Raw genomic sequence first — 57,671 nt, 5'->3', positions numbered from 1 at the left:
CCTCTCCCCCCGGGCGGGTGAGGCGACAACCACGTCGAAACTTCACCGACTAGTCGGTATAGTTTCAGCATGACGTCCGTTGCCGCCGACGCGCTCTCGCCGCCCCGCCGGTGGGCGGCCCTGGCCGTGCTGTCGCTCGCCGTGCTGGTGCTGGCGGTCGACAACACCGTGCTCTACCTCGCCGTTCCGTCCCTCACCGCGGATCTCGCGCCGACGGCGAACGAGATCCTCTGGATCGGCGACGTCTACTCGCTGGCACTGGCTGGTCTGCTGATCGTGGCGGGCTCGCTGGCCGACCGGGTCGGCCGCAAGCGGCTGCTGCTGCTCGGGGCTGCCGCGTTCGGTGCCGCGTCGCTGTTCGCGGCGCTGTCGACCAGCCCCACGATGCTGATCGCCGCCCGGCTACTGCTCGGCGTCGCCGCGGCGACGCTGATGCCCTCGACGCTGTCGCTGATCCGCACGATCTTCACCGATCCGGCGGAGCGGACCAGGGCGATCGCGGTGTGGGCCGCCGCGGCGAGCGGTGGCGCGGCGGTCGGGCCACTGGTCGGCGGTGCGCTCCTGGAGCACTTCTCCTGGGGAGCGGTGTTCCTGATCAACGTGCCGATCATGGTGTTGCTGATCGTCTTCGGTGCCTGGCTGCTCCCGGAGTCCCGCGATCCCGCGCCGGGCCCCTTCGACCCGGTGTCGGCGTTGCTGTCGATGACCGCGATCGTGCCGGTCGTCTGGGCGATCAAGCACACGGTATCCGCGGGTGTCGACGTCCTCGGCCTCGCGGCACTGCTCGCCGGTGCCGTGATGGGCGTGGTGTTCGTCCGCCGCCAGCGCCGGCTGACGGTGCCGCTGATCGACGTGTCGCTGTTCGCGCGTCCCGCCTTCAGCGGGGCGGTGTTCGCCGGGTTCATGGCGGTCTTCGCGCTGATCGGGACGCTGTTCTTCTTCTCCCAGTACCTGCAGCTCGTCCGTGGGTTCAGCCCGTTGCAGGCGGGCCTCGGGGAACTGCCGACGACGTTGTCGGCCGTCGCCGTCGTCGCGGTCGTCGGCTGGTTGTCGCGGCGGCTCGGCCTGGGCCGGGCGATCGCGACGAGCCTGCTGCTGGTGTCCGCCGGACTGGCCGCGGTGGCCGTGGCCGAGGGATTCAGCAGCTACCTCTGGCTCGCACTCGCCCTGATACCGCTCGGTCTCGGCGTCGGGCTGGCCCAGACGCTGACCACCGACGCGGTGGTGTCCTCGGTTCCGCCCCGCCGGGCCGGTGCGGCCTCCGCGATCTCGGAGACGGCGCTGGAACTGGGCGTGGCGATGGGCGTCGCCGTCCTGGGGTCGGTGGTGTCGCTGGTGTACCGCGGCTGGCTGGACCTGCCCGCGGACCTCTCCGCCGAACACCGGGCCGCGGTCACCGACTCACTCGCCGCGGGTACACACCCGCTGGACCCCGGATCGCCGGTCCTCGACGGAGCCCGGGCCGCGTTCACCGTCGCGATGCAGACGACCTCGTTGATCGCGGCAGCAGTCACGCTGGCCGCCGCGGTCGTCGCGTGGCGGACGATCCCGTCCTCGTCGGCCGCACCGGTCGGCGACGTCGGCCGGACGGGGGCGGCGACCCGATCGGACTGATATCGCCCTCGGTCGGCAACCGCCGTCCGCTCGCGGTGGTGACGCCGCACCCCGCCCGGGCGGACGAGGGCCCGGTCGCCCAGGAGCACGGTGACGTCCTGATCCACCCGGCCGCGGCCGAGGTGATCCCGGAGGTGCACCGGGTCGAACGGTCACCGTGCCGGCCGGCGCCCCGTCGACCTCGGACGGCACCACGGATCCACCCGCCTGATCGGCAATGTGCCGAGCGTGCCCACCCGGCGCAACACAACCCGCGCATACGGACCATCTGTACGCCCGTTCGAACCAACGCCCGTGTCATGCGATCGTGGCGTATCCACCACTACGTCTGATTTTTTTGACTATATGTCTGAACAAAATCTTGACGACGGCGCACGGCGGCCCTACCGTTTCGTCACCATTGACGAACACACCGGGCGTTACGCGGTTCGCGGCCACCGTCCGGTGTCCGGCAACGCCGGAACACGGCCGCCTCGACGAGGAGAACCGTCATGTCGCTACACGCCGGTGCCGGTGCGACCGAGCTGCCGCCGGATACGAGAGGGCCGCATTCGCGCCGCCTCGGCCTGATCACCGTCATCGCCACCTTCGGTGGCCTGCTGTTCGGTTACGACACGGGAGTGATCAACGGCGCGCTGGAGCCGCTGACCCGCGATCTCTCGCTGACCTCGTTCACCGAAGGCTTCGTCGTCAGCATCCTGATCTTCGGTGCGGCCGCGGGTGCCTTCATCGGCGGCGCCCTCTCCGACCGGTACGGCCGGCGGCACAACATCCTGCTGCTGGCGATCGTGTTCATGATCGGCACGATCGGCTGTGTCCTCGCGCCGAACTGGGAGATCCTCTCGGTCTTCCGGTTCGTACTCGGCCTCGCCGTCGGTGGCGCCTCCGCGACCGTGCCGGTCTACCTGGCCGAGATCTCCCCCGCCGAGCGGCGGGGCGCGCTGGTCACCCGGAACGAAGTAATGATCATTTCCGGTCAGTTCGCCGCGTTCGTGGTCAACGCGATCATCTACAACCTGTGGGGTCACGTCGACGCGATCTGGCGGGTCATGCTCCTGATCGCGGTGCTGCCGGCGATCGCACTGTTCATCGGGATGCTCCGGATGCCGGAGAGCCCGCGCTGGCTGGTCGCACAGGGCCGGACCGACGATGCGCTCGCCGTGCTGGGCCAGGTGCGGAGCCCGGAGCGGGCCGAGGCCGAGATGGCCGACGTGCACCGGCTCGCCGCCGAGGAGCAGAAGAGCCGCACCGGTGGAGCCACCGACCTGAGCGTGCGCTGGATCCGCAAGCTGATCCTGATCGGGGCGCTGCTGGGGATCTTCCAGCAGTTCTCCGGGATCAACTCGGTCATGTACTACGGGACCCAGCTGCTCGGCCAGGCCGGCTTCTCGGCGGACTCGGCGATCATCGCCAACACCCTCAACGGACTGTTCAGCCTGCTCGGCATCACCGTCGGCATCCTGATCATCAACCGGATCAACCGCCGGACGATGCTGCTGGCCGGCTTCGCACTGACGACCACGATGCACCTCCTCGTCGGGCTGTCCGCCTACCTGCTCCCGGACGGGCAGATGAAGGCCTACTTCATCCTGGTGTTCGTCGTGCTGTTCGTGTTCTGCATGCAGGGCACGCTCGGCCCGCTGACCTGGCTGATCCTGTCCGAGATCTTCCCGCTGAAGATCCGCAGCATGGCCATCGGGATCAGCGTGCTGGCGCTGTGGCTGGCCAACGCACTGGTCGCGCTGGCGTTCCCGCCGGTCGTGGAGAGCATGGGGATCGCCTCGACGTTCTTCATCTTCGTGGTGCTGGGCCTCGCGGCCCTGGTGTTCGTCTACACGATGGTCCCGGAGACCCGCGGACGCTCCCTCGAGGAGCTCGAGGGCGACTTCCGTCAGCGCTACTCATGATCCACCCCAGGAACGGAAGGACGACGACATGAGCGTTCTGGTGGCGGTACCTGCCGGCCCCGAGGGAGCGGCCGCCCTGCAGGCGGGCAAGGCCGAGGCAGCCCTGCTCGGCACCGAGCTGGTGGTGCTGAACCTGTCCCTCGACCCGATCGGCGATGACGTTGCGGTGATCGAGCGCGACGGCCCGGACGACCGGGACCCGGTCGACGCGGTGCTCGACGAGATCGACCGGCGCGGCGACGTGCAGCGCCTGGTGATCGGGCTGCGCAGGCGCAGCCCGGTGAGCAAGGCGGTGCTCGGCAGCGTGTCGCAGCGGCTGCTCCTGCAGGCCCCGGTCCCGGTGCTCGCCGTCAAGGCCGGCTGACGCCGGGGGCGGGCCGGGTTCCTCCGGCTCGGGTTCGTCCGGCCCGGCTTCGCCCGGTCCGGATCCGTTCGGGCCGGGTTCGTCCGGGCCGGGCGGACCCGAGCCGGGGGCGCGGTCGCGGGCCGCTCCGGCCGGGGTCCGTGTGCCCCGGGCCCCGGCGGGCGACCCGTCGAGCAGCGACGCCGCCCTCGCGCCACCACCGGGAGCACCGTCGGAGATTCCCGAAGCTTCAGCGGCCGGCGACGTCGGCGACCCTGCGCGCGGCCGGGCCGCCGACCCGCAGCTCCGTGATCTCCGGCCGGGTGGCCTCCAGCGCCTCGTCGCAGGACGTCGGGGCCGGAATCGGTGGATCCAGGCGTTCGCCCGCACGGCGCCGGACGGGCCCGGTACCGGGAGGTACCCGGCTCGTCCGGCAACGCCGCGAGCGGGCGGCCGGCAGCCGAGTTCGGCCCTGAACGTTCTGCGGCGGGGCACTAGACTGCCCGGGGCTCCGGGACGGACGCCCGGTGACGACGGAAGGGACGGCGGCCCGCGTGCGACTCGACCCGACGACGACCGGTGGGATCGACTCCCCGATCGGCGCCGCGCAGGCGCTGCTCGCCCTGCACGACGGCCGGCGACCGCTGCTCGACCTGTCCCAGGCGGCGCCGCCGTACCCGCCGGCCCCGGAGGTCGTCGAGCGGGTCGTGGAGGTCGCACGGGACCCGGCAGGCGCCGGCTATGCACCGGTCCCCGGCCTGCCGCCACTGCGCCGGGCCGTCGCCGACGAGCTGAGCCAGGCCTACGCGGGCGGGATCGACCCGTCCGACGTCGTGATCACGGCAGGGTGCAACCAGGCCTTCACCACCGTCGTCTCGGCACTGGCCGGTCCGGGTGACGAGCTGGTCATGCCGCTGCCGTACTACTTCAACCACGACATGTGGGTCCGGTTGCAGGGCGTGCACCCGGTGTACCTGGAACCGGACGCGGAGCTGATCCCGCGGGCCGCCGACGCCGAGGCGCTGATCACCCCGCGCACCCGGGCGATCGTCCTGGTCACCCCCGGCAACCCGAGCGGGGTCACGATCCCGCCCACCGAGATCGTCGCGTTCGCGGAGCTGGCCCGGCGGCACGACATCGCACTCGTCCTGGACGAGACCTACCGGTCGTTCCGGGACACCGACGCGCCGGCACATCCGCTGTTCGCCGATCCGCAATGGCGCTCCACCGTGGTCAGCCTGCACTCGTTCTCGAAGGACCTGGCGATCCCCGGCTACCGGGTCGGCGCCGTCGTCGGCGCGCCGGAGCTGAACCGCGAGGTGCTCAAGGTGCTGGACTGCATCGCGATCTGCGCCCCGCGGGCCGGGCAGGAGGCGACCCTGACCGGTCTGACCCGGGCCGGTGCCTGGCGGGCCGAGCGGGTGGCCGAGATCGCCCGGCGCCGGGAGTGGCTCATCAAGGCACTCGCGCCGCGGCCGGGCGGGTTCGAGGTGGTGTCCTCCGGCGGGTTCTTCGCCTGGGTGCGCCATCCGTTCACCGACCGCCCCAGCGCCGACGTGGTGCGTGAGCTGCTGCTCGAACACGACACGCTCGTCATCCCGGGCACCGCCTTCCTGCCCGAGGACCGGCGGATGCTGCGGGTCAGCGTCGGCCGGGTGGACGCCGACGCGGCCGGGACACTCGCCGGGCGGCTCGCCGCGATCGGCCGATGACCCCGGCTGCTCCGGCCGCGGAGGGGTCCGGGCCCGGCGCGGCGGCATCGTTCACGCCCGCGGCCGGCACGGCGCTGCTCGTCGCACGGTTCTGCTCACGCTCGGTGGCGGCGTCGTCGCGGCGCTGCCCCGCGGCCGTGGCCCCGCTCCGATCACCCGAGTGCACCCCCGGGAACTCGCGCAACGGGCACATTCCGTGGACAATGATCACAGGCGTTACTGCGTGGGGATGAAGGAGTCGAGTGCACGATGCCGAGCCAGGATCCGGCACCGCGCCCGACGTCGCCGAACAGCGATCACGCACCGTCACCAAACCACTGCTGATCGCGCTGTCCCGCGCGGTGGAGGACTTCGCCCTCGCCGCGGCCCGGGACCGGCCGATCGTCGTCGTCGGGCTGTTCCAGCGCGCCGGCTATCTGACCCCGCAGCTGCCGACGTGGACGCGGATCGCGCAGGCCTGCGGTGACGGTGCCGCGGTCGCCATCGCCGGGACCGCACCGGTGGAGCTCCCGGCGGAGCTGGGCTACGTCCGGCTCACCGACGCGGAGGCCGCGGCCCGCGAGTGGAGCGTCACGGTGCTGACCCCCCGGTCCGGCGCGACCGTCGTGGCACACGACATGGAGTCGGTCGACGGCTCGGCCAGGTCGCTCGAACGTGGCAGGCTCTTCTCCGCCCGCTGGTCGTTCCGGCACGCCGACGCGCACGCCGAGCTGCTGCGGCTGCGCCACCAGCTCGGACCACGGCTCGGCGCCCGCCGGACCGGCGCGCTGGACGAGGTGCTGTCCCGGGTACTCCCGATCCCCGGCACCTCCACCGACCACCGCCACGACGCCGCCGCCGACCGACTCGCCCGCCACCTGTCCGAGGAGCGCAGGCGCGCCGACCTGGCCGAGACCCGGCTCGACGAGCTGGAGCCCGGTGCCGAGCGGGACCCGCGCAGCGGGCTGCCGACCCGGGCGTTCCTGGACCGCTGGACGGCCGGATCCGCCGCCGGCACGCTCCCGCTGGGTCTGGCGCTGCTGCGGGTGCAGGGCCTCGGCACGGTCAACCGCAGGCACGGTTTCCGGGCCGAGACCGCCGTGCTGCGCGGGGTCGCCCGACTGCTCAGCGCACACTCCGGGGCGTCCGGGCGCGCGGTGCGGATCGGCCGGGAGGAGTTCCTGCTGGTCCTGCCCGGGCTCGACGTCCGGTCGCTCGCCGTCGTGGCTCGCAGGCTCTGCGAGACGGTCGCCGGGCTGTCCTCGGCGTTCCCGTTCGTGCCGACGCCCTGCCACGCCGTGATCACCCACACCCGGAACCGCCCGCTCCCGCTGGACGCCCTGTGGGCCGTCCTCGACGGCACCACCGGGACCGGGGTCACCCTGCTGCAGAGCTGACCGGGCTGGTCAGGACTCCCGGGCGATCAGGTCCGCGGTCCGGCAGGCCAGCGCCACCAGCGCGAGTGTCGGGCCGACCGCCCCGGCGGACGGGAACACCGCGCTGGAGGCGATGTGCACGTTCGGCGTGCCGTGCACCCGGCACTCGGCGTCGACGACCCCGGACCGCGGCGAGTCCGACATCCGCAGCAGGCCCATCTGATGCGTGCCGTCGGTCATGTCCATGTCGTGCACCCGCTCCACGTCGGACATGTCCACGAACGCCAGACCGGTCCGCTCCAGCTCCTTGCCGATCAGGCCGAGCGAGGTCGCGATCGCGTCCCGGTCCGACGCCGAGACCCGGTAGTCCACCCGCAGCCGGTGCTGGCCGAGCGCGTCCCGGTCGCGGTCCAGGGTGACCCGGTTCGCCGGGTCCGGGGTCTGCTCGGCGTCGAACCGCAGCCGGCAGTGCCCGGAGTCCAGCGGCATGAACGACGGCAGCCGCCGCTCCCCGGTGATCCGCGGCCGGGCCCAGCCCCGGGCGAACCGGGCGACCCGCAGCGGATCGGCGGTCACGTTGCGGACGTGCCGCCCGATCCCGGTCGTCCGCGAGTACTGGGCGTGCGTGCCGGCCGCCTTGAAACCGGTCCGGAGCTTGCCCATCCCCCAGTAGGTCAACGCGAACGTCGACAGCAGCGCGTCGCCGTGGTCGGGGTCCTTCGGGTCGGCGAACCAGAGCGCGGCCTTGAGGTTGCCGAGCCGGTGATCGGCCTGCGCCCGACCGGAGAGCGCGAGCATCCGGCGGGCGTACACGCCGTCGTCGGTGGGCAGGTAGCCCAGCCCGAGCTCACGCCCGGCCCGGGTGAGCCGCAGCCGGCCGACCTCGCCGACCGGGTGCGTCATGTAGTGCGTCCCGACCTGGCCGTGCTCGTCGCCGATCCCGGCACCGAGACCGGTCCCGCCGTAGCCGTCGGAGGCCAGCAGGATCCGGGTGGACTCCAGCCCACCGGCCGCGACCACGAACTGCTTCGCCCGGACCCGCACCTCCAGCCCGGGCCGCGGGACGACGACGGCCTCGGTCGCCGCGCCGGACACCGGATCGCGCTCCAGGCGGGTCACCGTGGCGTGCAGGAACAGCCGGATCCGGCCGGCCTTGGCCATCGCCTCGACCCGCGGCGCGAACGAGGTCGGCGGGCTCCAGCGCCACAGGTCGTCCCAGCTCAGCGTCTCCGACGACACCCCGGACGGCGTCAGCGGGAACCCGGATCCGGCCGCCGAGTACACGCAGGCGCCGGCGTCCAGGTGCCGCTGCGCGACCGGGTACCACGTGCGGAGTTCGTCGTGGGTGATCGGCCAGGTGGTGCCGGGCAGCCACTCGCGCTCGGTGAAGTCGATGTCGTCGAGCGGGGCGCAACGTCCGCCCCAGACGATCGAGGTGCCGCCGAGCCGCTTCTGCCGGACGGCGTCGACCGGGTCGTGTGCGCCGTGCCCGGGGATCCCGCGGTAGGTGTCCCGGGCGGTGCGGCCCATCCCCGGACCGCCCCCCTCCAGGACGACCACCCGCAGTCCGCGGTCGGCCAGCTCGGCGGCGGCAGCGGCGCCGGCCGGGCCGCTCCCGATCACGCAGACCTCGGCCTCGAACCAGGATCCGGGGAGCGCTCGCCTGGTGTCGATGAGCATGCGGCGCGGGTCCTCTCAGGTCGTGTCGGCGGACCGGCGGGGCCCCGTCATCCGGCGTCTCCGGGGACGGGCGCCGACGCCGGCGCAACGGTCGGTACCGTCGTGTCCGGTTCCGCCGGGTTCGTCCGGCACCACCGGTCCAGGAGGACAAGTATGGGACTCGCCGCGATGGCGACGAGCGCGCGGGGTATGGCTGCGACCGTCCGGGTGCTGGGACGGGGTGAGCTCGGCCGGTTCACCGGCGGGGACCGCTCCGAGGTCGGCCGGTTCGAACGGGAGCTCGCGCAGCTGGTCGGGACACGACATGCACTGGCCGTGAACAGCGGGACCAGCGCGCTGGTGGCGGCACTCGTCGGCGCCGGGATCGGCCCCGGCGACGAGGTGCTGGTGCCCGCCTACACCTGGGTGTCCACGGCGGCGGCGGCACTCGCCGTCGGCGCGGTGCCGGTGCTGGTGGAGGTCGACGGGTCGCTGACGATGGACCCGGCCGATCTCAAGGACCGGATCACCCCACGCAGCCGCGCCGTGCTGCCCGTGCACATGCTCAACCACGTCGCCGACATGGACGCGATCATGGAGGTGGCCGCCGCGCACGACCTGCTGGTCGTGGAGGACGCCTGCCAGGCGATCGGCGTCACCTACCGGGGGCGCCGGGCCGGGTCGATCGGGCACGCCGGCTGCTTCAGCTTCAACCAGCACAAGAACATCCGCTCCGGCGAGGGCGGCGCGCTGGTGACCAACGACCCGCGGCTGTTCGAGCGGGCCTCGATGTACCACGACGTCGGCAGCTACGAGCGGGCCGGATTCGCCGGAGCCGACGCAGACCTGATCGTCGGGGTGAACCTGCGGATGCCCGAGCTGTCCGCGGCCGTGCTGCGCCCGCAGCTGGCCGGTCTGGACGCGCAGCTGGCCCGGCGCCGCAAGCACCGCGGGATCGTGCTGGAGTCGCTGGCGTCGCGGGTCGGCCGGGACCTGCGCCCGGTCCAGCACCACGATCCGGCGCACGCCGCCGGGCTGGCGCTGGAGTTCGACTCGCCGGACGCCGCCACCCGGTTCGGCGCGAACCGGGGCGTGCACCGGCTGATCGACACCGGCAGGCACGTGTACACGAACTGGCGCTCGCTGCAGGCCCGTAACCCGCTGCACCCGGCGCTGGACCCGTACGCCGCCGTGGACGCCGAGATCGACCACGGCCCGGACGCCTGCCCGCGGACCCTGGAGATCCTGGCCCGCACCTGCGCGGTCGATCTCGCGCCGGAGCTGCCGACCCCCGCCTTCCGGCTGCTCGCCCGGCGCATCGCCGGCTGAGTCGCGCCGGCTGAGTCGCGCCGGCTGAGTCGCGCCGGCTGAGTCGCGCCGGCTGAGCCGGCCGGACAGCGCTGGACGGCCCGGGCCGGCGGGCGGGCGGGCGGGCCGGTGGGCCGGGCCGGGCCGGGCCGGGCCGGCCCGGCCAAGCTGGCTGCGTCGGGCGAACCGGCTGCGCGGGCCGAACCGGCTGCGCGGGCAAGGCCGGCTTAGCGGGCCGAGTCGGCTGCGCGGGCCGAGCTTGATCCGCGTCCTGGGAGTGCCGGGTGCACATTGCGGCTCCAGCACTCCCGGAACGCGGATCATGGGAGCGCGCCGACCCCGGTCCGAGCCGCCGGGACGAGCACGGCCTGCACGTGGCCGTCGCGCTCGACGGTGCCGGTGACCGTGACCGGCACCGCGTGCCCGAACCCGGGCCCGCGCGTGACGAACGTGTGGAACTCGCCGTTCTCCCCGCACGGATCGGTACCGGCGGGCAGCTCGTCGAGGAACGCGGCGTCGAACGCCCGCCCGGCGAGCGCGGCGGGCACCCGAGCCGGATCGACGGCGACGACGACCGCCTGCAGGCCGTCCGCGAGCATCCGCCGGGCCAGCTCCGCCGTGCCGGCGCCCCACAGCGGGAACTCCCCGGCGATGCCGGTGCCCGCCAGAACCCCCTCGCGGAACGCGCGGACGTCGGCGAGTGCCAGGTCGCCGCAGACCAGCCGGGACACCCCGGCCGTGTGGGCCGCACCGAGTGCCGCCCGCATCCGCGCGGTGTACTCGCCGTCCGGGCAGGGTGTCGGCAGCTCGACGGTGTGCAGCGGCAGCCCGATCGCCGCCGCCTGGGCCACGATCAGCTCGTGCGGCACGCCGTGCACCGGGATCTCGGCGGTCGCGTCGCCGGGCTCGTCCCGGCGCGCGGTCGTGCTGAGCAGCCCGGTCACCCGCAGTCCGTTCCCGCGTGCGGCGGCGAGCGCGGTCGCCGCGTCCTTTCCACCGGACCAGCTCACCCAGACGTCGGTCACGGCTGCGACGGTAGTCGTAGTCCGCTGCGCGGAACGGCGGTACGCCGTTGTCCGGACAGTCATGGTTCGTCACGCAACGTGTTCCCGACCTGCGGAACGGCGGGTGGCGGCCGTTGCGTCCACCGCCCCGCGTACTACCGTGACGGGGTGCCCGAACGCCACGACGATGCCACCGTGACGGCGTGGTCGCTGGCTGCCGGGGCCGGTGACCAGGCCGCGCTGACGGCGTTCGTCCGGGCCACCCAGGCGGACGTGTACCGGTTCCTGGTGCACCTCAACGGCCGCGCCGACGCGGAGGACCTCACCCAGGAGACCTTCCTGCGGGCGCTGCGGACGCTGTCCACCTTCGAGGGCCGGTCCAGCGCGCGCACCTGGCTGCTGTCGATCGCCCGGCGGGTCGCCGTCGACGCCGTCCGCACCGCGGTGCGCCGGCCGCGGATCCGCGATCTCGGTGACGACGCGCTGGAGACGATGGAGCGCACGCTGCCGCGCAGCGGGGCGCAGGAGGCGGTCGTGCTGCGGGCGCTGATCGACGATCTCGCCCCGGACCGGCGCGAGGCGTTCGTGCTCACCCAGATCCTGGATCTCGGTTACGCCGAGGCCGCCGAGGTCTGCTGCTGCCCGGTCGGCACCATCCGGTCCCGGGTCGCCAGGGCCCGGGAGGATCTGGTCCGTGCGCTCGGTGCGGACACCTCTCCCGGCCACGGACGGGCACTCCGGACCGCACCGCGCTGATCCAGGTCCCGATCCCGGGGCCCGCCACCGGGCCGGGGCCCGGATGCGGCCGCGTCCCGCGCCCGCCGATCGATCCCGCGCCGGGCGGCTCGATGCCACCGGCTACCGGGTGTCGCGCCGACCGCTCCGCACCACGCCGGCCGCTCGATCCGGCGTCGGCCACCCGGCCCGCGCCGACCGTTCTGTCCCGCCCGTCGGCTACGCCGTCGGCGTGACGCCGGTCGCACCGGGAACCCGCCGGGTGACGGCGACGACCAACCGATACGTGCCCCCGTCGGACCCGCCGCTCCCCCAGGAGGTCCCGTGATCGCGTCCCTGCCCGTGGCGCTCACCCTGACCGCGCTGTTCGTACTGACCGGCGGCTATGCGCTGCTGCGCTGGTCGGGTGCCGTCGCCGAGTCCGCACCGCCCGGGCGGCGCACCTCCGAGCTGGCCCATCTGCTGATGAGCGCGGCGATGGTCGTGATGACCTGGACCTGGTACGGCGCCACCGGCCTGTGGTTCCAGATCCTGCTCTTCGGCGGGTTCGCGGTGTTCTTCGCCGTCGATGCCCTGCGCCGCAGGCGCTACCGGCTGCACGGCTGCACCGGCGGCTCGGCGCACGCGCTGATGGCGGCCGCGATGGTGTGGATGCTCGCCGCGATGCCGCTGATCATGCCCGCCCCGGTCGCGGCGCCCACGGGCGGCGGCGGCCACTCCGGTCACGCCGGTCACGACGCCGGCGGCGACCATGCGGCACACGCCGCCGGTCAGGCCGGTTGGGCCGTCGCGGTGACCGTCGGGCTGTGCGCGGTGCTGCTGGCCGTGGCCGGGTTCTGGGCCGTCCGGGCGCTCGTCGCCGACACCCGCGGGCACGCCGCGGACGAGGACTTCCCCGGTGCCCCGCTGGATCCGGCGGACTGCGGCTGTGACTCCCCCGCCGCGGGCGCCCTCGCCACGGCTGCGCCTGCGTCGCCGCCCGGCGAGGCGCCCGGGGTCCGCACCGCCGGTGGCACCCCCACGGCCACCGGCTCGACCCCCGCGTCCACCGCCTCCGCCGTGTCCAACGCGTCCGCAGTATCCACTGTGTCCACCGGGTCCACCGGGTCCACCGGGTCCACCGGGTCCACCGGGTCCACCGGGTCCACCGCCGGCACCGTCGCGGTCGCCGATCGTCCCGCCCCGGCCGCACCGCGACCGCCGGTGTTCGGCCCGCGCACCGACGCCGGATGCCACGCCCTGATGAGCGTCGGCATGGTCCTGATGCTCGTGGCGATGGTGGCCGGCTGGTGACCGCCACCCCCACCGCCCCACGGGCCCGTCCCGAACCGCCCGCCCCCGGGGCGCCGGCCGGCATCTTCCGCGGGCTCCGGCCGCTGATCACCCGTATCCACTTCTACGCGGGCCTCGTGGTGGGCCCGTTCCTGCTGGTCGCCGCGATCACCGGGCTGCTCTACACGCTGACCCCGCAGATCGAGCGCTGGGCACACGCCGACGCGCTGTACGCCCCGGTCAGCGGGCCCGAGCTGCCGGTGGGCGAGCAGGTCGCCGCCGCCGTCGCGACCCAGCCGGGACTGCCCGTCACCGAGGTGCGGCCCTCGCCCGAGCCGGGCGTCACCACCCGGGTGTCGTTCGACGCCGATCTCGCACCCAGCTACGACCGGACCGTCTTCGTCGACCCGTACACCGCCGAGGTGCGGGCCACCCTGGACACCTACTCCGAGTGGCTCCCGGTCCGCGCGGTGATCGACAACCTGCACCGGTCGCTGCTGCTCGGCCCGCCCGGCCAGGTGTACTCCGAGCTCGCCGCGTCGTGGCTCGCGGTGCTGACCGTGTCCGGTCTTCTCGTGCAGCTGACCCGCCGGGTACGCGCCCGCCGCGAGCGGCTGCTGCCCCGGACCGGTGGCTCCGCCCGCTCCCGGATCCGGTCCTGGCACGGGGCGGTCGGCGTCTGGGCGTCGGTCGGGTTCCTGTTCCTGGCCGCGACCGGTCTGACCTGGTCGCAGTTCGCGGGCTCGAACGTGTCCTCGCTGCGGACCGCCCTGGACTGGACGACCCCGTCGGTCAGCGGCACCCCGCTCGCCGGCTCGGCCGGAGCACCCGTCACCGGGGACGCCGTCGGTGCCGACACCGAGCGCGTCCTGGACGCGGCCCGCGCGGACGGGCTGACCGGCCCGGTGGAGGTGCTGCCCGGCGATCCGGGCGAGGCGTGGTCGGTGATCGGGACCGTGCGCAGCTGGCCCACCGGGATGGACTCGGTCGCCGTCGACCCGGCGACCGGCACGATCGTCGACCGGCTCGCGTTCGACGACTGGCCGGTCGCGGCGAAGCTGGCCCGCTGGGGCGTCGACGCGCACATGGGGCTGCTGTTCGGCGTCGCCAATCAGATTGCGCTGGCCGCGCTGGCGTCGGCACTGATCGTGCTGGTCGTGTGGGGGTACCGGATGTGGTGGCTGCGCCGCCCCACCCTGCCCGGCGGCCGCCGGTACGCGGGCCCGCCGGGCTCCCGGGAGCGCCCGTCACCGGCGTCGGTGGCGCTGCTCGCGGCGGTCGCGGTCGGGATCGGCCTGGCCATGCCGGTGCTCGGCATCTCGCTGGTCCTCTTCCTGCTGCTGGACGCCGCGCTCGCCGCCCGCCGGGGTGAACCGGCCGGGCCGGACCGGGTCGATGCGGGTGGCGCGGCAGCCGAACGGGTAGACCCCGGGACACGCCCACCCCCGTAAGGAGCCCCCCGTGTTCTGGTCCTCACCCGCTCCCTGGACGACCGGCGACATCCCGCCGCAGCACGGGCGCACGGCGGTCGTCACCGGCGCGACCAGCGGGCTCGGCCTGGAGACGGCCCGTGCGCTGGTCCGGGCCGGCGCCCGGGTCGTGCTCGCCGTGCGCGACACCACCGCGGGCGAGGAGATCGCCCGCGAGCTCGGCGGCGCCGCGAGCGTGCACCGGCTGGACCTGGCCGATCTCACCTCGGTCCGCGAGTGCGCGGCGAGCATCGACGGGCCGGTGGACGTGCTGGTGAACAACGCCGGGGTGATGGCGCTCCCCCGGGCGCGTACCACCGACGGCTTCGAGATGCAGCTGGCGGTGAACTTCCTCGGCCACTTCGCGCTCACCGGCCTGCTGGCCGACCGGATCACCGACCGGGTGGTCACCCTGTCCAGCCAGATGCACCGGCTCGGCCGGATCGACCTCGACGACCTGAACTTCGAGCGCCGCCGCTACGAGCGCTGGGCCGCCTACTGCCAGTCGAAGCTGGCCTGTCTGATGTTCGCCTACGAACTGGAGCACCGGTTCGTCGCGGCCGGCTCCCGGCTGCGGTCGACCGCGGCGCACCCCGGCTTCGCATCCACGAACCTGCAGGGCCGAACCGAGTCGTTCCAGGACACCGTGGTCGGCCTCGCGACCAGGGTGGTCGCCCAGCCTGCGGCGGCGGGCGCGCTGCCCACGCTGTTCGCGGCGACCGTCACCGACCTGCCCGGCGGTGCCTACATCGGGCCGGACGGGTTCGCCGAGGGCCGCGGCAACCCGCGTCCGGTCGGCTCCTCGGCAGCCTCGCACGACCGCCGGGTGCAGCGCGCGCTGTGGGAGCGGGCGGAGGAACTCACCAAGGTCGGCTTCCCCATGTGACACCGCGCCGACCCGACACCGCACCGATGAGTCCGGTCGCGCCGTCCGGTCACCACTGCGTCATCGGCGCGAGGAGTGGACATGAGCGGGGTACGGGTACTGGTCGGCACACGCAAGGGCGTGTTCGTGCTGACGGCCGACGGGACACGGCGGGACTGGGAGGTCACCGGCCCCTTGTTCGGCGGCTGGGAGGCCTATCACGTCACGGGCTCGCCGTCGGATCCCGACCGACTGTGGGCGGCGCTGTCGATGGGCTGGTTCGGCCAGCAGCTGCAGCGCTCCGACGACGGTGGCCGCACCTGGGAGGCGGCTGGCAACGACTTCTCCTACGCCGGTGTCCCCGGGACCCACCAGAGCTTCGACGGCACGCCGCACCCCTGGGAGTTCACCCGGGTGTGGAAGCTGGCGCCGTCGCCGTCCGACCCGGACACGCTGCTGGCCGGTGTGGAGGACGCGGCGCTGTTCCGTTCCGTCGACGGCGGCGACAGCTGGGCCGAGGTCCGCGGGCTGCGCGAGCACGGCTCCGGTCCACGGTGGCAGCCGGGCGCGGGCGGGATGTGCCTGCACACCATCTGCCCGGACCCGCGCGACGACGACGCGCTGCTGGTCGCGATCTCCGCGGCGGGGGTCTTCCGGACCGCCGACGGCGGGACGAGCTGGCGGGCGGCCAACCGTGGCCTGGTCAGCGAGGGCATCCCCGATCCGGACGCCGAGGTCGGGCACTGCGTGCACAAGCTCGCCCGGCACCCGGACCGGCCGGACACCGTGTACATGCAGAAGCACTGGGACGTCATGCGCTCCGACGACGGCGGCGACTCCTGGTACGACATCGGCGACGGCCTGCCCAGCGACTTCGGCTTCGTCGTCGACGTGCACGCGCACGACCCGGAGAGTGTCTACGTCGTCCCGATCACCAGCGACGCCGAGCACTACCCACCGGACGGGCGGCTGCGCGTCTACCGCAGCCGGACCGGCGGCGGCGAGTGGGAGCCGCTGACCAGGGGCCTGCCGCAGGAGCACTGCTACGTCGACGTGCTGCGGGACGCGATGGCCGTCGACCGGCTCGACGACTGCGGGCTCTACGTCGGCACCACCGGCGGTCAGGTGTACGCCTCACCGGACGGCGGTGACAGCTGGGCCCCGATCGTCCGCGACCTGCCCGCCGTGCTGTCGGTGGAGGTGCAGACGGTGGGGTCGGCACCGTGAGCACGACCTGCACCGTCCGCGTGCTGCTGCCCGCCCAGCTGCGCAGGCTGGCCCGGATCGACGGCGAGGTCACCGTCCGGGTCACCGGGCCGCCGGTCGGCCTCGGGGCGGTGCTCGACGCGCTCGAGCAGCGGCATCCGGCGCTGTGCGGCGCCGTCCGCGACCGCGGCACCGGGCGGCGCAGGCCCTATCTCCGCTACTTCGCCTGCGAGGAGGACTTCTCGCACGCACCGGCCGGGACCGCGCTGCCGCCCGCCGTCGCCCGGGGCGACGAACCGTTGCTCGTCGTCGGGGCGATGGCGGGCGGCTGAGCCGGGTCCCCGGTGCGGACTCGGTGCTTCGCGGAGCGGACTCAGTGCTTCGCGGAGCGGGTGAAGCCCTCCGGGACGATCAGGTCGTCGCGGGTCAGTTCGTGGATGGACTTCTTCCCCAGCCCGAGCAGTGCCTCGTCGATGCCCTTGTAGAGGATCGACAGCACGTTCGTGACGCCGCGCTCGCCCTGGGCGGCCATCCCCCACAGGTATGCGCGGCCGATCAGGCAGGCCCGGGCGCCGAGCGCCAGTGCCTTGACCACGTCGGCGCCGCGGCGCACGCCGCCGTCCATCAGGACCTCGATCTGGTCCCCGACCGCGTCGACCACCGCGGGCAGTGCCCGGATCGCCGCCGGGGTCCCGTCCAGGTTGTTCCCGCCGTGGTTGGACACCGAGATCGCGGTCGCACCGGCGTCGACGGCCCGGCGGGCGTCGTCCGGGTGCATGATCCCCTTGATCATGAACGGGCCGCCCCACTGCTCGCGCAGCCAGGCGATGTCGTCCCAGGTCGGGAGCGGGGTGGTCCACCAGACGCCGTACGCGCCGAAGAAGGTGGGCGCGTCGCCGCCGCCGGGAGGCGCCATGTTCGGCGCCTTCAGGTCCGGGATCCGGCCCGACTTCGCCCACTCCAGCAGGTAGCGCGGCTTGGTGATCATCTCCGGGGCGAACTGCAGCGCCGCCCGCACGTCGACCTTCTCCGGGATGGGCGGGCTGCCCCAGTCCCGGCGGGTGGCGAAGGTCCAGTCCAGGGTCACGATCAGCGCCTTCGCGCCGGCCGCCCTGGCCCGCTCCGCGCGAGCCAGGATGTCCTCCTTGGACCCGGCCCAGTAGACCTGGAAGAACACCTTGTCGTTGACCGCGCAGACGTCCTCGACCGAGCGCGACGCGAACGACGACAGGCCCATCGCCGTCGTCACCGTCTGGTCCGGGTTCAGCGGGTTCTGGATGTTGGAGCTCGCGGCCGCGCGGGCGACGGCGACCTCGCCCTCCGGGTCGACGGCCTGCACCCCGGTCGGCGAGATGACCACCGGGAGGTCGATCTCCTGGCCCAGCACGGTGGTCTTCTGGTCGCGCTGCGGTGGCAGGTCGGCGATGTGCGGGCGGAAGCCCAGCTCGTCGAAGGCGGCGACGTTGTCGGAGAGCGTGATGCCCTGTTCCGCCCCGGCCACCAGTGCGTAGTAGACGGACTTCGGGAGCCGCTTGCGCGCCCGGCGCTGCGCCTCCGCGACCGTCTCGAACCAGTCCTTGGTGCTCGCCATCGCTGCCCCTTCGCAGTGTCCCGGTGTCGCCGGCGCGGTTCGCGTGCCCAGCACGGTCCGCGTACGGCGCGTCACCGACGGTCGCGCCGGTGCGCACGGTCATCCGTGTCGGACCGCAGCGCACCGTAGCGTTTCGGCACCGAGTGCCACAATACGACCGGCCGCGACCCCGTCCGATCGGCGAGGATCGGACCGTCCGCCCGACCAGCGACGACACCACCGGGGCGGGCCGGGCGCCCGGTGTCCACCGTTTCGCCGCAGGGCCGGCTCACCCCTCGCGACGACGCCCCCCCGGACGGCCTACACCAGATCGTGGCGACGCGCGCGGAGGACCGGCCTTCGGTGACTCTCCGCGGCCTCGATACGGTGTGCCCGCAGTCACCGGTCAGCGGGCGACAGGCCCGCGGCAAGGAGGAGCCGTGTACAGCCACGCGCGGGGTGGGCACGCTTCCGGTGCGACGCCGGTCGTCTCCGGCTCGGCCGGGTACGGCATGCCGCCCGGCTACGGTCCGCCGCCCGGATACGGAGCGAGCAACCACCGGCCGATCGGTCTGCCCGGGCAGGCGCGAGCCCCCGAACCGCCGCCGCACCAACCGTCCCCCGGCGGTGCGCTGCTGACCGTCCTGGCGGTGGACGACGAGGAACCGGCCCTGCTGGAGCTCGCCCACCTGCTCGGCGAGGACCCGCGGGTCGACACCGTCCTCACCGCGCCGGACGCGACCGAGGCCCTGCGCATCCTGCACGGCTCCCAGGCCGACGCCTCCAAGCCCGGCGTCGACGTCGTGTTCCTCGACATCCGGATGCCCGGCCTGGACGGCCTGGAGCTCGCCAGGGTGCTCAACGCGATGGCCGATCCACCGCCCGTCGTCTTCGTCACCGCGCACGACGATCGCGCCGTCGACGCCTACGAGGTCGGCGCCGTCGACTACCTGCTCAAGCCGCTGCGCAGCGAGCGCCTCGCCGGGTCCCTCGACCGGACGGTCGCACTGCACGCCGCACGCCGCGCCGAGACCGGCGGACCGGGGCCGGCCGGACCGGCCGCCCATCCCGGTGGCCCGCAGGCGCCGGCCGCCCGCCGGGGTGTCCCCGCGGCCGCCACCTCCGACGACGAGGTGGTCCCGGTCGAGCTGGCCGGCACCACGAAGCTCGTCCCGCGCTCGTCGATCCGGTTCGTCGAGGCGCAGGGCGACTACGCCCGGCTGCACACCAACGACGGCAGCCACCTGGTCCGGATCCCGGTCTCGGTACTGGAGGACCGGTGGGGCGAGGCCGGGTTCGTCCGGATCCACCGGGCCTACCTGGTGGCACTGGCGCTGATCACCGAGCTGCGGATGTCGGGCTCCGGCTACGTCGTGCGGCTCGGCAACGGCCCGGGCGCGGTCGAACTGCCGGTCAGCCGGCGGCACACCGCGGGCCTCAAGCGGATCCTGCGCGGACGCCCGCCGCGGCCGCAGCGCGGGCCCGACGACGGCCCGGACGGCCCCATCCTCCCCCGCTGACGCCGACCGACACGCCGGGCACGCTCCGCACTGCCACCCGGACCCCGCTCACCTAGCCTGGTGACCGGTGTCCAACTCCGGGGTTACTCAGCCGTCAACCGTCCGTCACCGACCTAGCCGGCGCGCCCGGCCGCTCGTTCTGCTCGCCGCGCTCGTCGCGATCTGCGCACTGGCCGTGGGATGCAGCCCCGATCCGGCCACCGACGCGGAGGCGGCGCCGCCTCCCGCCCCCGAGGCCGCGCCGACCAGCGCCGAGCCTCCGGTGCCCGAGCTGCCCGGCGGTGGAACCGAGCTGTTCCCGCAGCGCCGGATGGTGGCCCTGTACGGCCATCCCGGGACGCCGGCGATGGGCGTGCTCGGTGAGCAGGACCTCGCCGCCTCGATCGCCAGGGCAAAGGACCTCGCGGCCGACTTCCAGCCGCTGGTCGACGAGCCGGTGGTACCGGCCTTCGAGATCATCGCCACCGTCGCCGACACCGCCCCCGGGCCGGACGGCGACTACTCGGCCGAGATGAGCGTCGAGGACCTGCGCCCGTGGGTGGAGGAGGCCGGACGGGCCGGGGTCTACGTCGTCCTGGACCTGCAGCCGGGGCGCGCCGACTTCCGCACCCAGGCGCAGCTCTACACCGAGCTGCTGGCCCAGCCGCACGTCGGGCTCGCGCTCGATCCCGAATGGCGGCTGACCGACCAGCAGCGGCACGGCGCCCAGGTCGGCTCGGTGAGCGCGGCGGAGATCAACGCGACGTCGGAGTGGCTGGCCGGCCTGGTCCGCGAGCGGAACCTGCCGCAGAAGGTGTTCCTGCTGCACCAGTTCCAGGTTCCGATGATCTCCGACCGGGCCGAGGTCGTGACCTCGCACCCGGAGCTCGCCACCGTGCTGCACGCAGACGGCTTCGGCACCCCGCAGGAGAAGATCGAGACCTGGAACACGCTGCACGCCGCGCCCGGGCCGGAGGGGCTCTGGTGGGGGTGGAAGAACTTCCTCGACGAGGACTCGCCGACGTTCACCCCGCGCCAGACCTACGACGTCCGCCCCGAGTCGCCGGTCTTCGTGTCCTACCAGTGACGGGTATGTCCGGACCCTCCCGTGACCTCCCCCGGAACACCCACAGGGGTGGGTGGCCGGGCACCGAGATCGTGATCACGGCAAGTACTCTCGGGTGACCCGGGCGCCGGAGCGCGCCGCTCGGGGCAGACACCCGTGCCGGGGCCCCGACGCCCGGCACGGCGGGCCCGACCGTGCCGACCAGCGAAAGGGGTGCCCGGGTGGCCGAACCACCGCGCGAGGACCCCCGCGGGCAGGACCCGTCCCGCTCCGGCCCGCCACGGGACCCCAGGCGCCCCGGCCGTCGCGACGACCGCCCGCACCTGCGGCCCGACGCCCGCCACGAGCGCCCCGCACCGCCGGACGGCGGCGATCCGCGTGATCCCGGGGCGCCGCCCGGCAGGCAGCAGTCCCCCGATCAGCAACCCGGCCCGGCGGGCGGTCGGTACTCCGGCCCGCCGCACGTCGGCCGGCCCGGGCCGCCGACCCCGCCGCCCACCCGCGGCGGGCAGCACCAGCGACCGGACGGCGGACCCACCGGCCCCTCGGGGCCCGGCCCGTCCGGTGGCGGCGTACCCGGCTCCGGACCGAGCGGCCGTGCCCCCGGCGGTCCGGCGGGTCCCGGGCCGGGCGGTCGTGGCCCCACCGGTGGCTCCGAGCGGCCGCCGACCGGCCCGCACGGGCGACCCCCCGCCGGCACCGGGCCCGAACAACGTCCGGCCGGTCCGCCGCCGGGTGGCGATGGTCGCCCCGGCCCGGCCGGGCCGGCTGCCCGGGGTGGCGCCCCCGCCGAGCAGGACGGGCCGTGGCTGCGCCGCCGCGAGCGCGAGGCCGCCGCCGCGGCCGAACGTGCTGCCGCCTGGCGCGAGCGCAACGCGCGCCCCGAGCCCCCACCCGGCCGGAGCGGGCACAGCGACTCGAGGCCCACCGACATCCGCTCGATCCGGGCGACCCGCCGCGGCATCGGCGAGACCGTCGCCGCGACGGCCGTACCCGGTCGCCCGGACACGGCCGCCGAGCGCCGCCGGTACCGCGCCGCCGAACCCGACGCACCGCCCGCGGAACGGGACCGCGCCGCCCGCCTGAGCGGGGAGCTGCCGGTCGTGCCGCGGCGCCGCACCCGCGATGCCGATGCCCGGCCCGAACCACCCACCGGCGACGGTGGGCCCGGCCCGGCCGGCCGCCCCGGGTCACCGGCGCCGCCGCGCGACCGCCCGGCTCCGCCCGTCGCTCCGGGATCACCCTCCGCCGTCGCGGCGGGTTCACCCTCCGCCGGCCCGCCGGGTGCACCACCCGCGGCGCGCCCGGACGGCACACCGGCCCGGGGCCGGCCCGACGGCGCCCCGGTCCGGCCCGGCGCCCCGACGACGCGTCGTCCCGGTCCCCCGACCCATCCGGACGCCGATCCCGGAGCGGACCGGCCCGGCCGGCGCCCCCCGGCACGTCCGCCGCGCGGTCCGGCGGCACCCGCCGACGCCACGGACGGTCCGGCCGGCCCGGCCGCGGCCGGCGCCGGAGCGGCCGCCGGTGCCGCGGCGATCGGTGCCGCGGCGGCCGCCTCGCGCAATCGCGGCCCGGCCCGCCCGGGCACCGAGACCCACGGCGGCAGCAGCCCGGGCGGCGACAGCGCCCGATCCGGCGACTCCCCGCGCCCCGGTGAACGCTCCGGCACGGAGGCCCGCAGGCGCCCGCTGGACACCGCGCGGGAAACCCTGGGCGCCGCCCTCGGGCTCACCGCTGCCTCCGCCGTGGTGCCCGGCTCCGGCCATCTCGCGCTGCGCCGCCGGCGCACCGGCGGGCTGATCCTCGGCACCCTCGTCGCGATCGTCGTCTCGCTGGCCCTGCTGGTGCTGCTCGCCCGCCGCTCCACCCTGCTGCAGAACCTGCTGTCCACCACCACGCTCACCGTCATCGCGGGGCTGCTGGTGCTCGGCGGGATCGGCTGGATCGCACAGGTCGCCCGCACCTACGCGCTGGCCCGGCCGCGCGGCATGGCGCCCGGACAGAAGGCACTCGGTACCGCGACCGCCGCGCTGATGTGCCTGACCGTGGCGGTGCCCTTCGGCTACGGCGTCGAGCTGCTCAACTCCCAGCGCGGGCTGCTCAACTCGCTGTTCCAGGGCGGCGGGACGTCCGCCGCCGAGGCGCTCGGGAAACCCCGGCTGAACGTGCTGCTGCTCGGCAGCGACGCCGGCGACGATCGTGCGGGCACCCGTACCGACACGATGATGCTCGCCAGCATCGACACCCGATCCGGCCGGACGACGCTGTTCAGCCTGCCCCGCAACATCCAGCGGGCCGAGTTCCCGCCGGGCAGCCCGGCCGCGGAGGAGTTCCCGAACGGGTTCAACGACCCGTCCGGCTCGGCCGGGGACTACCTGCTCAACGGCGTCTACGCCTACGGCGAGCAGCACCCGCAGATCGCGCCGCAGGGCCCGACCCGTTTCCCCGGCATCAACCTGCTGCAGTCGACGGTCTCGTACATGACCGGCCTGCCGATCGACTACTACCTCGAGGTCAACATGGCCGGGTTCTCGGCCATGATCGACGCGGTCGGCGGGGTCACGGTCAACGTCGGCCCGGAACCGGTCCCGGTCGGCGGGGTCACCGCGTTCGGCCGCTACACCACGCCGGACCGCTACATCCAGTCCGGCGTGCAGACCCTGAACGGCGAGGACGCGCTCTGGTTCGCGCGCTCCCGCCGGGACGGCACCGACTATCAGCGGATGGGGCGGCAGCGCTGCCTGATCCAGGCGGTGATCAGCGAGACCAGCGCGACCGAGCTGATCGGCCGCTTCCAGAGCATCGCCGCGGTCACCCGGGACAACGTCGCCACCGACATGCCCCAGCAGGTGCTCCCGGCGCTCGCCGTGCTCGCCGACGAGGGGTTCCGGCTGGAGAGCGTCGCGTTCGATCCGTCGCTGCCGGATCCGAACTCCTCGACCGGCTTCTTCGTCACCGCCGACCCGGACATCGACTACATGCGTGAGGTCGTCCGGGACGCGATCGCGGACCCGCCGCCCGCCCCGGACCCGGCGCTCGCCGCTCCGACGACGGAGCCGAGCCCCACGACCGAGTCTCCCGCCACGTCGTCGGAGCGGACCGCCGAGCCCGACGCGGAGGAAGAGGAGCCGGCCTCGGCCGCGCCCCAGTCGGTCGAGGACGCCTGCGCCGCGGTCGGCGCCGCCGACGTCCCCGCCGGGCAGGCCGACATCCCGGGCTGAGCCACCCGGTGCCGACGGTCCGCGCGGCGCGGACCGAGGGCTGCCGGCCGGATCCGCTCCGGATGCCCGGATCGAGGTGGTCGTCACCCGCTCTGGCGTCTCCGTCGCGAGATTGATTAGGTGAACGCAACCTGACCTGTAGAAAGGCTGTCCATCGTGCCCCGTCGGTTGCTCCCCGCACTCGCCGCCCTCACCGCCGCCCTCGCCCTCGTCGCCGGCTGCGGCTCCGGTCCCGCCGCGGACGGGACCGGACCGGCCGCCGCCGACGGCGCCTTCCCGGTCACCGTGCCCACCGCGTTCGGCGACGTGACGATCCCCGAGCAGCCACAGCGGGTGGTCGCGCTGGGCTGGAGCGACGCCGAGACCGCGCTCGCGCTGGGCGTCGAGCCGGTCGGCGCGGCCGACTGGCTCGCCATCGGCGACGACGGCCTCGGGCCGTGGGTGCCGCAGAACTACACGACTCCGCCGACCGTGCTGGGGACCCTCGAGGTCGATCTGGAGGCGGTCGCCGCGCTGGAGCCGGATCTGATCCTCGACACCAGAGCCGCCGGCACCCGGGACCGCTACGACCGGCTGAACCAGCTCGGGGTGCCGGTCGTCGGGATCCCGGCCGGCGGCGAGAACTACCTGACCACCTGGCGCGACCAGCTCCGGACGGTCGGTGCCGCCCTCGGCCGGGCCGAGCAGGCCGGGCAGCTGCAGGACGACCTGGAGCAGCGGTTCGCCGACGCCCGTGCCCAGCACCCGCAGCTGGCCGGCGCCACCGTCGTGTCGGGCGCACGCAACACCCTCGGTGAGTACGCCGCCTACACCGCGGGCTCCGGCCGGGTCACCTTCCTGGAGGAGCTCGGCATGGCCCTCGCACCGCAGATCGCCGCGCTGCCCACCGAGGGCTTCTCCACGCCGATCTCGCGGGAGCGGATGAACCTGCTCGACGCGGACGTCACCGTGATGCAGCCGATCGGCAAGGACGCCACCGAGATCGAGAACGACCCGCTGTGGCAGGCGGTCCCGTCGGTCTCCGCCGGACGCGGGGTGCTGCTGTCCGACCGGGACGTGTCGCAGGCCTTCTCGGCCGCCTCGGTGCAGGGGTGGACCTACGCGCTCGAGCGGACCGTGCCCCGCCTCGCAGATGCGGCGACCGCGGCTCCGTGACCGCACTGCGGGACACGCAGGCCGCGGCCGTACCGGGGCGCCGGGGCCGGGTCCGGCGCACCGCGCTGCTGCTCGTGGTGCTGCTGGCCGGGGCGGTCGCGGCGAGCATGCTCGTCGGCGCCGGGCACCTCCCACCGGCGGTCGTCGCCGACGCCCTGTTCGGTGACGGCCCGGTGACCCCGCAGAGCCTGGTGGTCACCGATGTGCGGCTGCCCCGCACCGTGCTCGCCGTACTCGCCGGGGCTGCGCTCGGGGTCGCGGGCGTGCTCGCCCAGGGGATGACGCGCAACCCGATCGCCGAACCCGGGCTGCTGGGACTGAACAGCGGTGCCGCGCTCGCCGTCGTGCTCGCGATCGGCCTGTTCGGGGTGTCGACACTGACCGGCTACGTGTGGTTCGGCTTCGCCGGCGCAGCGCTGGCCGCGGTCGTCGTCGGCGGGGTCGCCGGGATCGGGCGCAGTGGCACCGTGTCCCCCGCCGCGCTGGCGCTGGCCGGGGCGGCGGTCGCGGCCGGGCTCGGCTCGGTGATCACCGTGTTCCTGCTGACCAATCCCGCCCTGTTCGACGACTACCGGTTCTGGCAGGTCGGTTCGGTCGCCGGCCGGGACCTGTCGATAGCAGCCCAGGCGGCCCCGTTCATCGTGGCCGGGCTCGTCATCGCGCTGACCTGCGGGCCGCGCCTCAACGCGCTGGCGCTCGGCGACGACGTCGCCCGCTCGTTCGGTCGCCGCCCGGGCGCCGACCGGCTGGTCTGCGGGATCGCGCTCGTCCTGCTGGCCGGGGCGGCGACGGCAGCGGCCGGGCCGATCGCCTTCGTCGGGCTCGCCGTGCCGCACCTGTTGCGCGGGCTGACCGGTCCCGACCACCGCACCCTGCTCCCGCTGGCGTTGCCGGCGGGCCCGGCGCTGCTGCTGCTCGCCGACGTGCTCGGGCGGGTCGTCATTCCGCCCGGCGAGGTGCAGGCCGGGGTGGTCACCGCGGTGATCGGCGCTCCGCTGTTCGTGGCTCTGGTGCGCCGCAGACGGGTCGTCCGGTGAGCACGCCGCAGGGAGGTCGCCCGGTGGAAGCACCGCAGGCGGGTCGCCCGGTGAGCACGCCGCAGGCGGGTCGCCCGGTGGAAGCACCGCAGGCGGATCGTCCGGTGGATGCACCGCAGGCCGCCCCTCTCGCCCGGCCGGGGGGCGCACCGCCGCACGATGCCGGCGGCACCGGCCGGGAAGACGCCGGCGTCCTGCGCGGGCTGCGCGCCCGGCGCCGGCGCCGACTACTGGTGTCCGGGGCGGCGATCGCCGCGGCGGTGGTGATCGCGTTCGTCGTGACGCTCTCGGTCGGTGCGCGACCGGTCGCCCCGCTCGACGTGCTGGCCGCGCTGACCGGATCGGCGTCACCGGGCACCGAGCTCGTCGTGCTGCGGCTGCGGCTGCCGCGGGCACTGACCGCCCTCCTGGTCGGCACCGCGCTGGGGCTGGCCGGGGCGTTGTTCCAGCGGCTGCTGCGCAACCGGCTCGCCAGCCCGGACATCATCGGGATCAGCGCCGGAGCGAGCGCCGCCGCCGTGGCAGGCACCGTGCTGCTGGGGCTGTCCGCGACCGGCGTCTCGGTCGCGGCGGTGCTGGGCGCGCTGGCGACGACCGCGCTGATCCTGGCCCTGACCCACCGCGACGGCCTGCACGGTGTCCGGTTCGTACTGGTCGGTGTCGGGATCGGCAGCGGCCTGCTGGCGGTGGTGTCGTTCCTGATGATCCGCGCGTCGCTGACCAGTGCGCAGGAGAACCTGGTGTGGCTGACCGGTAGCGTCAACCAGGCCGACTGGTCCCGGACGGTCCCGTTGACCGTGGCCTGCGCGGCGCTGGTGCCCGCCGCGCTGGTGCTGGCCCGGGCGCTGCCGCGGCTCGAGCTCGGGGACGACACCGCCACCGCGCTCGGGCTGCCGGTCGGGCGGGTCCGGCTCGCCCTGATCGCGGTCGGTGTCCTGCTGGTCGCCGCCGCCGTCGCCGCGGCCGGGCCGGTGTCGTTCGTCGCGCTGGTCTGCGGCCCGCTCGCGACCAGGGCGGCCGGCCCGGGCCGCGGCTCGCTCCCGCACGCCGCCGGTATCGGTGCGCTGCTGGTACTCGCCTCCGACCTGGTGGCCCGCTACCTGGTCGCCGACGTCGCGCTGCCGGTCGGTGTGGTCACCGGCGCGATCGGCGCGCCCTATCTGCTCCTGCTGCTGGCCCGAGCCCGGACGAGGGGAACGACATGAGCCTGACCGCGGATGACCTGGTCCTGCGCTACGACGACCGGGTGGTCGTCGACGGTCTGACCGTCCGGCTGCCACCCGGGCGGATCACCGCGATCGTCGGGCCGAACGCCTGCGGCAAGTCCACCCTGCTGCGCGGCCTGGGCCGGATCATCGGCCCGGCCGCCGGGCACGTCGCCCTCGACGGCACCGATCTGCGCGAGATCGGCGGCCGCGAGCTGGCCCGCCGGCTGGGCCTGCTCCCGCAGTCCCCGGTCGCGCCGGACGAGATCACCGTGGCCGATCTCGTCGAGCGCGGCCGTTCCCCGCACCAGGGTTGGTTCGGCGGGCGGGCCGGCACCGACGACGACGCCGTCGCCGCCGCGATGCGCGCGACCGGGGTGCTGGAGTTGGCCGCCCGCCCGGTGGACGAGCTGTCCGGTGGGCAACGGCAACGGGTGTGGATCGCGATGGTCCTCGCCCAGGACACCGGGGTGCTGCTGCTCGACGAGCCGACGACCTTCCTCGACATGACGCACGCCGTCGAGGTGCTGGACCTGCTCGTCGACCGCAACCGGTCGGAGGGGACGACGGTCGCCGTCGTCCTGCACGATCTCAACCTGGCCTGCCGCTACGCAGACCACCTGATCGCGATGCGGGACGGCGCCGTGGTCGCCGAGGGCCCACCGGCGACCACGATGACCGTCGATCTCGTCCGCCGGGTGTTCGCGATGGAGTCGCAGGTGGTGCCGGACCCGGTGACCGGGACGCCGATGGTGGTCCCGGCCGGGCGGCACCACCCGGTACCCGGCCACGGCGGGCCGGGCCTGCGCACCGAGGACGAGCTGCGCGAGGTGGTCGCCGAGCCGCACCCGCTGGTGCTGGACAAGTCCGCCACCCGGATCGACGAGGTGGCGGCCCGCTTCATCGGTGCCGCGACGCTGACCTTCCTGGGGACGGTCGGTCCGTCCGGGTCGGTCACGGTCACCCCGCGCGGCACCCCGGCGGCCGACGGCGCGCGGATCCTGGACGGCGGGCGGCAGCTCGCGCTGCCGGAGCGGCCGGGCAACCGGCGGCTGGACAGCCTGCGCAACCTGCTCGTCCGGCCCGGCGTCGGGCTGACCTTCTGCGTGCCCCGGCTGGACCACGTGCTGCGGGTCAACGGGCACGGCCGGGTGGTGCGCGATCCCGAGGTGCTCGGGCTGTGGCCGGATCCTCCGCAACTGGCGATCGTCCTCGACGTCGAGGAGACGTTCGTGCACTGCGGCCGAGCGCTGCGCACCTCCGGGGCGTGGCGCCCCGAGGACTGGGCCGACCCGGCGGGAATCCCCGGCTCGAAGGAGCTGTCCGGGGCCGCCCGGGCGACCCGCGACTGAGCTACGCGGTGGCGAAGGCCCCCAGCACCCGGTCCGGGCGGATCCCCGCGAAGTGCGACTGCCAGATCTCGTAGTAGAGGAACTCCTCCTCGCTGCGCAGCGGCCAGGAGTGTTCGGGATGGTGGGGCACGCTCCGGGTCTCCCCCGACTCCCGCGCCGCCTCCGCCTTCCGGGCGGCCAGGCCGGCGAGCACGGTGCCCGCCCCGGAGCCGTCGCCGAACTGCTCCTTGCCACGCCACAGCAGGTCCTCGGGGAGCCAGCCCTCGAACGCCTCGCGCAGGATCGCCTTCTCGGGGCGCCCGTCCGGGCACTGCTTCCACTCCGGCGGCAGCGCCAGCGCGGCGCGGACCAGCCCGGAGTCCAGGAACGGCTCGCGGGCCTCCAGCCCGAAGTACATCGTGGTGCGGTCGCAGCGCTGCAGGTTGAGATGGTGCAGCTGCTCCAGCGACCGGACGAGCTCGGCCTGCAGGGTGTCCGGGTCGGCGTACTCGGGCCCGTGGGTGTAGGCGTAGCCGGCGAACAGCTCGTCGGCGCCTTCCCCGGTCAGCACGACCTTGACCGTCTTCGCCGCCTCGCGGGCCAGGATCAGGTTCGGCACCGCGCTGCGGACCAGCGCCGGGTCATAGTGCTCGATGACCTCGACGGCGTGGTCGAGCGCCTGTCCGATGTCCTCCGGGGTCACCAGGATCTCGTGGTGGTCCGAGCCGATGTGCGCGGCGACCTTGCGGGCCGCGATCAGGTCGCCGGAGTCCTCGGTGCCGACGGCGAAGGTCGGCAGCTGCTCACCACGGGCCCGGGCCTCCTGCGCGGCGATCGCGGCGACCAGCGCCGAGTCCAGCCCGCCGGAGAGGAACACGCCCACCCCGACGTCGGACATCATCCGGCGGCGCACCGCGGAGATGACGGCCTCGCGGACCCGGGACAGGTCGGCGTCGTCCCAGCCGGGCCGGATGGCGCGCCGGGCCGGGCGGACCTCCACCGGCACCGACTCGGCGAACCGGACGAGCCCGGACGACGGGCTCCACAGGCAGCCGGGCGGGAACGACTCGACGTAGGGCCGGTCGGACTCGTCGAAGGCCCGCAGCTCGCTGGCGAACAGCACGGTCGCGTGCGGGTCCGGGTCGGTGTAGGGCACCGTGTCGCCCGCGCCGTCGGCGAGCTGGGTCGGAGGCACCCAGTAGAGCGGCTTCACCCCGAACGGGTCCCTGGCGACCAGCGCCGATCCGTCGTTGCGGCCCATCGCGACGGCGAACATTCCGTTCAGCGAGGCGACGGCGACCTGCCCGTCCCACATCACCGCGTGCAACGCGGCCTCGGTGTCGGACTTGGTGCGCACCGTGCCGTCCGGGAACGCCTTGCTGATCCGCTCGTGGTTGTAGATCTCACCGTTGCCGACGATCCAGGCCGTCTCGGCCGCGTCGGACATCGGCTGGTGACCACCGCTGACGTCCATGATCGACAGCCGCTGGTGGCCGAGCCAGGAGTTCCCGACCACCTGGATCCCGGTGTCGTCGGGGCCGCGGTGCGCCACCCTGGCGAGCATCCGCTCGTACTTGTCGGTGTCCTTCGGTCTGCCCACTGCTGTCCCGCCGAACGCGGCGACGATCCCGCACATGCGGTCGATGGTGCCACGTCCGGTTGGGAGCGCATGTCGCTTGTGCATGATCGAGGTGTGAGTTCGGACTCTGAAATGCGTTTCCGGGTCGTCCCGAATTGCCCTGTCGCGCCGGTGTTCGTACGGTCGGGGACTGGCCGGACGGCCCCTCGTCGTTGTCGACCGCCGTCGACTCACCAGGACCGCCCCTGCTCGGGACGGGAGGAGCCACCCGGCCTGCGGACCACGGCGCGGAGACCCCGCGCACCGGAGACGACCTACGGGGGGCGGACCCAGTGAGCACGGCAGCGCACGACGGACAACAGGACCGGCACAAGGTCGTGATCGTCGGCGGTGGGTTCGGCGGCGTCCAGGCCGCCAAGGCACTCAAGGGCGCCGACGTCGACATCACCATCGTCGACCGCACCAACCACCATCTCTTCCAGCCGCTGCTCTACCAGGTCGCGACCGGGATCCTGTCCCCAGGCCTGATCGCCCCCGCGCTGCGCCGGGTACTCAAGAAGCAGCGCAACGTGCGGACCCTGCTCGCCGAGGTCGGTGAGATCGACCTGGAGGCCAAGGTCGTACAGGCGGCCGCCCCGGACGGTCAGCGCATCGACCTGCCCTACGACACCCTGGTGGTCGCCGCGGGCGCCACGCACGCCTACTTCGGGCACCCCGAGTGGGCCGAGCACGCCCCCGGCATGAAGACCATCGAGGACGCCCGGCTGCTGCGCTCGCGGATCCTCGGCGCCTACGAGCTGGCCGAGGTCGCCGGCGACCAGGCCGAGCAGCAGGCCTGGATGACCTTCGTGGTCGTCGGCGCCGGCCCGACCGGCGTCGAGCTGGCCGGTCAGCTCTCCGAGCTGGCCCGGCACGTGCTGCCCCGCGAGTACCGGGCGATCGACACCCGCTCGGCGCGAATCATCCTGCTCGACGCCGCGCCCGCCGTGCTGCCGCCGTTCGCGAAGAAGCTGCAGAAGTACACCCGGAAGACCCTGGAGCAGAAGGGCATCGAGGTCCGCCTGAACACGATGGCGACCGGTATGGATGCCGACTCCATCACCGTCAAGGGCCCGAACGGCGAGGAGCGGATCACCGCGCGCACCAAGGTGTGGGCGGCCGGGGTGCAGGCCTCCCCACTGGCCGAGCTGCTCGCCAAGGCGTCCGGCTCGGAGATCGACCGGGCCGGCCGGCTGTCGGTCGACCCGGACTGCAGCCTGCCCGGGCGCACCGACGTCTTCGCCGTCGGCGACATGGTCTCGACCATCGACCGGCTGCCGGGCGTCGCGCAGGTCGCGATGCAGCAGGGCACCTACGTCGGCAAGTTGATCGCCGCCCGGGTCAAGGGCGACGACACCACCCCGGCCCCGTTCCGCTACTTCGACAAGGGGTCGATGGCCACCATCGGCGCCCGCGAGGCCGTCGCGGACGTCCGCGGCGTCAAGTTCACCGGCTGGCTCGGGTACCTGATGTGGTGCTACGTGCACGTCGCCTTCCTGATCGGCTGGGGCAACCGGCTCGGCACCCTGTTCAACTGGGTCCGGTCGCTGCGCTACGCCCGTTACCGCGGGCACCGGCTGATCAGCGTCACCGCCTCCTACGACCGCTCGCTGGACCCGCAGGATGTCGCGGTCGACTCGGCGCACCCGCACGAGAACGTCGAGCACCGGCCCGAGATCGATCCGAACGCCACGTCCGGCACCGGGCGGCGCCCGGCCTGATCCACACCGGGCGGCGCCCCGGCTCGGCCCGCCCTGGGCCGCGACCGGCCCCCTCCCACACCGGGAACGCACGGACGACCTGCACGTCCGGGCGTTCCCGGCGGCCGTGCGCCGTGGCACCGTGACCGGGTGACCCCGGCCATGCAGACACTCATGCGCGACATCGCGCGGACCTGGGACGACGTCGTCACCGGACTGCACGAGCGACGCGACACCGGCCCGGCGGCCGCGGTGCTCGCCGAGGACGTCGTCTGGACCGAGCTGCCGACCGGTGCCGGCGGCACCGGCCGGGCCCCGGTGCTCGCCCACCTCGACGCCGTGGCGGGGGCGCTGCCCGGCGGATGGGCGCGTACCCGCGTCTCCCGCACGCTGGACGTGCGCCGGATCGCCGACGAGGTCCGGTTCGGCTTCGTGCACGACCGCGAGCTGCCCTGGCTGCTGCCGGGCACGCCCCCCACCGGCAGGCCCGCCGAGGTGACCGCGGTGCAGCTGGTGCGGGTGCGGCAGGGCCGGATCGAGGAGGTGCGGACGCTCTGGGACGTCGCCGGCCTGCGCTCCGCGCTCGGGCTCCGCGATCCGGGAGAGCTTTCATGCCGCTGACCTGCGGCAACAGAGTTCACCAATCCGGTGCGACAGACGGTCGCCCGGCTGCGACGAGCAGTGCCCGACCAGGCCCGACACGCCCTGTGGAGGGGGTTCTCGCAGGTCGTGACGGTGTCTCTGCCAGTCTGTACCGCGATCCGCGATACCAATCCGCCCCGGAACGGGGCGCGTGGAACCGAGAGGAGGCGTCAGCGATGGCTCTGCCCACACTGACCCCGGAACAGCGCGCCGAGGCACTCAAGAAGGCGGCCGCCGCGCGCACCGCCCGCAAGGAGCTCCGCGACAAGATCGCCAGTGGCGAGGAGACCATCCCCGCGGTTCTGGGTCGCGCGAAGACCGATCAGATCGTCGGCAAGACCAAGGTCGCCGATCTGCTCAAGAGCGTCCCGGGCTGGGGCCCGGCGAAGGTCTCGAAGGTGATGGAGGAGGCCGGTATCGACGCGTCGCGTCGGGCCGCCGGTCTCGGCGAGCGTCAGCGTGCTGCGCTGATCGAGAAGGTCGGCTGAGCCGCACCCCTCGCTCTCGCGACGACCCGGCCCGCAGCATGCGGTCCGGGTCGTCGCGCGTCCGGGGGTGGTGACCCGCCCGCGCGGGGCACCGGTGGTGTTTGACAGGCTTCGGCCGTGCAGCACGAGGTCGAGGTCGAGCCCGGCGTGACCGTGTGGGTCGAGGACCTCCCGCCGGTCGAGGGCGCGGCGCCCGCGGCACCGATGCTGCTCGTGGCCGGCGGCGACGAGACCGGCCTGGGCCGCTGGCCCGATCCGCTGGTCGATCTGCTGCGCGCCCGGCACCGGGTGATCCGCTACGACCATCGCGACACCGGGCGCTCGGCGCACCGGTTCGACGAGCACCCGTACCGGCTCGCCGATCTCGCCGACGACGCGTTGCGGGTGCTGGACGCCTGCGGGATCGACCGGGTGCACGCCGTCGGTGCGGCGCTGGGCGGGGAGCTGGTGCAGCTGCTCGCGCTCGACCACCCCGATCGGCTGGTGAGCGCCGCGTTGCTGGCTACGACGGCCCTGGAGACGGCTGCGCCGGAAACGGCTGCTCCGGAGACAGCTGATCCGTACACAGCTGGTCCGTACACAGCTGGTCCGGAGCCGGCTGGTCCGGACACGAGTGCGCTGGAAACGGCTGCCCCGGCGACGGCTGACCCGGACCCGGACCCGGCCGATCCGGCCGATCCGGCGATGCCCGTTCCCGGCCCGTCCGCCGCCGCGCTGCCCGGTCCGTCCCGCGACGTCCTGCGGATGCGGCAGGAGGTGCAGGACCCACGCGACGAGCGCGGCGAGCTGGCCTGGCGGGTCGAGTTCCGGCGCCGGCTGTGCGGCGGCGTGCTGCCGTTCGACCGGGCCGAGCACGCCGCCCTGGAACGGGCGGTGCTGGCGCACTCCGGCCGGATCGAGCCGTCCACCGCGCACGCCGCCGAGGCCGATCCCGTCGGGCTCGACCGCGGCGCCGAGCTCGGCGCGATCACGGTGCCGACCCTGGTCGTCGAGGCGCCCGAGGACCCGGTGTACCCGCCGCCGCACGCGCGGTCGCTGGCCGCGCGGATCGGCCGGGCCGCGCGGACGGTCACGATCGAGGGCATGGGGCACCTGCTGCCCGCCGTCGTGCACGAGCCGTTGGCCGCGCTGCTGCTGGATCACGCGGCCGGGGCCGGGGAGCCGGTGACCTCTCAGCCGACCCAGCGGTAGCGGCGTTCCGGGCGCCCGGTGCCCCCGTAACGCAGCCGCACCGTCACCACCCCGGTGGAGACGAAGTGCTCCAGGTAGCGGCGCGCGCTGACCCGGGACAGCTCGGCGGCCTCCGCGCACTCCGACGCCGACAGGTCGTCGCCGTGCTCGCGCAGGGTGCGCGCCACCAGCTCGGCGGTCGGCGTGGTGAGGCCCTTCGGCATCCGCTCCCGGCCACCGGCCGCCCCGCCGGCCGGTACCGCCGCCCCGCCGCCGAAGATCCGGTCGATGTCGGACTGGTCGCGGACCCGGTCCAGGTCGCGCCGGATCCGGGAGGCCCGGTGCACCTGAGCAGCCAGCGCCGCCGAGTCGAACGGCTTCACCAGATAGTGCAGCGCTCCGCCGTGCAGCGCGGCCGCGACCGTGTCCGGATCGTCGGCCGCCGTCACGACCAGTACGAACGGGTCGTCCGGCATCCCGGTGCGGAGCCGGGACAGCACCTCGATGCCGGACATGTCGGGCAGGTAGACGTCGAGCAGCACCAGATCGGGACGCAGCTGCGCGGCCAGCTCCAGTGCCTCCTCGCCGCGGTGCGCCACCGCGACGACCGTGCAGCCCTCGATCCGCTGCACGTAGCCGGAGTGCACCTTGGCGACCATGAAGTCGTCGTCGACGACGAGCACCTTCACGTCCGCACCTCCATCGGCTGCAGCGGCAGCAGCGCCGCGAACACCGCACCGGGCGGCCCCTGCCCGGTGTCGCGCACGGCGATCGTGCCACCCCGCCGCAGGCACGCCTGACGGGCCAGTGCCAGGCCGAGCCCGCGACCGCCGATCTCCGCGGCCTTGGTGCTGAACCCGGCCCGGAACACCTCCTCGGCGAGCCCGGTCGCGACACCGGGCCCGGAGTCGCGGACCTCGACCCGCACGGCCTCGGAGCCGCCGCCGGCCAGCCCGATCTCGACCCGGCGCACCGATCCCGGCGGCGTCGAGGCGGTCGCGTCCACCGCGTTGTCGATCAGGTTGCCCAGCACCGTCACCAGGTCGGCGGACAGGTCCGGATCGCGCTCCGGGTCGGTCGGGGCGAGCCGGGTGCCCGCGGCCAGCTCCAGCGTCACGCCCCGCTCGGCGGCCTGGCTGCTCTTCGCGACCAGCAGTGCCGCCGTCGACGGGTCCCCGACCCGGGTCGAGACCTCGCGGCGCCAGCCCTCCGAGGCCGCGACGATCCCGGACACGAACCGGCGCACCTCGTCGTGTTCGCCGAGCTCGGTCAGCCCGGCGATGGTGTGCAGCCGGTTCGAGAACTCGTGCGCCTGGGCCCGCAGCGTGTCGGTGACGGTGTGCGAGGCGTCCAGCCGGTGCTGCAGCGTGGTGAGCTCGGTCCGGTCCCGCAGCGTGACCACGGCGCCCACCTCCCGGCCGTCGAGGCGGACCGGCATCCGGTTGAGCACCAGCGCGCGGGCCCCCCGCAGCACCAGCTGGTCCTCCCCGGCCGCCGCGCCGGTGAGCACCTCGCGGAGCCGGTCGTCGAGCCCCAGTTCGTCGACGTGCTCGCCGGGCCGGGCCGCCGGGAGCTCGAGCAGCTCCCGGGCGACCGGGTTGAGCAGGGTGATCCGGTCGGCCGTGTCCAGCCCGACGACGCCCTCCTTGATCCCGAGCAGCATCGCCTCCCGGCGCTGCACCAGCTCGACGATCTCGTCCGGCTCCAGCCCGAGTGTCTGCCGCCGGACCCGGCGGGCCAGCAGCAGCGAGCCCGCGACGCCGATGCCCAGTGCGAGCCCGAGCAGGGTCACCGACTCGGCCCGGGCCCCGGCCAGGTACGACCACAGTGCGGGCGCCCGGATCCCGGCCGAGACCAGCCCGACGACGGTGCCGTCGTCGCCGATCACCGGAACCTGCGCGACGACCGTGCGGCCGTCCTGCTCACCGATCCAGGCACGCCCGGCGGGCGCGGTGCTGGCCCCGGGATCGAACTGCCTGCGCTCGCGCGCCGGGTCCGGTGAGGTCCGCACCACCAGGTCGGCGTCGACGATCTCGATCCGGTCGGCCCCGGACAGGTTCTCCGCGCTGCGCGCGAACGACGGCAGCAGATCGTGCCGGCCGGTCTGCAACGCCGACCGCACGGTCGGGACGGACGCGACGTCCTCGGCGACCGACAGCATCCGGCGGCCCTGGGTCTCGGAGAACGAGTCCGCCGACTGCACCGCGGCCAGTGCGGCCACCGCGCCGAGCAGCAGCGCGACGACGACCAGCTGCCACACCAGGAACTGGCGTGCCAGCGGGCCGCCCGCCCCGCCGGTGCGCCGTCGCATGCGCCGAGCCTATTGCGCCGCCCGTTCGCGAGGGCAGCGACCGTCGCGGCAGAATGCGGGCCGGACGGGACCGGGGGGTGCGATGGGCCGGAGACGGTGGCTCGCGGCACTCGTCGTGGCGCTCGCCTGCCTCGCCGTCGCACCGGCCGTCCCGGCCGTGCGGGATCTGTTCACCCCCGGCCCCGGGGCACCGCACGGGCTGCGGATGCTCGTCCCGAACGTCCCGGGCGGTGGGTTCGACGTGACCGCCCGCAGCACCGCCAAGGCACTGGCCGACACCGGGCTGTCCGATCCGGTGGAGGTGTTCAACCTGCCCGGTGCCGGTGGCGTCGCCGGGCTGGGGCGGCTGGTGAACGAGACCGGCAACGACCGGTTGCTGCTGAGCATGGGGCTCGGCGTGGTCGGTGCGGTCGCCTCCCAGGACTCGCAGGTGACCCTGGCGGACACCACGCCGATCGCCCGGCTCGTCGAGGAGTCCGAGATCGTCGTCGTCGCGGCCGGCTCGCCGTTGCGCGACGTGCACGACCTGATCGACACCTGGCGCGCCGATCCGGCGGCGCTGCGGGTCGGCGGCGGCTCGACCGGCGGCGGCCCCGACCACCTGGCGACGATGCTGCTGGCCGAGGGCGCCGGCATCCCGCCGGAGCAGGTCGACTACGTCAGCCACGACGGCGGCGGGGCGCTGCTGGCCGGCGTACTCGCCGGGGAGGTCGCGTTCGGGGTCTCCGGGATCGGCGAGTTCGCCGACCAGATCGGCACCGGCTCCCTGCGGGCGCTCGCCGTGACCGCCGACGAGCGGGTCCCCGGGCTGGCCGTGCCGACCCTGCGCGAGTCCGGTGTGGACGTCGAGTTCAGCAACTGGCGCGGCGTCGTCGCGCCGCCCGGGCTCGACCCGGACGCGCGAGCCGCACTGGTGGAGCTGTTCGCCCGGTTACGGGAGACCCCGCAGTGGCAGGAGGTGCTGCGGGCCAACGGCTGGCAGGACGTCTGGCTGCCCGGCGAGCCGTTCGGGGACTTCCTGCGCGCCGAGGACGAGCGGGTGGCCGGGATGCTGGACCGGATGGGGCTCACCGCGCCGTGAGCCCCGGGCGGCGCCTCAGGTGCCGGGCTGCGGCACCGGAACCTGCGCCCCGCTCCGGACGATCGAGAGCAGCGCCTCACGGAAGCGGTCGGTGCCGTCCGGATCGACGAACCGGCCGATGTCGTAACCGGCCGCCGAGTTCGGCCCTGACCGTTCCACGACGGGGCACTAGTCCCCCGCGAGCAGCTCCACCGGGACGTCGACCACCCGGCTGCGCAGGTACTCGCCCAGTCCCTTGGCCTGCGGGTCCGGCCGGGTCGAGGAGGCGACCCCGTCGCCGAGCAGCCCGTGCACGACGACGTTCACCGCGCGCAGGTTCGGCAGGTCGAACACCTCGACGTCGAGCTCCGCGGCCTCCGTGCCGAGCAGCTCGCGGATCCGCCGCGGGGTGAGGAACGACCTGAGCCAGGCGTGCCCGGCGTCGTCACGGGCCCAGATCCCGATGTTGGCGTCGCCGCCCTTGTCCCCGGACCGGGCGCCGGCGACCGTGCCGAGCGGGACCCTCCTGGTCTCCCCCTTGCTCTGCGCACCTCCCCGGGGCGACGCCGTGACCTGCGGTTGCACCGGGCCGGACGTGGGCGGGTCGGCGACCGTCCGGCGGGTCCCGTCGGGCAGCACCACGGTGTGCGTCACCGCGGCGCGGGGCACCGCTGCCGGCCGGTAGATCCCGAACGCGGTCGCGTCGGTCGGCGGGGTGCTGGTGTGGAACCCGGCGTACCCGCCGAGCGCGAGCTGCACGATCGCATTCGAGAAGGCCCGTCCGACCAGCCGCCGGTCGGCGCCCTTCACGGTGATCCGCAGGTGCGCGGTCGCCTCCGGGTCGGACCCGGCGTCGGGTCGGTCGAAGCGCAGCAGCCGGACGTCGACGTCGTCGAAGGCCTCCCGGTCGAGGATCCCGAACAGCAGCTCCTCCGCCCAGGCCGCCTTGGCCTCGACGTCGAGACCGGTCAGCACCATCGTCATCGTGTTGCGGTACCCGCCGACGGCGTTGAGTGCGACCTTCAGGGTGTCCGGCGGCGGGCTGCCGCGCACCCCGCTGATCGCGACCCGGTGCGCACCGGCCTGCTCCAGCCGGATCGTGTCGAAGTGCGCGGTGACGTCCGGTCCGAGGTAGCCGGGCGGGCCGATCTCGTAGAGCAGCTGCGCGGTGACGGTGCCGACGGACACCAGGCCGCCGGTGCCGTCCGGCTTGGTGATCACCGAGCTGCCGTCGGCGGCGACCTCGGCGATCGGGAAGCCTGGACTGCGGCGGTCGGTGATCTCGTGCAGGAACGGGTAGTTGCCGCCGGTCGCCTGCGGGCCGCACTCGATCACGTGCCCGGCGACGACGGCGCCGGCCAGCGCGTCCCAGTCGTCGTGCGCCCAGCCGTGCCACCAGGCGGCTGGTCCGACGACCAGCGAGGCGTCGGTGACCCGGCCGGTGACGACGACGTCGGCGCCGGCGGTGAGTGCCTCGGCGATCCCCCTGGCACCGAGGTAGGCGTTCGCCGAGACCGGAGTCCCGTCCACCGGCGGGACGATCGCGGACAGGTCCCCGCGCAGGTCGTCGCCCTCGACGTGCGCGACCCGCACCGTGATCCGCTGCGCCGCGGCGACCTCTCGGACCGCGTCGGCCAGCCCGGCCGGATCCAGCCCGCCGGCGTTGGCGACGATCCGGATGCCCCGGTCGACGCAGCCGCCGAGGATCTGCTCGACCTGGGTGAGGAACGTCCGCGCGTAGCCGACGCCGCCGTCGCGGGCCTGCGCCTTGGCCAGGATCAGCATGGTCAGCTCGGCGAGGTAGTCGCCGCAGACGACGTCGACCTCCCCCGCCTCGACCATCTCCCGGGCGGCGTCGATCCGGTCGCCGTAGAAGCCGGAGACGTTCCCGATCCGCACCGCTCTGCGCGCCTCTGCTCTGCTCACCCGAGCGCACCCCGTTCCCGTCCGGTGCCGGCTGCCCCGGCGAAGGCCTGCGCGATCTCCAGCCAGGCGGTCGCGGCCGGACCGGTGACCGTGAGATCGACGTCGTCGCGGTGCCGGCGCTGTGTGACGGCCAGGCAGAAGTCGAGCGCCGGGCCGGTGACCCGGTCGGCGGCGTCCTCGGGACCCCAGCTCCAGATGTCGCCGCCGGGGCCGGTGAGCTGCACCCGGATCGGCTCGTCCGGGACCGGACGGTCGTGCGCGGCGAAGCTGAACGCCCGCGCGCCGACCCCGATGTGCGCCACGTGCCGCAGCCGGTCGGTGGGCTCGCGGACGATCCCGAGCGTGTCGGCGACGTCCTGACCGTGCGCCCAGGTCTCCATGATCCGCGCGGTCAGCGACGACGCCGCGCTCATCGGCGGCCCGAACCACGGCACCCGCAGGCCCGGTTCGAGCCCGCCGAAGACCTCGACCAGCCGTCCGCGGGCGTCGTCGAACCAGCTCAGCAGCGTCGCACCGGACAGCTCCCGGTACGACGCGGCGATCGTGTCCGGGTCGATCCCGCCGTCGGCGACGATCCGCTCCCGCTCGGCGACGAACCCGTCCGGGTCGAGGGCCGAGCGGATCGCGACGTCGTCGAAGTGCGCGAGGTGCGAGACCTGGTCGGCGATCGTCCAGCCGGCGGCCGGGGTGTCCCGGCGCCAGTCCGGCTCCCTCAGCGGCGCGAGCAGCTCCCGCAGCACCACCGACTCGGCGGCGAGATCGTCGGCGAGTGCCGCCATCGAGACCGGCATTCAGGCTCCTTCCCGGGCCGCGGTGCGGCGCTCACGAGGCACCGCGGGCCCCTCCTGCGCGCCGACCGGGGTGGACGGCGCGGTGCGAGCCGGCGCGCTCACCGGAACCGCTCCCGCAGGGTCGGCCGGTCCAGCTTCCCGCTGCCGGTGCGCGGCAGCTCCTCGACGACCTCGATCCGCCGGGGCCGGGCGATCCCGCGCAGGTCCGGATGGGTGGCACACCAGGCGGCGATCTCGTCGGCGGTGATCCCGGCCCGGTTCGGGACGACGACCGCGGTGACCTGCTCCACCCAGCGCTCGTGCGCGGTGCCGATCACCGCGACCTCGGCGAGATCGGGATGCGCTGCCAGGTGCTCCTCGACCATCTGCGGGAACACGTTCTCCCCGCCGGAGACGATCATGTCGTCGATCCGGTCGGTGTAGTAGAGGTAGCCGTCGTCGTCGCGGGACACCAGGTCGCCGGTGCGGAACCAGCCGCCGCTCCAGCGCTGTGCGGTCAGCTCCGGCAGGTTCCGGTAGCCGGGGGTGACGGCGTCGCCGCGCACCCACAGCTCGCCGACCTCGCCGGGACCGGTGACATCCGATCCGGTCGCCGGGGACACCAGCCGGGTCTGCACGACCTGCTCCAGCGGGCGTCCCATCGATCCTGGCCGGCGCTCCTCGCCGGGCGCGTAGGACACGACCAAGCCACTCTGCTCGGTCTGGCCGTAGATCTCGGTGCCCTCGATTCCGGTGCCGTCGCGGAGCCGGTCGATCGCCGCCGTCGGGGTGCGCGAGCCGCCGAACATGCAGATCCGGAACGAGTCCAGCACGACCGGCGCGTCCACCGTCCGGTTCCCGACGTCGATCATCATCGTCGAGATCAGCCCGCCGTAGGTGGGCCGCAGCCGCTGTGCGAGATCCAGCCAGACCAGTGCGTCCCAGCGCGGCATGAAGGTGATCCGGCCGCCGCGGGCCAGCACCGGCAGGCTCGCCAGCTGCAGGCCGCCGACGTGGAACAGCGGCATGCAGTTGAGCACGTGGTCGTCGGCGGTCAGCCGGTAGAGGTCGATCACGCCCTCGACCTGTGCCCAGGTGTTGCGGTGCGTCTGCCGGACGCCCTTGGGTACGCCGGTGGAACCGGAGGTGTACATGACCAACGCGTCGTCGCCGTCCAGCCGGGGTGTCACGCCGGGCGCCGGCTGCGCGCCGGTGATCGCGGCGTCGAACGCCGGGCCCAGGGTGAGCAGCTCGACGCCCGGTGCGAGCCCGCGGACCCGCTCGACCTCGGACTCGGGCAGCACCAGCAACTCCGCCCCGGAGTCGGTGATCGCGTGCCGCAGCGCGGCGTCCGGGAACAGCGCGTTCAGCGGGACGGCGACCGCGCCCGCCTGCCAGGTACCGATCAGCCCGGCCAGGTAGTCGGGATGGTTGGGCAGGAAGAAGCCGATCCGGTCGCCGACGGCGGTGCCGCGACCGTGCAGGTGGCCGGCGAACCGGGCGGCCCGCTCGGCGAGCTCGGCGTAGCTGGTCTCGGCGTCGTCCAGGGCCACCGCCGTCGACGACGGGTGGTCGGCCGCGGCGCGGCGCAACAGGGTCGCGATGTTCATCCCATGATCCCCGTCTCGGGAGTGTGGCGGCTCGGTACGGGCACGTGCACTCCCAGGACGCGGATCATGACCCGGGCTCCTCGACCACGGCCAGTACCTGCCCGGAGTCGACCTGGTCGCCGGGCGTGACCCGCAGCTCGCCGAGGACGCCGTCCGCGGGCGCGGCGATCGTGTGCTCCATCTTCATCGCCTCCAGCACGACGAGTGGCTGCCCGGCGGTGACCTCGTCGCCCACCGCGGCGTGCACCCGGGCCACCGATCCCGGCATCGGCGCGAGCAGCGATCCCGCCCGGGTGATCGCGTTCGGGTCGGCGAACCGGGGCACCTCGTGCAGCGCCACCGAGCCGTCCGGCCCGTCCACGTAGGACACACCGTCGGCGCGGTGCACCCGGTGTATCCGCCGGATGCCGTCGATCTCCAGGACCACCGCGTCCGGCGTCACCGACACCGGTGTCGCGGCCAGCGGCTCGTCACCGATCCGCAGGTCCAGGCCGTCGCGCCGGAACCGGTAGGAGACCGGCAGCTCGCGCTCCCCCAGCCGGTAGGTGACCCGCTGGAACGCGCCGCCGACGTTGCGCCAGCCGGACGGCATCCCGGCCAGCACCCGTGCGCTACTCCGGTGCGACGCCTGCGCGGCCAGCGCCGCGGCGGCGGCGTGCCGGTGCCCGTCGCCGGACAGTGTGCCCGCGCCGAGCGCGACCGGATCGTGCCGCACCAGGAACCCGGTGTCGGTGTCGCCGGCCAGGAACTCCGGCGAGCGCAGGATCCCGACGAGCAGGTCCCGGTTGGTGGTGACACCGTGCAGCGCCGCCCCGGACAGCGCCCGGCCCAGCGCGCGGGCGGCACCGGTGCGGGTGGGCGCGTGCGCGATCACCTTGGCCAGCATCGGGTCGTAGTGCGGGGAGACGACCGAGCCGGTGCCGACACCGGAGTCGACCCGGACCTCGCCCGGCACGTCGAACCGGTGCAGTGTCCCGGTCGCCGGGAGATAGCCGTCTGCGGTGACGTCCTCGGCGTAGAGCCGGGCCTCGATCGCGTGCCCGGTGATCGTCGCGTCGCGCACCTCGGGGCCGAGCGGCGCGCCCTCGGCGATCCGCAGCTGCTGCTCGACCAGGTCCAGCCCGGTGACCAGCTCGGTCACCGGGTGCTCGACCTGCAACCGGGTGTTGACCTCCAGGAAGAAGAACTCGCCCGCGCTGCCTGCGCTGCGCCCGTTCACGAGCACGAACTCGACGGTCCCGGCGCCGGTGTAGCCGATCGCCTTCCCGGCCGCGACGGCCGCCGCGCCCAGCTCGGCGCGCAGCGCCTCGGACACCGCGGGCGACGGGCACTCCTCGACGATCTTCTGGTGTCGCCGCTGGATCGAGCACTCGCGCTCGAACAGGTGCACCACCGCGCCGTGCGCGTCGCCGAGGATCTGCACCTCGACGTGCCGCGGATCGACCAGGTAGCGCTCCAGGAACACCAGCCCGTCGCCGAACGCGCCCGCCGCCTCGCGCCGGGCCGACTCCACGGCGTCCGCCAGCGCGGCCGGATCGTCCACCACCCGCATGCCGCGCCCGCCGCCGCCGTAGGCGGCCTTGACCAGCAACGGGAACCCGATCCGCTCGCCGGCGGCCGCCAGGTCGGTCTCCGCGGTCACCGTGACGCCGGGCAGCACCGGCACCCCGGCGGCCTCCATCAACGCCTTCGCCTCGACCTTCGACCCCATTGCGGCGATCGCCTCCGGCGACGGCCCGACGAAGGTCAGTCCGGCCGCGGCGCAGTCCCGCGCGAAGCCCGCGTTCTCGGACAGGAACCCGTACCCGGGATGGACGGCGTCGGCGCCGGTCGCCAGCGCCGCGGCGATCACCAGGTCGCCGCGCAGGTAGGTGTCGGCCGGCGCGGTGCCGGGCAGGCGGACCGCCTCGTCGGCGTCGTGCACGAACCCGGCGCCGGAGTCGGCGTCGGAGAACACCGCGACCGTCCCGATGCCGAGCCGGTGCGCGGTGCGCTGCACCCGGGCGGCGATCTCGCCGCGGTTGGCGACGAGCAGTTTCTCGATCATCTCGGCGCTCACATCCGGAAGACGCCGAAGCCGCGGCGCCCCTCGATCGTCTGGTTGTGCACCGCGGACAGCGACATCCCCAGCACGGTGCGGGTGTCCCGGGGATCGACGATGCCGTCGTCGTAGAGCCGGGCGGTCACGTAGAACGCGTGCGACTCGGCCTCGATCTGCGACTCGATCGCGGCGGTGCGGGCCGCGTCGGCCGCCTCGTCGAACGGCTTGCCCTGGGACTGCGCGGACGCCCGCCCGACGATCGACAGCACCCCGGCCAGCTGCGCGGCGCCCATCACGGCGAGCTTCGCCGAGGGCCAGGCGAACATCAGCCGCGGGTCGTACGCGCGCCCGGACATGCCGTAGTTCCCGGCCCCGAACGACGACGCCATGTTGATCGTCAGGTGCGGCACCCGCGAGTTGGTCACCGCGTTGATCATCTTGGCGCCGTCCTTGATGATCCCGCCCTGCTCGTAGTCGGCGCCGACCATGTAGCCGGTGGTGTTCTGCAGGAAGACCAGCGGGGTGTCGGTCTGGTTCGCGAGCAGGATGAACTCGGTGGCCTTCTTCGCCTCCTCGCTGAACAGCACGCCGCGGTGGTTCGCGAGGACCCCGACCGGGTAGCCGTGCACGCTCGCCCAGCCGGTGACCAGCGAGGTGCCGTAGAGCTGCTTGTACTCGTCGAACTCGGAACCGTCGACGACCCGGGCCAGCACCTCCCGCGGGTCGAAGGGCACCTTCGACTCCGGTGGGAGCAGGCCGAGGATCTCCTCCGGGTCGTACAACGGGTCGATGGGCGGGTACGACGGGGCGGGCCCGTGCTTGCGCCAGTTGAACCGGGCGACGATCTCGCGGCCGATCCGGATCGCATCCGGCTCGTCGACGGCGAAGTGGTCGGACAGCCCCGAGACCCGGGAGTGCATCTCGGCACCGCCCAGCGACTCGTCGTCGGCGTCCTCCCCGGTGGCCATCTTGACCAGCGGTGGCCCGCCGAGGAACACCTTCGCGCCCTGGTCGACGAGCACCGCGTGATCGCACATGCCGGGCACGTACGCACCGCCCGCTGTGGAGTTGCCGAACACCAGCGCGACGGTCGGGATGCCCAGCGAGGACAGCTCGGTCAGCTCGTGGAAGATCCGCCCGGCGGGCACGAACAGCTCCGCCTGGGTGGGCAGGTCGGCGCCGCCGGACTCGACCAGGTTGATCACCGGGAGCCGGTTGAGCCGGGCGATCTCCAGCGCCCGCAGCGACTTGCGCAGCGAGTACGGGTTCATCGCACCGCCGCGCACGGTCGGGTCGTGCGCGATCACCATGCACTCGACGCCGGACACCACGCCGATCCCGGTGAGCAGCGACGCCCCGACGGTGAACCCGGTGCCCCATGCCGCCAGCGCGGACAGCTCCAGGAACGGCGAGTCCGGGTCGAGCAGCAGCTCCAGGCGTTCCCGGACCGGCAGCTTCCCGCGCTCGCGGTGCCGCGCGACGTACCGCTCGCCGCCGCCGGCGACGACCTTCGCCAGTTCCGCGTCGAGTGCGTCGATCGCGTCGAGCTGGCCGGCCCGGTTGCGCCGGTACTCCTCGCTCGTCGTGTCCAGTGCAGATCTCAGGACGGCCATGCCGGCTCCCTCCCCGGATGCGGCCGGGATCGTCGGTCAGTACGAGCGGGGCAGGCCCAGGCCGTGCTGGGCGACGTGGTTGAGGATCATCTCCCGGTTCACCGGCGCCACCTGCATCAGCCGCGCCATCCCCCAGTACGGGATGAGGCCGTACTCGCTGGCCAGGCCGTTGCCGCCGTGCGTCTGCATCGCGGCCTCGATCGCGTGCATCGCGGCCTCGGCGGCCGCGTACTTGGCCATGTTCGACTCCTCGCCCGCCGGCCGGCCGCGGTCGTGCAGCCAGGCCGCCTTGCGGGTCATCAGAGCCGCCAGCTCGGTCTCGATCCGGGCCTTCGCCAGCGGATGCGCGACGCCCTGGTGCGCCCCGATCGGGGTGCCCCACACCTGCCGGGTGCGGGCGTACTCGGCGGCCTTCGCCAGCGCGAACCGGGCGATGCCGACGCCGAGCGCGGCACCGGTGATCCGCTCCGGGTTGAGCCCGCGGAACACCTGCCGGAACCCGTCGCCCTCGGTGCCTACCAGATTCCCGGCGGGCACCCGGACGTCGTCGAAGTGCAGGACGTGCTGCTTGTCCGGTGCGATCAGGTCGACCGGGAGCGGGGTACGGGCCAGGCCGGGGGTGTCGACCGGGACGACGAACAGGCTGAGCTGCGCGCGGTCCGCGGCGTCCCGGCCGGTGCGGGCGACGACCAGCACGGCCTCGGCGTCGTCGGTGCCGGAGATGTAGTGCTTGGTGCCGTTGAGCACCCAGTCGTCGCCGTCGCGCTCGGCGCGCGTCGCCATCCGGTGGGTGTTGGAGCCCGCCTCCGGCTCGGTGATCGCGAAGACGACCTTGGTGGAGCCGTCGGCCAGGCCGGGCAGCCAGCGGCTGCGCAGCTCGTCGGAGCCGAACTCGCCGATCACCTCGGCCGAGATCGCCGCCGACACCAGGACGAGCAGCAGTGGGGCACCCTGCGCCGCGGCCTCCTCGCAGACGACGGACAGCTCGACCAGCCCGCCGCCCCCGCCGCCGTAGGCCTCGGCGACGTTCACCCCCAGGAAGCCGGCCTTTCCCATCGCCGACCACAGCTCGTGGGTGTGCTTGCCCTCGCGGGCGCACCGCAGGTAGTACTCGCTGCCGAACGAGCCCGCGATCGCCGACACGGCGGCCCGCAGATCGCGCTCCTCGTCGGTCTCGGTGAAGTCCACGCCGACTCCCCACCTCACATCGTGATCTCACGACATCGTGATCTCGGGACATAGTGATCTCGTGACGTAGTGATTTCGAGTTCACTCATGGCGGACACTACCGGTCGGCTGACATGCTGAGAAGATGGTCACGGAAACCCAGCACTCCGGCGGGGCCGTTCGCCGTCGCCGGGATCCGGACCGCGCCGAGCGCATCCTCGCCGCGGCGGCCAGGCTGGCCGCGGGGCGCGGGTTCCACACCGTCGGGATGACCGAGATCGGCGCCGAGGCGGGCATCGTCGGCTCCGGGATCTACCGGCACTTCGCCTCCAAGGAGGCGATCCTGGTCGCCCTGCTGGACCGTGGCATGGCCCGCCTCGAGGCCGGCGCCGCCGATGCGCTGGCCCGCGGCGACTCCGACGCGGAGGCGCTGTCCCTACTGGTCAGTGACCATGTGGCGGTGGCGCTCACGCATCGCTCCGAGCTCGCGGTCTATCACCGGGAGTCGCACACCCTGCCCGAGGACGAGCGGCGCTCGCTGCGGCGGCGCCAGCGCCACTACGTCGAGGACTGGGTGCACGTGCTCGGCCCGCTGCGCCCCGACCTGGCCGACGCCGAGCTCCGGCTAGCCGTGCACGCGGCCACCGGGGCGATCCAGTCGACGCTGTTCTTCCGCAGCGGCCTGGAGCCGGACCGGATGGCCGTGCGGCTCGTCGAGCTGGCGCACGGCTGCCTCGGTGTCCCGGTGGCTCGAGTGAATTCGAGATAACTCGTTCGCCGAGGGGCCCACGCGAGACAGCCTCGTCGACGCGAGCGGGTGTGCGGGGCGGGGCCGCGGGCTGCGCACCGGCTCCGGCGGCCGATGATCCGGGGCCCGCGCCGGGGCGGCGATGCTGGAGTTGCACAGCGCACGGTTGACAGCGGCGCCGCACCTCGGTTGTGTAGACGCGTGATCGCCTTCCTGCTGACGCGTCGCCGTCACGTCGATCACCAGGTCGTCACGAGCCAGGCCTGTCGCTGACCCATCGGTCACCAGGCCTGTTGCTTCCTTCCTCCCGCACCGGGCGCCCACGCACGCCCGGACCGCCGCACGGCGGACGACCACCAGGAGATCTCCTTACATGTCCGAGAACACCATCGACTCCCTCGACACCACGCTGAACGCCCAGATCTCCGAGCCGCTGAAGTTCGCCTACTGGGTCCCGAACGTCTCCGGCGGCCTCGTCACGAGCACCATCGAGCAGCGCACGGACTGGGGCTACGACTACAACGTGCGGCTCGCGCGGACCGCCGAGAACAACGGTTTCGACTACGCGCTCTCCCAGATCCGCTACATGGCCAGTTACGGCGCCGACCACCAGCACGAGGCCACCGCGTTCTCGCTCGCGCTGGGCCTGGCGACCGAGCGGCTGAAGGTGATCGCCGCCGTGCATCCCGGACTGTGGGAGCCCGCCGTCCTCGCGAAGTGGGTGGCGACCGCGGACCACCTGACGGGTGGCCGGATCGCGGTCAACGTCGTCTCCGGCTGGCTCAAGGCCGAGTTCACCGCACTCGGCCAGCCGTGGCTGGAGCACGATGAGCGCTACCGCCGGGCGAACGAGTTCATCCGGGTGCTGCGCGAGATCTGGACCGCAGGCGAGAGCGGCGCCGAGTTCGCGGGCGACTTCTACCGGGTGCACGGTTACGACCTGAAGCCCAAGCCGGTCGAGGTACCCGGGCGGCCGCACCCGGAGATCTTCCAGGGCGGCAACTCGACGGCCGCCCGCCGCAACGGCGGCACCGTCTCCGACTGGTACTTCTCCAACGGCAAGGACTACGACGGCTTCACCGAACAGGTCGAGGAGGTACTCGGGCACGCCAAGACCGCCGAACGCCCGGCACCGGTCCGGTTCGGCCTGAACGCGTTCCTGATCGCCCGCGACGACGAGTCCGAGGCCCGCGAGACGCTGCGCGAGATCATCGCCAAGGCCAACCGGCCGGCCGTGGAAGGCTTCCGGGACGCCGTGCAGCAGGCCGGGAACGCCACCGGCGACAAGCGCGGGATGTGGGCGGACTCGTCGTTCGAGGACCTGGTCCAGTACAACGACGGCTTCCGCTCCCAGCTCATCGGCACCCCGGAGCAGATCGCCGATCGTGCGATCGAGTACAAGCGGCGCGGCGCGAACCTGCTGCTGCTCGGCTTCCTGCACTTCCAGGAGGAGGTCGAGTACTTCGGGGCGAAGGTGCTGCCGATCATCCGGGAGAAGGAGGCCGAGCTCGCCTCCCGCGAGCCGCAGCCGACGTCGGTCTGATCCGGTCCCGGCACGCGGGCGGCCCTTCCGCGTTTTCGGCAGGTTCCGCCGGGGTGACCGGACAGGTGTTCGGCATCCCATTCCGAAGGCCGCCTCGTTGACATTTCAGGGCGTTATCGTGAGAATTCATGGCGTGCTGTTCATCGAACTCACCCGTCGGCGTCACGTCGATCTGTCCCGCGTGGCCTCCTCGATCTGTCGGTGACATCCACGCCGATCCGCCGGCCGCAGCACTGACCCCGCGCTGAAACCGGAGCCGATCCTGCGCCGGATCCGGTGCTGCCCCGGTGCTGATCCTGTGCCGCCCCCGGTGTCGCCCCGGTGCTGGACCGGTGCTGACCCGGTGCTGCCGTCGGTGCCGGCCGGGACCTGATCCGGTGCCGATCCAGCGCTGACCCGGGTGCCCACCGAGCCCCGATCCGGCGCTGCCCCGGCGCTGGTCCGGCACCGCCTCGGCACCGGTCCAGCACTGGCTCGGCATCGGTCCAGCACTGAACGTTTTCCAACCTGGTGATCATGAGGTCGGTCGGCCTGCGGCGTGGTGTCACTGAAGTAGGTGAAGCTCCTGGTAGATGGGTGATTGCCTAGATCAACCCGTCCCAACCAGGAGCTTCAGGGTGCTTGTCTACCCCTCGTCGATGCCCGTGTCCAACCGCGCCCTGCACACCCTCTCCGACGCACTACGCCGACACCGCAAGAACCTCGGCAGTAGGTGGCGCCGACTCCCGCCCGGGCAACAGGCCCTGCTGGTGCTCGCGTACCTGAACAAGGGCGAGACCTACACCGCTCTGGCCTGCGGCTTCGGGATCGGCACCACGACGGTGTTCCGCTACGTCCGCGAAGGCGTCGACGTCCTCGCCGCGGCGGCACCATCGCTGGACGAGGCGCTCGGCGTGGCCCGACGTAAGGCGTTCGTGATCCTCGACGGCACGCTGCTGGCGATCGACCGGGTCGGCATGGGATCGGGCTACGACCGGGCGTTCTACTCCGGGAAACACAAGCGCCACGGCGTGAACGTGCAGGTCCTCGCCGACCCGGCCGGTCGACTGGTGTGGGCATCACCCGCGCTGCCCGGTGCCCGCCACGACATGGGCGCAGCCCGCGAACACGGTCTGATCGACGCCCTGTCCGAGCACGCGATCCAGGTCGTCGCCGACACCGCCTACCAAGGCGGCGGTCCGGCGATCCGGGTCCCACAGCGTCGTCGCCGCCTCGACCCAGACACCGGCCGCTACCGACCGCTGTCGCAGGCGCAGAAGCAGGTCAACGTCGCGCACGCACGCCAGCGCGGTCCCGGAGAACGAGCCAACGCCCAGCTCAAGTCGTGGCAGGTGCTCCGCAAGATCCGCAGCTGCCCGAAGCGAGCAACCGCACTGGTCCAGGCCGTGATGGTCCTGATCCAGGCTCGCTGAGATCAAGTTGGAAAGCGTTCACTGGCTCGACACCGGCCCGACACTGCCCCGGCATCGGTCCAGCACTGGCTCGGCGCGGACCCGGTGCTGCCCGTACCGGGACCTGGACTGGCGCCCTGACCTGCACCGGCACGGTGATCCCCGCCGAACCCGGCGCCGATCCCCGTGCCGGCCTCGGCACCGATTCCGGCGTGGGCCGGCGCAGGTAACGGGCCAGGCCCCAGCCAGCGGGCGCGGTCTCGGCGACAGGCGGCTCGGACAGTGGGCACCGCCCGGCCGGCAGGCGTGCCCCAACCGCGGGTGCCGACCCCGGCAGCAGGCACGACCCCGGCAGCAGACGCGGCCCCGGCAGCAGACGCGGCCCCGGCAGAGAGCGCTGTTCCGGCAACGGGCGCTACTCGGCAGCCGACCCCACAGCGGGACCGGATCCGGCGAGAACCCGTACCCGGCCCACCCGGTCCGCGGCACAGCCGGTGCCGCACCCGACCCTCCCGGACCGTCGCCACCCCGAATCCCGTCCCCGTTCCATATCCATTCCGTATCCATTCCGTACGCACGCCGGAACGTCTCCGACGAACCGGTGATTCTGCGCGCACGAATGCGCCCCCACGATTTCCGAACAACAGGGAGAAGCACATGACCACGACCGAAAACCGCCCCGGATCCGATGTGATCGACTGGTCGGCCGCACCTCCCCCGACCGACGAGACCGGCTGGCTGCAGCGGGCCCGCGAGGTCCGCCGCATCCTGGAGCGCGACGCCGCCGCCCGCGACCGGGCCGGCGCCACCCCCTACGACGAGGTCGCCCTGCTCAAGGAGTCCGGCCTGGTCACCCTGCTCGGCCCGGTCGAGCACGGCGGCGGTGGTCAGGAGTGGCCGACCGCCTACCGGGTGATCCGCGAGGTCGCCGCGGGCGACGGCTCGATCGGCCAGCTGCTCGGCTACCACCTCCTGTGGTTCTGGGCCGCCCGCCTGGTCGGGACGCCCGATCAGATCGAGGCGGTCGAGGCCGACGCAACCCGCAACCGCTGGTTCTTCGGCGGAGCGGTCAACCCCCGCGACGCGGACCTGACGATCCGGGAGGACGGCGACGACATCGTCTACTCCGGACACAAGAGCTTCTCCACCGGCAGCAAGGTCTCCGACGTGACCGTGCTGGAAGGGGTCCTCGACGGCAGCGGCGATCCCGGGACACACGTCTTCGCGATCGTCCCCAGCGAGCAGGAGGGCATCACCTTCCACGACGACTGGGACAACATCGGCCAGCGGCTCACCGAGAGCGGCAGCGTGACGATCGACGACGTGCGGGTGCCCTGGACCTCGGCCGCGGGCTTCGTCGACCGGGCCTTCCAGCCGCGGATCTACAACACGCTCAACGTGCCGACCATCCAGCTGGTGTTCGTCAGCTTCTACCTGGGCATCGCCCGCGGCGCGCTGGAGACCGGCGCCGAGTACACCCGCGGCACCACCCGGCCCTGGCTGCACGGCGGGCAGCAGCGTGCCGTCGACGAGCCCTACCAGCTCGACCTCTACGGCGACTACCAGTCGAAGCTCTGGGCGGTGGAGGCACTCGCCGACGCCGTCGCACAGGAGGCGCTGGAGATCCACCGGGACGCCTGGAACGTCACCGCACAGCAGCGTGGCGCGCACGAGGTACGGGTCGCGGCGGTGAAGGCCCGGGCCACCGAGGTCGCCCTGGAGATCACCTCGGGGATCTTCGAGGGCCTCGGCGCCCGTGCCACGGCCGCACAGCTGGGCTTCGACCGGTTCTGGCGCAACGTGCGCACCCACACCCTGCACGACCCGGTGGCGTACAAGCGCCGCGAGGTCGGTGCGCACCTGCTGCGCGACGAGCTGCCGGAGCCGACCTGGTACTCGTGAGCACCGGCTGTGCAGCGGCGGCCCCCGCGTGCCGCCGCTGCACAGCACCTGCCCGGATACGTGCTCAGGTGATGGCGGCCCGGATCTCGTCGGCGTGCGCCTCGGCCCAGGCCGCGACGGTCGTGCCGGGGCGGCCGGTGACCTCCTCGACGACGCCGCTGGGAGCCGGCTGCACCTCCCGCAGGAGCCCGAGGATGGTGTGCACGAGGAACTCCGCGGTCTCCCGGCCGGCCGAGGACTCCAGCGCTGTCACCGCCTCATCCTCCGTCACCTGCTCGAACCCGATCGGCACCCCGGTGGCGGCGGCGAGCACGTCGACCGCCGCCGACCGGCTGATCGGTTCCGGACCGGTGAGGGAGAGCGCGCGGCCGGCGTAACCGTCCTCGGTGAGGGCGACGGCCGCCACCTCCGCGATGTCGGTCATCGCGGTCGGGGTGCTCGCGAGCTCCGGCCACGGCTCCCGCACGACGCCGGTCCGCTGGATCTGCGGGTACCAGATCCCGACGTTCTCCACGAAGTCGGCGGGCCACAGGTGCGTCCAGGCCGGGGCCCCCGCCTCGACGGCCGCGGTGACCGATCCCCACCAGCTCTCCGGCTCCCCGGACAGGTCCACCACGTGTTCGACGCCCGCCGCGGCAGCCCGGTCCACGACCTCGGCGGCCGTCGCCTCCACCGGGGCCAGATACATCGCGCGGACGCCGTCGAACACCCCGTCGAGCGTCGAGGGCCGCCGCACCGACCCGCGGACGACCTCCACCCCCTCGGGCAGCGCGGCCCGCACCGGATCCACGGTCAGCGCCCGCACCGGCCCGGCGCCGCGGGCCAGCAGATGATCGACGACGAGACGCCCGATGTTGCCGGTCGCACCGGTCACCAGGATGGTCATGGCAGCCCCCTTCGGTTCACCCGGTACACCGTACCGAAATTCTCGTACGGCGTACCGGGTGAACCGCGGAGGGCCCTCAGTGCGTTCGGCTGCTCTCGGATCCGCGGGTCGCGCCCGGCACTCCGCGCAGTCGCGGGAGGAACCGGCCGGTGCGGCTGCGGTAGGCGTCGTACTCCGCGCCCAGCGCGCTGCCCAGCCCTGGCTCGTACACCGCGCGGGCCTGGATCTGCACCGCGACCAGGATCAGCACCCCGGCCAGCACGCCGAGCAGCGTCGGCGACACCAGCAGCATCCCGGCGCAGCCCACGATCAGGCCGGTCAGCACGGGATTGCGCACCCGGCTGTACAGGCCGCCGGTCACCAGCACCGGCCGCCGGGCGGCCTGCGCGTCACCGGCCGCGGCCGAACCCGCCTCCGGTGCCGACCGCCGCCAGACCGTCCCGAGCTGCAGCGTCGCGATCGCGACGACGGCGAACCCGAACAGCACCAGACCGGCCCCGGCCACCGCGACGCCGGGCCTGGCCAGCACCGCGATCGGCTCCAGCACACCGAGCGCGACCAGCAACGGGGCGCCGAAGCCGAGCAGCCCGGCGACGATCAGCAGCAGCCGTGCCCACCAGGCCGGGCTGCCCGGGGTGCGGACGATCTCGAGCCGCCGCTCGCCACGGGCCCGGTGCGCACGGGCCCTGAGCCATCCGGTCACGCCGACCGCGAGAACGCCGAGCAGCACCGCGGACCAGGCCGCGACCCGGTTGTCGATCAGCGCGCCGACCGTCGACCAGGCGTCGGGCCCCCAGACCTCGGGGACCGCCTCGACGAACAACCAGGCGCCGAAGACGAAGAACATCACCGCGGCGCCGATCGAGATGACCCGCTCCGGCAATCGCTGGCCGAGCTTGCGGCCGACCACGATGGCCATCGCATCCGCGGCGACCATGCCCAGCGTGGAGCCGAGCCAGACACCGAACCAGTTGTACTGGGTGGCCAGCGTGATGGTGGCCAGCATGGTCTTGTCACCCAGCTCGGCCAGGAAGAACGCGACCGACGCCGCGACCACCGCCGACCCGCCGGCCCGCTTGGCCTTGCGTTCCTCGTCGTCGGTGAGCGAGTCACCGCGCAGGGTCCACGCGCCGAAGGCGATGAAGGCGACCGCCGCGACCAGCGAGATCCAGCCGGTCGGGAGCGAGGCGCCCAGGCCCACGCCCACCGCCACCGAGACCAGATGCGTCACCGAGGTGGCGATGGTGATCCCGATGAGCACCGGGATCGCGTTGAAGCGCGTCGCGAATGTCAGCGCCATGAGCTGCGACTTGTCGCCGAGCTCGGCGACGAAGATGACGCCGAAACTGACCGCGAACGCGACCAGGAAACCGTTCATGTCCATCCCTCGATCTCGCGCCGGATCGAGGGAATGGGGATCCTCGATCCGGCACTACCGGATCGAAGGTCTCGCTCGCCTGGTGGTGGTCAGGCCGCCGCGCCCGGGGCCGCCGTCGAGGGCGTGCCCAGTATGTCGAGCGCAGCGTTGGGAGCTACTCCCCTTCGCGTACCCGGCGGACGTTACCGCACCGATCCGGTTCCCTCGACCCACGGCGCTGTGACCGCACTCTCACGCGAACCGGGCCGGATGGCTTAGCGTCGCGAACGACCCGCGTCACCGGTGACCGAGGAGGACCCCCATGCCCGATGCCGTCGTCTGCGAGGCCGTGCGCACACCGATCGGGAAACGGAAGGGCTCGCTGGCCGAGGTGCATCCGGTCGACCTGTCGGCGGCGGTGCTCGGCGCGCTCGCCGAGCGGACCGGGATCGATCCCGGCATCGTCGACGACGTGGTGTGGGGCTGTGTGAACCAGGTCGGCGACCAGGCCGCACAGATCGGCCGGTACGCGCTGCTCGCCGCCGGCTGGCCGGAGACGGTGCCCGGCGTCACGATCAACCGGGCGTGCGGGTCGAGCCAGTCGGCGTTCGACTTCGCCGCCGGGATGGTGCTCGCCGGGCAGTACGACGTCGTCGTCGCCGGGGGTGTCGAGTCGATGACCCGGGTGCCGCTCGGCGCCGGACGCGACCTGGGGCGTCCGTACGGCCCGCTGGTGCGGGAGCGCTACCGGGCCGACCTGACGTCCGGCGAGTTCCCGAACGCCGACTTCAACCAGGGGGTCGGCGCCGAGCGGATCGCCCGCGACTGGAAGCTGTCGCGCACCGAGCTCGACGAGTACGCGGCCCGCTCGCACGAGCTCGCCGCCGCCGCGACCGACTCCGGAGCGTTCGGCGGGCAGCTGGTCACGGTCCCCGGCGCGCCCGGGTTCGACGCCGACGAGGGCCTGCGCCGCAGCACCACCGTGGACACGCTCGCGGGATTGACGCCGTCGTTCGCGGCGGACGGCGTGATCCACGCCGGGAACAGCTCGCAGATCTCCGACGGCGCGTCCGCCGTGCTGGTCACCACCCCGGAGCGGGCCCGGGAGCTGGGGCTCACCCCGATCGTGCGGTACCACTCCGGCGCGGTGTCCGGCGCCGATCCGCTGCGGATGCTCACCGGGCCGATCCCGGCCACCCGCAAGGTGCTGGGCCGGGCCGGGCTCACCGTCGGCGACATCGGCGCGTTCGAGGTGAACGAGGCGTTCGCGCCCGTGCCGCTGGCCTGGCAGGCCGAGTTCGGCGCCGCACCCGAGCGGCTCAACCCGCTGGGCGGGGCGATCGCCGTGGGGCACCCGCTGGGTGCCTCCGGCACGGTCCTGCTGACCCGGCTCGTGCACCACATGCGCGACCGCGGGATCCGGTACGGCCTGCAGACCATGTGCGAGGGCGGCGGAACGGCGAACGCCACGATCGTCGAGCTGCTGTGAAACGCGGATCCGGCCCCGGCGTGGCCGTCCGGGCGCTAGATTCCGACCGTGCTCGTGATCGGGATCGTGCTGCTGCTCGCCGGAGCCGGATGCTTCTACGCCGCCGTGCGGACACAGCGCCGGGTGCACGCGATGATGGCCGCGGAGACACTGACCGTGCCCGAGCTGCTGGACCGGGCGCAGATCGCCGCCGGGCTGAACGGGCGCCCGGGCGGGTTCCGAATGGTGTGCGAGGTCGTCGGCGAGACCGCCCCCGCCCCGGTCGGGCTCCTTCGCTCCGAGCTGACCGGCACCGAGTGCGTCTGGCACGCGCACCGGGTCGAGCGCCGCTACGAGCAGCGACGGCGCGACGGTGACCGCACCACCAGCAGCACCCGGACCGAGACCGTCGCCGAGCTGACCTCACCGCACGGCTGGCCGCTGCTGCGCGACGGCCACACCATCGGCGTCGACCCGGGTGGTCGGCGACCGGACCCGGTGGACCAGGTGCTCGACACGTTCGAGCCGTCGACCGGTCCCGAGGCCGCGATGCGCGCCGGTTCGCGGACGCTGGGCTACCGGCGCCAGGAGTGGGTGCTGCGGCCCGGGGTGACGATGTACGTGCTCGGTGAGGTCGACGACCGGGACGGGCCGCTGGTCATCCGGCCGCCGCAGGATCCCGCCTCGCCGTTCGTGCTCTCCACCCGCACCGAGGACGAGCTGACCCGCGCCGACCGGGGAACCCAGCGTGTCTGGGCCCGGGGCGGGGCGGCGCTGGTGCTGCTGGGGCTCGTTCTGGCCGTCGCCGGGCTGCTCGGCTGACTGTGAGGGTGGACCTGCCAGTCCCGGAAGTGATGGGCTGGTGATCAGCAGCGGCGGGTGTGACTCATCGCCTGACTGGCCCTTTGGTGCCTGTGGCGGGACATGTCCGCTCGCTGCTGCTGGTGCCGGCCCGGCCGGAGTGGTGGCCTGATCAGGAGCCTGACCCCCGCAGTAGCCGCTACGGGGTGTCCCATCACAGTCCTGCCCGGATCTCCGAACCAGGCCGGCGATCAACAGCCGCGTCCTGCAAGGAGAACGCATGCCCATGCTGGCAGAGACCGTCGAACTCGTCATCGGGGTCGACACCCACACCGACACTCACACCGCCGCGGTCGTGGTCGCCGCGACCGGTGCGCGGGTGCAGACCCTGACCGTGGCCGCGGACCCGCACGGCTACGACGAGCTGCTGGCCACCGCCGAGCGACACGGTGGGCTGCGCGCGTTCGCCGTGGAGGGCGCCGGCGGCTACGGCGCGGGCCTGACCCGCCACCTCACCGAGGCCGGGGAGGTAGTCGTCGAACTCGACCGACCGCAGCGCCCGGCACGGCGCGGGGGCCGCCGCTCGGACCCTCTCGACGCCGAACGCGCCGCCCGCGATGCCCTGTCGCGGGCCCAGCTGGCCCGGCCCAAGACCGGGGCCGAGCGGGCTGCGCTGCAGTCGCTGCTGACCGCGCGTCGTTCAGCGGTCGAGGCGGCCAGCACCGCCCAGCGTCAGCTCCGCGCGCAGGTCATCACCGCCCCGGAAGCGGTCCGTGCTCGCTTCCGCGGACACCGCAGCACTCGCGCGCAGATCAGCATCGCGGCTGGCCTGCGCCCAGCCAACAGCACCGGCGACGTCGAGGTGCTCACCACGCTCAGGGTGCTGCGCGACCTCGCCCGGCGGATCCGCGCCCTGGAGGCCG

At 73.9% G+C, this 57,671-nt stretch carries 47 protein-coding genes (1 of these 47 only partly in view); 32 read left to right on the top strand and 15 right to left on the bottom strand.

The window, feature by feature from the left end:
- Positions 1-69: 69 nt before the first annotated feature.
- The 5 genes from Pdca_RS07655 to Pdca_RS07635 all read left to right on the top strand — a co-directional run bounded on the left by Pdca_RS07655 (position 70) and on the right by Pdca_RS07635 (position 6,952).
- Positions 70-1,614, top strand: coding sequence for an MFS transporter (locus Pdca_RS07655; RefSeq protein ID WP_085916052.1), 1,545 nt, complete (start codon positions 70-72; stop codon positions 1,612-1,614).
- 491 nt (positions 1,615-2,105) lie between these two features.
- Complete coding sequence (locus tag Pdca_RS07650) at positions 2,106-3,521, top strand: sugar porter family MFS transporter (protein ID WP_085916053.1); 1,416 nt, start codon at positions 2,106-2,108, stop codon at positions 3,519-3,521.
- Between the two features lie 28 nt (positions 3,522-3,549).
- Entirely contained in the window at positions 3,550-3,885 is a 336-nt protein-coding gene (locus Pdca_RS07645; RefSeq protein WP_085916054.1) for a universal stress protein, read from the top strand.
- A 506-nt stretch (positions 3,886-4,391) separates the two neighbouring features.
- Positions 4,392-5,576, top strand: coding sequence for an aminotransferase (locus Pdca_RS07640; protein ID WP_232021452.1), 1,185 nt, complete (start codon positions 4,392-4,394; stop codon positions 5,574-5,576).
- 242 nt (positions 5,577-5,818) lie between these two features.
- Positions 5,819-6,952 (top strand): sensor domain-containing diguanylate cyclase, encoded by a 1,134-nt coding sequence (locus tag Pdca_RS07635; protein ID WP_085916056.1) that lies wholly within the window; start codon positions 5,819-5,821, stop codon positions 6,950-6,952.
- Positions 6,953-6,961: 9 nt separating this feature from the next.
- Here Pdca_RS07635 and Pdca_RS07630 read toward each other — a convergent pair whose 3' ends face one another.
- Entirely contained in the window at positions 6,962-8,611 is a 1,650-nt protein-coding gene (locus Pdca_RS07630) for an FAD-dependent oxidoreductase (RefSeq protein WP_085916057.1), read from the bottom strand.
- Between the two features lie 153 nt (positions 8,612-8,764).
- On the opposite strand from Pdca_RS07630, the gene Pdca_RS07625 reads away from it, so the two are divergent.
- Positions 8,765-9,919, top strand: coding sequence for a DegT/DnrJ/EryC1/StrS family aminotransferase (locus Pdca_RS07625; RefSeq protein WP_232021451.1), 1,155 nt, complete (start codon positions 8,765-8,767; stop codon positions 9,917-9,919).
- A 299-nt stretch (positions 9,920-10,218) separates the two neighbouring features.
- On the opposite strand, the gene Pdca_RS07620 is transcribed toward Pdca_RS07625, so the two are convergent.
- Complete coding sequence (locus Pdca_RS07620) at positions 10,219-10,923, bottom strand: Dph6-related ATP pyrophosphatase (protein WP_197719945.1); 705 nt, start codon at positions 10,921-10,923, stop codon at positions 10,219-10,221.
- A gap of 147 nt (positions 10,924-11,070) precedes the next feature.
- Between Pdca_RS07620 and Pdca_RS07615 the strand changes: the two genes are divergently transcribed.
- The 6 genes from Pdca_RS07615 to Pdca_RS07590 all read left to right on the top strand — a co-directional run bounded on the left by Pdca_RS07615 (position 11,071) and on the right by Pdca_RS07590 (position 16,781).
- On the top strand, positions 11,071-11,658 hold the full coding sequence (locus tag Pdca_RS07615) for a sigma-70 family RNA polymerase sigma factor (protein ID WP_166665909.1): 588 nt from the start codon (positions 11,071-11,073) through the stop codon (positions 11,656-11,658).
- Between the two features lie 303 nt (positions 11,659-11,961).
- Positions 11,962-12,930 (top strand): DUF5134 domain-containing protein, encoded by a 969-nt coding sequence (locus Pdca_RS07610; RefSeq protein ID WP_125911296.1) that lies wholly within the window; start codon positions 11,962-11,964, stop codon positions 12,928-12,930.
- A complete protein-coding gene (locus Pdca_RS07605; RefSeq protein ID WP_197719944.1) occupies positions 12,927-14,360 on the top strand; it encodes a PepSY-associated TM helix domain-containing protein in 1,434 nt (477 codons plus the stop codon). The genes Pdca_RS07610 and Pdca_RS07605 overlap by 4 nt, the downstream gene beginning before the upstream one ends.
- Positions 14,361-14,370: 10 nt before the next feature.
- Positions 14,371-15,264 carry an oxidoreductase gene (locus tag Pdca_RS07600; RefSeq protein WP_085916062.1) on the top strand — a complete coding sequence of 298 codons (894 nt, stop codon included), beginning with the start codon at positions 14,371-14,373 and terminating at the stop codon, positions 15,262-15,264.
- 81 nt (positions 15,265-15,345) lie between these two features.
- Positions 15,346-16,470 carry a WD40/YVTN/BNR-like repeat-containing protein gene (locus Pdca_RS07595; RefSeq protein WP_085916063.1) on the top strand — a complete coding sequence of 375 codons (1,125 nt, stop codon included), beginning with the start codon at positions 15,346-15,348 and terminating at the stop codon, positions 16,468-16,470.
- Positions 16,467-16,781, top strand: coding sequence for a MoaD/ThiS family protein (locus tag Pdca_RS07590; protein ID WP_085916064.1), 315 nt, complete (start codon positions 16,467-16,469; stop codon positions 16,779-16,781). The genes Pdca_RS07595 and Pdca_RS07590 overlap by 4 nt, the downstream gene beginning before the upstream one ends.
- Before the next feature lie 41 nt (positions 16,782-16,822).
- Here the strand turns inward: Pdca_RS07590 and mftD are convergent, their stop codons facing one another.
- Positions 16,823-18,040: a pre-mycofactocin synthase MftD gene (gene mftD / locus Pdca_RS07585; protein ID WP_085916065.1), complete on the bottom strand. Its 1,218-nt coding sequence runs from the start codon at positions 18,038-18,040 to the stop codon at positions 16,823-16,825.
- Positions 18,041-18,459: 419 nt separating this feature from the next.
- On the opposite strand from mftD, the gene Pdca_RS07580 reads away from it, so the two are divergent.
- The 7 genes from Pdca_RS07580 to Pdca_RS37765 all read left to right on the top strand — a co-directional run bounded on the left by Pdca_RS07580 (position 18,460) and on the right by Pdca_RS37765 (position 28,557).
- Positions 18,460-19,539 (top strand): LytR/AlgR family response regulator transcription factor, encoded by a 1,080-nt coding sequence (locus Pdca_RS07580; RefSeq protein ID WP_307724072.1) that lies wholly within the window; start codon positions 18,460-18,462, stop codon positions 19,537-19,539.
- 67 nt (positions 19,540-19,606) lie between these two features.
- Positions 19,607-20,605, top strand: coding sequence for a hypothetical protein (locus Pdca_RS07575; RefSeq protein WP_197719943.1), 999 nt, complete (start codon positions 19,607-19,609; stop codon positions 20,603-20,605).
- A 200-nt stretch (positions 20,606-20,805) separates the two neighbouring features.
- On the top strand, positions 20,806-23,808 hold the full coding sequence (locus Pdca_RS37470) for an LCP family protein (RefSeq protein ID WP_085916066.1): 3,003 nt from the start codon (positions 20,806-20,808) through the stop codon (positions 23,806-23,808).
- Positions 23,809-23,964: 156 nt separating this feature from the next.
- Complete coding sequence (locus tag Pdca_RS07565) at positions 23,965-24,963, top strand: iron-siderophore ABC transporter substrate-binding protein (protein ID WP_174824363.1); 999 nt, start codon at positions 23,965-23,967, stop codon at positions 24,961-24,963.
- Entirely contained in the window at positions 24,960-26,000 is a 1,041-nt protein-coding gene (locus Pdca_RS07560) for a FecCD family ABC transporter permease (RefSeq protein ID WP_307724073.1), read from the top strand. The genes Pdca_RS07565 and Pdca_RS07560 overlap by 4 nt, the downstream gene beginning before the upstream one ends.
- Before the next feature lie 104 nt (positions 26,001-26,104).
- Entirely contained in the window at positions 26,105-27,205 is a 1,101-nt protein-coding gene (locus tag Pdca_RS07555; RefSeq protein ID WP_232021450.1) for a FecCD family ABC transporter permease, read from the top strand.
- Positions 27,202-28,557 (top strand): ATP-binding cassette domain-containing protein, encoded by a 1,356-nt coding sequence (locus Pdca_RS37765; RefSeq protein ID WP_085916068.1) that lies wholly within the window; start codon positions 27,202-27,204, stop codon positions 28,555-28,557. The genes Pdca_RS07555 and Pdca_RS37765 overlap by 4 nt, the downstream gene beginning before the upstream one ends.
- Before the next feature lies 1 nt (position 28,558).
- Here the strand turns inward: Pdca_RS37765 and Pdca_RS07545 are convergent, their stop codons facing one another.
- Positions 28,559-30,172: an asparagine synthase-related protein gene (locus Pdca_RS07545; protein WP_174824364.1), complete on the bottom strand. Its 1,614-nt coding sequence runs from the start codon at positions 30,170-30,172 to the stop codon at positions 28,559-28,561.
- Positions 30,173-30,447: 275 nt separating this feature from the next.
- Between Pdca_RS07545 and Pdca_RS07540 the strand changes: the two genes are divergently transcribed.
- The 4 genes from Pdca_RS07540 to Pdca_RS07525 all read left to right on the top strand — a co-directional run bounded on the left by Pdca_RS07540 (position 30,448) and on the right by Pdca_RS07525 (position 34,175).
- Complete coding sequence (locus Pdca_RS07540) at positions 30,448-31,875, top strand: NAD(P)/FAD-dependent oxidoreductase (RefSeq protein ID WP_085916069.1); 1,428 nt, start codon at positions 30,448-30,450, stop codon at positions 31,873-31,875.
- Positions 31,876-32,004: 129 nt separating this feature from the next.
- Complete coding sequence (locus tag Pdca_RS07535; protein WP_085916070.1) at positions 32,005-32,475, top strand: nuclear transport factor 2 family protein; 471 nt, start codon at positions 32,005-32,007, stop codon at positions 32,473-32,475.
- A gap of 197 nt (positions 32,476-32,672) precedes the next feature.
- Positions 32,673-32,984, top strand: coding sequence for an integration host factor, actinobacterial type (mihF, locus tag Pdca_RS07530; RefSeq protein ID WP_085916071.1), 312 nt, complete (start codon positions 32,673-32,675; stop codon positions 32,982-32,984).
- 117 nt (positions 32,985-33,101) lie between these two features.
- Positions 33,102-34,175, top strand: coding sequence for an alpha/beta hydrolase (locus Pdca_RS07525; RefSeq protein ID WP_085916072.1), 1,074 nt, complete (start codon positions 33,102-33,104; stop codon positions 34,173-34,175).
- On the opposite strand, the gene Pdca_RS07520 is transcribed toward Pdca_RS07525, so the two are convergent.
- Both Pdca_RS07520 and Pdca_RS07515 read right to left on the bottom strand, forming a co-directional pair.
- Complete coding sequence (locus Pdca_RS07520) at positions 34,157-34,843, bottom strand: response regulator (RefSeq protein ID WP_085916073.1); 687 nt, start codon at positions 34,841-34,843, stop codon at positions 34,157-34,159. The genes Pdca_RS07525 and Pdca_RS07520 overlap by 19 nt on opposite strands.
- A complete protein-coding gene (locus Pdca_RS07515) occupies positions 34,840-36,465 on the bottom strand; it encodes a sensor histidine kinase (RefSeq protein ID WP_085916074.1) in 1,626 nt (541 codons plus the stop codon). Before Pdca_RS07515 ends, Pdca_RS07520 begins: the two co-directional genes overlap by 4 nt.
- A gap of 82 nt (positions 36,466-36,547) precedes the next feature.
- Here Pdca_RS07515 and Pdca_RS07510 point away from each other — a divergent pair, with 82 nt between their 5' ends.
- Positions 36,548-37,546 carry a Bug family tripartite tricarboxylate transporter substrate binding protein gene (locus tag Pdca_RS07510; protein ID WP_085916075.1) on the top strand — a complete coding sequence of 333 codons (999 nt, stop codon included), beginning with the start codon at positions 36,548-36,550 and terminating at the stop codon, positions 37,544-37,546.
- Between the two features lie 15 nt (positions 37,547-37,561).
- Here Pdca_RS07510 and Pdca_RS35380 read toward each other — a convergent pair whose 3' ends face one another.
- The 7 genes from Pdca_RS35380 to Pdca_RS07480 all read right to left on the bottom strand — a co-directional run bounded on the left by Pdca_RS35380 (position 37,562) and on the right by Pdca_RS07480 (position 46,673).
- Positions 37,562-37,705 carry a hypothetical protein gene (locus Pdca_RS35380; RefSeq protein ID WP_158092326.1) on the bottom strand — a complete coding sequence of 48 codons (144 nt, stop codon included), beginning with the start codon at positions 37,703-37,705 and terminating at the stop codon, positions 37,562-37,564.
- 9 nt (positions 37,706-37,714) lie between these two features.
- Positions 37,715-39,451, bottom strand: coding sequence for an acyclic terpene utilization AtuA family protein (locus tag Pdca_RS07505; protein ID WP_085916076.1), 1,737 nt, complete (start codon positions 39,449-39,451; stop codon positions 37,715-37,717).
- Positions 39,448-40,242 carry a TIGR03084 family metal-binding protein gene (locus Pdca_RS07500; RefSeq protein ID WP_085916077.1) on the bottom strand — a complete coding sequence of 265 codons (795 nt, stop codon included), beginning with the start codon at positions 40,240-40,242 and terminating at the stop codon, positions 39,448-39,450. Before Pdca_RS07500 ends, Pdca_RS07505 begins: the two co-directional genes overlap by 4 nt.
- A 98-nt stretch (positions 40,243-40,340) precedes the next feature.
- A complete protein-coding gene (locus Pdca_RS07495) occupies positions 40,341-41,831 on the bottom strand; it encodes a class I adenylate-forming enzyme family protein (RefSeq protein ID WP_085916078.1) in 1,491 nt (496 codons plus the stop codon).
- Positions 41,832-41,895: 64 nt separating this feature from the next.
- Complete coding sequence (locus Pdca_RS07490; RefSeq protein WP_085916091.1) at positions 41,896-43,878, bottom strand: acetyl/propionyl/methylcrotonyl-CoA carboxylase subunit alpha; 1,983 nt, start codon at positions 43,876-43,878, stop codon at positions 41,896-41,898.
- 8 nt (positions 43,879-43,886) lie between these two features.
- Positions 43,887-45,485 (bottom strand): acyl-CoA carboxylase subunit beta, encoded by a 1,599-nt coding sequence (locus Pdca_RS07485; RefSeq protein ID WP_085916079.1) that lies wholly within the window; start codon positions 45,483-45,485, stop codon positions 43,887-43,889.
- 36 nt (positions 45,486-45,521) lie between these two features.
- Positions 45,522-46,673, bottom strand: a complete 1,152-nt coding sequence (locus Pdca_RS07480; RefSeq protein WP_085916080.1) for an acyl-CoA dehydrogenase family protein — start codon at positions 46,671-46,673, stop codon at positions 45,522-45,524.
- 124 nt (positions 46,674-46,797) lie between these two features.
- Between Pdca_RS07480 and Pdca_RS07475 the strand changes: the two genes are divergently transcribed.
- The 5 genes from Pdca_RS07475 (at position 46,798) to Pdca_RS07460 (ending at position 52,236) form a co-directional block, all read left to right on the top strand.
- Positions 46,798-47,421, top strand: coding sequence for a TetR/AcrR family transcriptional regulator (locus Pdca_RS07475; RefSeq protein WP_085916081.1), 624 nt, complete (start codon positions 46,798-46,800; stop codon positions 47,419-47,421).
- A 352-nt stretch (positions 47,422-47,773) separates the two neighbouring features.
- On the top strand, positions 47,774-48,943 hold the full coding sequence (gene sfnG, locus Pdca_RS07470) for a dimethylsulfone monooxygenase SfnG (RefSeq protein WP_085916082.1): 1,170 nt from the start codon (positions 47,774-47,776) through the stop codon (positions 48,941-48,943).
- Between the two features lie 118 nt (positions 48,944-49,061).
- On the top strand, positions 49,062-49,148 hold the full coding sequence (locus Pdca_RS37940; protein WP_408635069.1) for a putative leader peptide: 87 nt from the start codon (positions 49,062-49,064) through the stop codon (positions 49,146-49,148).
- A gap of 412 nt (positions 49,149-49,560) precedes the next feature.
- On the top strand, positions 49,561-50,355 hold the full coding sequence (locus tag Pdca_RS07465; RefSeq protein ID WP_125911222.1) for a transposase family protein: 795 nt from the start codon (positions 49,561-49,563) through the stop codon (positions 50,353-50,355).
- Positions 50,356-50,991: 636 nt separating this feature from the next.
- Positions 50,992-52,236, top strand: a complete 1,245-nt coding sequence (locus Pdca_RS07460) for an acyl-CoA dehydrogenase family protein (protein WP_085916859.1) — start codon at positions 50,992-50,994, stop codon at positions 52,234-52,236.
- A 64-nt stretch (positions 52,237-52,300) separates the two neighbouring features.
- Here Pdca_RS07460 and Pdca_RS07455 read toward each other — a convergent pair whose 3' ends face one another.
- Together Pdca_RS07455 and Pdca_RS07450 are read right to left on the bottom strand one after the other, a co-directional pair.
- A complete protein-coding gene (locus tag Pdca_RS07455) occupies positions 52,301-53,122 on the bottom strand; it encodes an NAD(P)H-binding protein (protein ID WP_085916860.1) in 822 nt (273 codons plus the stop codon).
- A gap of 76 nt (positions 53,123-53,198) precedes the next feature.
- Entirely contained in the window at positions 53,199-54,500 is a 1,302-nt protein-coding gene (locus Pdca_RS07450) for a TMEM165/GDT1 family protein (RefSeq protein ID WP_085916863.1), read from the bottom strand.
- Between the two features lie 301 nt (positions 54,501-54,801).
- Between Pdca_RS07450 and Pdca_RS07445 the strand changes: the two genes are divergently transcribed.
- From Pdca_RS07445 to Pdca_RS07435, 3 genes are all read left to right on the top strand, one after another.
- Positions 54,802-55,968 carry a thiolase family protein gene (locus Pdca_RS07445; RefSeq protein WP_085916861.1) on the top strand — a complete coding sequence of 389 codons (1,167 nt, stop codon included), beginning with the start codon at positions 54,802-54,804 and terminating at the stop codon, positions 55,966-55,968.
- A gap of 48 nt (positions 55,969-56,016) precedes the next feature.
- The gene (locus Pdca_RS07440) at positions 56,017-56,769 is read left to right on the top strand and encodes a GIDE domain-containing protein (protein ID WP_125911295.1); all 753 of its coding nucleotides are present in this window, start codon (positions 56,017-56,019) and stop codon (positions 56,767-56,769) included.
- 259 nt (positions 56,770-57,028) lie between these two features.
- On the top strand, positions 57,029-57,671 hold the 5' portion of the coding sequence (locus Pdca_RS07435) for an IS110 family RNA-guided transposase (protein ID WP_125911294.1). 425 nt of this gene lie beyond the right edge of the window; the window shows 643 of its 1,068 coding nt (coding positions 1-643); its start codon is at positions 57,029-57,031; its stop codon lies off the right edge, out of view.

It is taken from the genome of Pseudonocardia autotrophica, assembly GCF_003945385.1.
Classification (GTDB): domain Bacteria; phylum Actinomycetota; class Actinomycetes; order Mycobacteriales; family Pseudonocardiaceae; genus Pseudonocardia; species Pseudonocardia autotrophica.
The sequence above is the reverse complement of the archived record's forward strand: the minus strand, read 5'-3'. Positions and strand labels throughout refer to the sequence as shown.

Excerpts from the sequence above, each read along its gene's own strand:
- sfnG (WP_085916082.1), top strand. The coding sequence starts at position 47,774 with ATGTCCGAGAACACCATCGACTCCCTCGACACCACGCTGAACGCCCAG.
- Pdca_RS07625 (WP_232021451.1), top strand. The coding sequence starts at position 8,765 with ATGGGACTCGCCGCGATGGCGACGAGCGCGCGGGGTATGGCTGCGACC.
- mftD (WP_085916065.1), bottom strand. The coding sequence starts at position 18,040 with ATGGCGAGCACCAAGGACTGGTTCGAGACGGTCGCGGAGGCGCAGCGC.
- Pdca_RS07655 (WP_085916052.1), top strand. The coding sequence starts at position 70 with ATGACGTCCGTTGCCGCCGACGCGCTCTCGCCGCCCCGCCGGTGGGCG.
- Pdca_RS07490 (WP_085916091.1), bottom strand. The coding sequence starts at position 43,878 with ATGATCGAGAAACTGCTCGTCGCCAACCGCGGCGAGATCGCCGCCCGG.
- Pdca_RS07495 (WP_085916078.1), bottom strand. The coding sequence starts at position 41,831 with ATGAACATCGCGACCCTGTTGCGCCGCGCCGCGGCCGACCACCCGTCG.
- Pdca_RS07500 (WP_085916077.1), bottom strand. The coding sequence starts at position 40,242 with ATGCCGGTCTCGATGGCGGCACTCGCCGACGATCTCGCCGCCGAGTCG.
- Pdca_RS07485 (WP_085916079.1), bottom strand. The coding sequence starts at position 45,485 with ATGGCCGTCCTGAGATCTGCACTGGACACGACGAGCGAGGAGTACCGG.
- Pdca_RS07650 (WP_085916053.1), top strand. The coding sequence starts at position 2,106 with ATGTCGCTACACGCCGGTGCCGGTGCGACCGAGCTGCCGCCGGATACG.
- Pdca_RS07515 (WP_085916074.1), bottom strand. The coding sequence starts at position 36,465 with ATGCGACGGCGCACCGGCGGGGCGGGCGGCCCGCTGGCACGCCAGTTC.
- Pdca_RS07545 (WP_174824364.1), bottom strand. The coding sequence starts at position 30,172 with ATGTGCGGGATCGTCGCCGCGTTCGGCGGGACAGCAGTGGGCAGACCG.
- Pdca_RS07455 (WP_085916860.1), bottom strand. The coding sequence starts at position 53,122 with ATGACCATCCTGGTGACCGGTGCGACCGGCAACATCGGGCGTCTCGTC.
- Pdca_RS37765 (WP_085916068.1), top strand. The coding sequence starts at position 27,202 with ATGAGCCTGACCGCGGATGACCTGGTCCTGCGCTACGACGACCGGGTG.
- Pdca_RS07645 (WP_085916054.1), top strand. The coding sequence starts at position 3,550 with ATGAGCGTTCTGGTGGCGGTACCTGCCGGCCCCGAGGGAGCGGCCGCC.
- mihF (WP_085916071.1), top strand. The coding sequence starts at position 32,673 with ATGGCTCTGCCCACACTGACCCCGGAACAGCGCGCCGAGGCACTCAAG.
- Pdca_RS07630 (WP_085916057.1), bottom strand. The coding sequence starts at position 8,611 with ATGCTCATCGACACCAGGCGAGCGCTCCCCGGATCCTGGTTCGAGGCC.
- Pdca_RS07450 (WP_085916863.1), bottom strand. The coding sequence starts at position 54,500 with ATGAACGGTTTCCTGGTCGCGTTCGCGGTCAGTTTCGGCGTCATCTTC.
- Pdca_RS07510 (WP_085916075.1), top strand. The coding sequence starts at position 36,548 with ATGGGCCGGAGACGGTGGCTCGCGGCACTCGTCGTGGCGCTCGCCTGC.
- Pdca_RS07595 (WP_085916063.1), top strand. The coding sequence starts at position 15,346 with ATGAGCGGGGTACGGGTACTGGTCGGCACACGCAAGGGCGTGTTCGTG.
- Pdca_RS07445 (WP_085916861.1), top strand. The coding sequence starts at position 54,802 with ATGCCCGATGCCGTCGTCTGCGAGGCCGTGCGCACACCGATCGGGAAA.
- Pdca_RS07460 (WP_085916859.1), top strand. The coding sequence starts at position 50,992 with ATGACCACGACCGAAAACCGCCCCGGATCCGATGTGATCGACTGGTCG.
- Pdca_RS07475 (WP_085916081.1), top strand. The coding sequence starts at position 46,798 with ATGGTCACGGAAACCCAGCACTCCGGCGGGGCCGTTCGCCGTCGCCGG.